This window comes from Szabonella alba, from assembly GCF_016765775.1.
In the GTDB taxonomy this organism is placed as follows: domain Bacteria; phylum Pseudomonadota; class Alphaproteobacteria; order Rhodobacterales; family Rhodobacteraceae; genus Szabonella; species Szabonella alba.
In genome coordinates this window covers 226101-281130 of the sequence record NZ_JAESVN010000003.1, presented here as the reverse complement: position 1 = coordinate 281130, position 55030 = coordinate 226101, and the positions used below count along the sequence as shown (strand labels likewise).

Sequence of the window (55030 nt, the reverse complement as noted above, 5' to 3'; positions counted from 1 at the left end):
CGCCTCGGCGCTGATGGGGGAGTTGCAGGCCATGGCCAAGGCCCGGGCCGAACAGCCGCTGGCGGCGGAGTAAACCATGGGCCTGCGCGCGCATCTCGTCCTTCTGGGTCCGGCCATTGCCGGGCTGGCCGCCTGCGTGCAGGCGGGTGAAGGCGTGACCGCGCGTTCGGATTTCGATCCGGCCTATGGCGGGATCAGCACCGTGCTGCTGGATGGCGATCTGGTGAATTTCCATGTCGCCATGCAGGGCGCGCGCGACCGGGCGGATGTCGATGCCTATGCGCGCTGCGCCGCTGCGCAATATGCGCTGATCCGGGGTGCGGGATTTGCGCGCCATGTGCGCACACAAGTGGCGGAAACGGGTGGCAATTGGCGCGGCGATGCGGTTTACACCATCTCGGCGGCGCTGCCGGCCGGACTGGCGACGATTGATGCCGAAGTGACCGTGCGCGACTGCGCGGCGCAGGGCATCCCGACGATCTGACCCCGGGCCAACCGGGACCTGTGACGATGAATGACGAAGAAGAACGGCTGAGGGATAAAGGGCGACATGTCTGATTTTCTGCAAACGGGCCTTGGTATCGCGGTCCTGATCGCGGCGCAAAGCCTTCTGGTCATCGGCTTCGTGATGATCTCGCTGCTGTTTCTCGTCTACGGGGATCGCAAGATCTGGGCGGCGGTGCAGATGCGGCGTGGCCCGAACGTGGTTGGCCCCTTTGGCCTTCTGCAATCGGTGGCCGATGCGCTGAAATATGTGATGAAGGAAATCGTGGTGCCCGCAGGGGCGGACCGCCCGGTCTTCTTTCTGGCGCCGCTTTTGTCCTTCGTTCTGGCGATCCTGGCCTGGGCGGTGATTCCCTTCAATCACGGCTGGGTCCTGTCGGATATCAATGTCGCGATCCTCTTTGTCTTCGCCGTCTCCAGTCTTGAGGTTTACGGCGTCATCATGGGGGGCTGGGCCTCGAACTCGAAATACCCGTTCCTTGGCTCGCTGCGTTCCGCCGCGCAGATGATTTCCTATGAGGTCTCGCTGGGGCTGATCATCATCGGGATCATCATTTCGACCGGTTCGATGAATTTCGGGGCCATTGTCGAGGCACAGCGCGGCGATTTTGGCCTGTTCAACTGGTACTGGCTGCCGCATCTGCCGATGGTGGCGCTGTTCTTCATCTCGGCGCTGGCCGAAACCAACCGCCCGCCCTTCGACCTTCCCGAGGCGGAATCGGAACTGGTGGCGGGCTATCAGGTCGAATATTCCTCGACGCCCTTCCTGTTGTTCATGGCGGGCGAATATATCGCGATCTTCCTGATGTGCGCGCTGATGTCGCTCTTGTTCTTCGGCGGCTGGCTGTCGCCCATTCCGGGCCTGCCCGACGGGGCACTGTGGATGGTCGCCAAGATGGCCTTCTTCTTCTTCATGTTCGCGATGGTGAAGGCCATCGTGCCGCGCTACCGCTATGACCAGCTGATGCGGATCGGCTGGAAAGTGTTCCTGCCGCTGTCGCTGGGTTGGGTCGTGCTGGTGGCGTTCCTTGCCAAATTCGAAGTCATGGGCGGTTTCTGGGCCCGCTGGACGATGGGAGGCTGAACCATGGGTGACGCACGCGCAATCGACTGGACCCGCGCCGCCAAGTATTTCCTGCTGATGGACTTCATCAAGGGCTTCGGCCTTGGCATGCGCTATTTCTTCGCGCCCAAGGCGACGCTGAACTATCCGCATGAAAAAGGCCCGCTTTCTCCGCGCTTTCGCGGGGAACACGCGCTGCGCCGTTATGCCAATGGTGAAGAGCGCTGCATCGCCTGCAAACTGTGTGAGGCGATCTGCCCCGCGCAGGCCATCACCATTGACGCCGAACCGCGCGATGACGGCAGCCGCCGCACCACGCGCTATGACATCGACATGACGAAATGCATCTATTGCGGTTTCTGTCAGGAGGCCTGCCCGGTCGATGCCATTGTCGAAGGGCCGAATTTCGAATTCGCGACCGAAACGCGCGAAGAGCTATTCTATGACAAGGAAAAGCTGCTGGCGAATGGCGACCGCTGGGAAGCCGAGATCGCGCGGAACCTTGAAACGGATGCGCCCTACAGATGACCGACGATTTCGCAAAAATGGTCAAGGCGATGATGGAGCAGGGCGAGGTCATGGCCAAAGCCTTCTCTCCGGCCTTTGACGGCGTGGATGTGAAGGGCTTCGAGAAGCTGTTCCCGACCATGCCCAGGGACATGCTGGAGGCGTGGTTCGGCAAGACCTTCAACCCCGAGGGGCTGGATGCGCGCACGCGGCTTCTGGTGACTGTCGCGGCGCTGACCGTTCTGGGCGCGCAGGCCGATGCGCAACTGCGCCTGACGATCCGCAACGCCTTGGCGGCGGGGGCCACGAAACGCGAGATCGCCGAGGTGATCTGGCAGATGAGCATGTTCGGCGGCTTGCCCGCCATGCAGAAGGCGCTTGAGATTGCTCAATCCGTCTTTGCCGAGACAGAGGAGACGAAGGAATGACCGTCGCCGATCTGGCCTTTTACGGTTTTGCCATCACGGTCGTGACGGCAGGGCTTCTGGTGACGATCAGCCGCAATCCGGTGCATTCGGTGCTGTGGCTAATCCTTGCCTTCCTGTCTTCGGCGGGGCTTTTCGTCCTTCTGGGGGCGGAATTCGTCGCGATGCTGCTGATCATCGTCTATGTCGGCGCGGTTGCGGTGCTGTTCCTGTTCGTCGTGATGATGCTGGATGTCGATTTCGCGCAGTTGAAGGGTGAAATGGCACGGCATATGCCGCTGGCGCTGCTGGTCGGTATCGTGATCCTGATGCAGCTTGGCCTGACCTATGGCGCATGGGTGCAGGCCGATGGCGCGCTTGGCCTGCGTCAGGCGGTGACGCCCGACATGGCCGAGGTTGAGAATACCCGCGCGCTTGGCCTTTTGATCTATGATCAGTATCTGCTGCTGTTCCAGCTTGCGGGGATGATCCTGCTGGTCGCGATGATCGGGGCCATCGTGCTGACGCTGCGCCATCGCAAGGACGTCAAACGCCAGAACGTGCTGCATCAGATGTGGCGCGACCCGGCCAAGGCGATGGAACTCAAGGATGTGAAGCCCGGTCAGGGCCTTTAAATAGAACGGCCCCGCCGCAAGGGGCCACGCGGAATTACAACGGGGCAACGGACCCGGAGGGAACGAGAATGGTGGGACTGGAACATTATCTGACAGTGGCGGCGGCGCTGTTCGTCATCGGGATCTTCGGCATCTTCCTGAACCGGAAGAATGTGATCGTGATCCTGATGTCGATCGAACTGGTGCTGTTGTCGGTCAACATCAACCTTGTCGCCTTCTCCTCCCATCTGGGGGATCTGGTGGGGCAGGTGTTCACGATGTTCGTGCTGACCGTCGCCGCCGCCGAGGCCGCCATCGGTCTTGCGATCCTCGTCGTGTTCTTCCGCAACCGCGGCACCATCGACGTCGAAGACGTCAACGTGATGAAAGGCTGAGGCCATGGCAACGATCATTCTTTTCGCGCCGATCATCGGCGCCCTGATCTGCGGCTTCGGCTGGCGTCTGATCGGCGAAAAGCCTGCGCAGATCATTGCGACGTCACTGGTCTTTCTGGCGGCCTTCCTGTCCTGGATCATCTTCTTCACCCATGACGGGGTGACCCAGCAGGTGACGCTGCTGCGCTGGATCGAAAGCGGGTCGCTGGCGGTGGAATGGGCGATCCGGCTGGACCGTCTGACGGCGATCATGCTGGTCGTGGTCAACTCGGTCTCGGCGTTGGTCCACCTTTATTCCTTCGGCTACATGGCCCATGACGACAACTGGAAGCAGCACGAGCATTACAAGGCGCGCTTCTTCGCCTATCTCTCGTTCTTCACCTTCACCATGCTGATGCTGGTCACGGCAAATGACCTTGTGCAGATGTTCTTCGGCTGGGAAGGGGTGGGGGTCGCCTCCTATCTGCTGATCGGGTTCTACTACCGCAAGCCCTCGGCCAATGCGGCGGCGATGAAGGCGTTTCTGATCAACCGGGTCGGCGATTTCGGCTTTCTGCTGGGCATGTTCGCAATCTATTACACGATCGACTCGCTGCGCTTTGACGATATCTTCGCGCAGGCACCCGCATTGGCGGAAATGTCGATCCGCTTTCTCTGGGCCGACTGGAACGCGGCCGAACTGATTTCTGTGCTGCTGTTCATCGGCGCGATGGGGAAATCGGCGCAGTTGATCCTGCACACATGGCTGCCCGACGCGATGGAGGGGCCGACGCCGGTTTCCGCGCTGATCCATGCTGCAACCATGGTGACGGCAGGGGTGTTCCTTGTCTGCCGCATGTCGCCGCTGATGGAATATGCACCCAATGCGCTGATGTTCATCACTGTGCTGGGGGCAACGACCGCCTTTTTCGCGGCGACCGTCGGCCTTGTGCAGAATGACATCAAGCGCGTGATTGCTTATTCGACCTGTTCGCAACTGGGCTATATGTTCGTGGCCGCAGGCGTGGGGGCCTATCCGGTGGCGATGTTCCACCTGTTCACCCATGCGTTCTTCAAGGCGATGCTGTTCCTTGGCGCGGGGTCTGTGATCCATGCGATGCATCACGAACAGGATATGCGCAACTATGGCGGTCTGCGCAAAAAGATCCCCATGACCTTCTGGGCCATGATGATCGGCACGCTGGCGATCACCGGGGTCGGGATCCCGCTGACGGGCTGGATCGGGTTTGCAGGCTTTGCGTCCAAGGATGCCGTGATCGAAAGCGCCTATGTCGGATCGTCCTATGCCTTCTGGCTGCTGGTGGCGGCGGCGGCGATGACCTCATTCTATTCCTGGCGCCTGATGTTCATGACATTCTATGGCAAGGCGCGTGGCGACCATCATACCCATGACCATGCGCATGAAAGCCCCAAGATCATGCTGGCCCCGCTGGCGGTTCTGGGCTTTGGCGCGATCTTTGCGGGGATGCTGGGCTACAGCGTGTTCTTCGGCAAAGAGGATACCGTACGCAGCTGGTTCGGCATGGAAGTCGCGCAGCATCACGGCGAAGACCACGCCGAGGATCTGGCCGCGCAATCCGCGACCGACACGGAAACCGCAACCACCGACACTGCCGAGGCCGCACCGGCCGAAGGCGGGACCGATGCCGCGACCGGTGAGGCCGTGATTGCAGCCGAGGCAGCACCTGCCGTGGCGCCCCAGGGCGCCTTGCTGATGCGGCCCTTTAGCCCGGAACGGCAGGAATTCGTCGACAGCCGCATCAAGGCCGATCCGGACCATCCGCCGGAGACAATCATCAATGCCGCCCATTCGGTGCCGACATGGGTCAAGCTGTCTCCCTTCACGGCGATGCTGTTCGGGCTGGGTCTGGCATGGCTGTTCTATATCCGCAGCCCGGACCTGCCGGGACGGCTGGCCGCTCAGCAGCGCCCGCTTTACCTGTTTCTGCTCAACAAGTGGTATTTCGACGAGATCTATGACTGGATCATCGTGAAACCCACGATGTGGCTGGCAGGCTTCTTCTGGAAGAAAGGGGATGGGTCGGTCATCGACGGCTTCATCAATGCCCTTGCCATGGGCTTCATCCCGCAACTGACCCGCCTCGCTGGCCGGGCGCAGTCGGGCTATCTGTTCCACTATGCTTTCGCCATGGTTCTGGGCATTGCGGCCCTTGTCACCTGGATGACGCTCTCCGGGGGGGCGCACTAATGGAAAACCTTCTTTCCATCATCACCTTCATTCCGGCCGTGGCCGCAGCGATCCTTGCGCTGTTCCTTCGCGGTGAGGATGAGGCCGCGCAGCGCAATGCGAAATGGGTGGCGCTGGTCGCCACGGCGACGACCTTCCTTGTCTCGCTTTTCGTGATTGCAGGGTTCAATCCTTCCGATACCGGCTTTCAGTTCGTCGAGGAATATGACTGGATCCTCGGCCTGAAATACAAGATGGGCGTGGACGGGATCTCGGTCCTGCTGGTCATGCTGACGACCTTCCTGATGCCGATGGTGATTGCGGCCTGCTGGACGGTGGAGCACCGCATCAAGGAATACATGATCGCATTCCTCGTGCTGGAAACGCTGATGCTTGGCGTGTTCTGTGCGCTGGATCTGGTGCTGTTCTATGTGTTCTTCGAGGCGGGGCTGATCCCCATGTTCCTGATCATCGGGATCTGGGGCGGCAAGGACCGCATCTATGCCTCATTCAAGTTCTTCCTCTATACCTTCCTCGGCTCGGTGCTGATGCTGGTGGCGATGGTCTTAATGTATGTGCAGGCCGGCACGACGGATATGGTGGCGCTGCTGCGTCATGATTTCCCGTCGCAGGACATGATCCTGATGGGGCTGCATATTCCGGGCGGCATCCAGACGCTGCTGTTCCTTGCCTTCTTTGCCTCTTTCGCGGTGAAGATGCCGATGTGGCCGGTCCATACCTGGCTGCCCGATGCCCACGTTCAGGCGCCCACGGCAGGGTCCATGGTGCTGGCGGCGGTGCTGTTGAAGATGGGGGGCTATGGTTTCCTGCGCTTTAACCTGCCGATGTTCCCGGTGGGGTCCGATGTCATGTCTGATTTCGTGCTGTGGCTTTCGGCGATCGCGGTTGTCTATACCTCGCTGGTCGCGCTGGCGCAGGAGGATATCAAGAAGCTGATCGCCTATTGGTCCGTTGCCCATATGGGCTTTGTGACGATGGGGATCTTCGCGGCCAATCAGCAGGGCATCGACGGGGCCATGTTCCAGATGCTCAGCCATGGCTTCATCTCCTGCGCGCTGTTTTTCTGCGTCGGCGTGATCTATGACCGGATGCACACGCGCGAGATCTCGGCCTATGGCGGTCTGGTGATCCGGATGCCGGCCTATGCGCTGTTGATGATGTATTTCACCTTCGCGAATATGGGTCTGCCGGGCACCTCGGGCTTTATCGGTGAATTCCTGGCCATGGCCGGGGCCTTCCAGGTCAATACATGGGTGGCGGTCGTGGCCGCGACGGGGGTGATCCTGTCACCCGCCTATGCGCTTTACCTCTATCGTCGGGTCGTCTTCGGCGACCTGATCCGCGAGGCGCTGAAGTCCATCCCCGATATGGACCGCCGCGAAAAGGCGATCCTTGCGCCGCTGGTCGCGATCACGCTGATCCTCGGCATCTATCCGAAACTTGCCACGGATATCATGGGCCCCACGGTCGCTGCGATGGTCGCCGACTATCACGCGGCACTCCCGGCGGTCGATGACGCCCGAATGACCATGGAATGAGGGCGCAGAGATGACCTCCACCGATTTCAATACCATCCTCCCCGAATTCATCCTTGCGGTCTTTGCGATGGCCGCGCTTCTGGGCGCGGTCTATACCGGTAAGGACCGGACCGGGCCGCTGCTGATGTGGCTGACCGCCGGGCTTTTCCTGCTGCTTGCCGCCTGGATCGGGCTGGGCGGCGGGGTTGAACATGTGGCCTTTGGTGGCATGTTCAACGATGACGGCTTTGCCCGGTTTGCCAAGGTGGCGATCCTGCTTTCGGCGGCGGCGGTTCTGATCATCAGCAAGGATTACATGGTACGGCGCGACATGCTGCGCTTTGAATTTCCGATCCTGATCGCGCTGTCGGTTCTGGGCATGATGATCATGGTTTCGTCGGGCGACCTGATGGCGCTGTATATGGGGCTGGAGCTGCAGTCGCTGGCGCTTTACGTCGTTGCCTCGATGCGCCGCGATTCCGCGCGTTCGTCCGAGGCGGGGCTGAAATATTTCGTCCTCGGATCGCTGTCCTCGGGTCTGCTGCTGTACGGGGCCTCGCTGATCTACGGCTTTGCCGGCACCACCAACTTTGCCGGGATCCTGAGCACGGTCGAGGACGGGCTGCCGCTGGGTGTGCTGTTCGGCATGGTCTTCATGATCGCCGGTCTGGCCTTCAAGATCTCGGCGGTGCCGTTCCACATGTGGACGCCGGATGTCTATGAAGGCTCGCCCACCCCAGTGACCGCCTTCTTTGCCACGGCGCCGAAAATTGCCGCGATGGCGCTGCTGGCGCGGCTGATGCATGACGCCTTCGGCAATGTCACCGGCGATTGGGGGCAGGTGATCGCGCTTCTGGCGGTGCTGTCGATGTTCCTTGGCGGGATCGCGGCCATCGGGCAGCGTGATATCAAGCGGCTGATGGCATATTCCTCGATTGCGCATATGGGTTTTGCGTTGATCGGTCTGGCCTCGGGCACGGCATTCGGCGTGCAGGCGATGCTGGTCTATATGGCGATCTATGTCGCGATGAATATCGGCACCTTCGCCTTCATCCTGTCGATGGAGCGGGGCGGCCAGCCCGTCACCTCGATCGACAGCCTGCATATGCTGTCCAAGACCGCACCCTTGCAGGCGATGGCGCTTCTGGTCCTGCTGTTCAGCCTTGCCGGTGTGCCGCCGATGGTCGGCTTCTTCGGCAAGCTTTATGTGCTGCAGGCCGCCGTCAATGCGGACATGACATGGCTGGCCGTTGCGGGGGTTGTCGCCTCGGTGATCGGTGCCTTCTACTATCTTCGCATCGTCTTCTACATGTATTTCGGATCCGAGGGCGAAGGCGTGGATGGCCGGATCGGCTCGGTGCAGGGGGCGGCACTGCTGATCTCGGCGCTGGTGATGGTGGCAGGGATCGTCAACCTCTTCGGGGTTGAGGCGCTGGCCCAGGCGGCGGCGGAAACGCTTGTCCGCTGAGCCGGTTCCGAACCCGCCCCCGGACTGGCCGGAAGGCACGGACCGGATCCTGCTGGCAACGACCGACAGCACAAATGCCCATGCCCTGCGGATCGACCCCGCGACGCCGACCTGGATCGTCGCGGGGGAACAGACCGGGGGCAGGGGACGACGCGGGCGGCCATGGGTCAGCCCGCGCGGCAATTTCTACGGCACCCTGACCATGCGGCCCCGGGGTCCGGCGGCGACAGTCGCGCTGCGGTCCTTCCTTGCGGCGCTGGCCCTGCATGAAACCTGTGTCGTCCTGACCGGCCTGCCTGACAGTTTCCGGCTGAAATGGCCCAATGATGTGTTGCTGAACGGCGGCAAGCTGGCCGGGATCCTGCTGGAAAGCAGCGGAGCAGGCGGTGGTGCGGGCGGCGTTGCCCGGCTGGCCATCGGGATCGGCGTCAACCTGATCGCGGCCCCACCGCCCGAAAGCGTGGAGCCGGGCGCGGTGCCCCCCGTCAGCCTGCTGTCCGAAACCGGCATACGCATCACGCCCGAGGCGTTTCTGGCCCACCTTGCCCCTGCCTATGCCCGGCGTGAGGCACAGTTTCTGGCGCAGGGTTTTGCCCCGGCCCGCCGCGACTGGCTGGGCCTTGCCGCGCGACTGGGGCAGCCGATCACCGCGCGCACCGGCAGCCATAGCCGGACCGGCATCTTTGCCGATATGGACGGGCAGGGCGCGCTGATCCTTGACACCCCCACGGGCCGTGAGGCGATTCCGGCCGCCGATATCTTTTTCTGAGCACCCGATAGAAGGGACGGCCCATGCTTCTGGCCATTGATTGCGGCAATACCAATACCGTCTTTTCCATCTGGGACGGAGCGCGCTTTCGGGCGACATGGCGTATCGCGACCGATCACAAGCGCACGGCGGATGAATATTTCGTCTGGCTGACATCGCTGATGCATCTCACGAAAACCGAGGTGCAGGTCACCGAGACGATCATTTCCTCGACCGTGCCGCGTGTGGTGTTCAATCTGCGGGTCCTGTGCAACCGCTATTTCGACTGCCGCCCGCTGGTGGTGGGCAAGCCCGAATGCCGCCTGCCGGTGGCGCCCCGCGTCGATCAGGGCACGACGGTCGGGCCGGACCGTCTGGTGAATACGGTTGCGGGTTTCGCGCGCCATGGCGGCAATCTGATCGTGGTGGATTTCGGCACCGCGACCACCTTTGACGTGGTCGATACCGATGGCGCCTATATCGGCGGGGTGATCGCCCCGGGTGTGAACCTGAGCCTTGAGGCGCTGCATATGGCGGCCGCCGCGTTGCCGCATGTTGATGTGACCAAGCCGCAATCCGCCATCGGCACGAATACGGTGGCCTGCATGCAGTCGGGCGTGTATTGGGGGTATATCGGCCTTGTCGAGGGTATCGTTCGCCAGATCCGGCTGGAACGAGACAGCCCTATGAAGGTCATCGCAACGGGCGGCCTCGCCCCCCTGTTTCAACAGGGAACCGAGCTATTTGACGCTATCGAGGACGATCTGACCATGGAAGGTCTCGTTCTCATTCACGAATTGAACAAGGAACAGGAAACCGCATGAAATCGAACCGGCTGATCTATCTTCCCCTCGGTGGCGCGGGGGAGATCGGGATGAACGCCTATGTCTATGGGTACGGCCCCGAGGACAGGGAGCGCCTGATCCTTGTCGATCTGGGCGTGACCTTTCCCGACATGGACACGACCCCCGGTGTGGATCTGATCCTGCCCGATATCGGCTGGCTGATGCAACGCCGCGACCGGCTTGAGGCGATCTTTGTCACTCACGCGCATGAAGATCATATCGGCGCGCTGGCGCATTACTGGGCCAAGCTGAAGGTTCCGGTCTATATGCGCCGCTTCACCGGCACGATCGGGCGGCTGAAATTTGATGAATTCGGCCATCCGAAAGACGCGATCACCATTGTCGAGCCGCGCCCCGAAACCGTGCAGGCCGGGCCGTTCGATGTGCAGTTCATGCCGGTCAGCCATTCGGTGCCCGAAAGCTCGGCCCTTGTGATCGACACGCCGGCAGGGCGGATCGTCCATTCGGGCGATTTTAAGTTGGATGAAAATCCGCTTGTCGGGGAACCCTGGGATGCCAGCGCCTTTCGCGCCATTGCCGCCGAACGGCCCGTCAAGGCCCTGATGTGCGACAGCACCAATGTGTTCTCGCTGCATCCGGGACGGTCGGAATCGACCCTGCGCCAGCCCCTGACCGATCTGATCCGGGCGCAGAACGGCATGGTCGTTGCTACGACCTTCGCCTCGAATGTCGCGCGGTTGCGGTCGCTGGCCGAGGCGGCGCAGGCTGCGGGCCGCACCATCTGTTTGCTGGGGCGCGCGATGCGGCGCATGGTTTCGGCGGCCGAGGAATCGGGCGTTCTGACCGATTTCCCGCGCACCGTCAGCCCCGAAGAGGCGCAGGAAGTGCCGCGCGGCAACCTGATGCTGATCGTGACCGGATCGCAGGGCGAACGCCGCGCGGCCTCGGCGCAACTGTCGCGGGGCAAGTATCTGGGGCTGGAGATGAAGGAGGGCGATACCTTCCTGTTTTCGTCCAAGACCATTCCGGGCAATGAACGCGGCGTGATCTCGATCATGAACGCCTTTTCGGAAATGGGCGTCAATATCGTCGATGACAATGGCGGCCTTTACCATGTTTCGGGCCATGCCAACCGTCCGGATCTGGAAACGGTGCATCAGGTGCTGAACCCGCAGATCGTGATCCCCATGCATGGGGAGCACCGCCATCTGCGCGAACATGCGCGGATTGCCATGGCGACCGGCCGGAAATCCGAAGTTGTGACCAATGGCATGCTGGTCGATCTGACCGGTGATGCCCCGACCATCGCCGAATATATCGAGACCGGGCGCACCTATCTGGACGGGTCGGTCCTGATCGGCGCGCGCGACGGGATCGTCCGCGACCGGATCCGCATGGCGCTCAACGGTCATGCGCTGGTGACGCTGATCCTGGACGAAGGTGATGAGGTTCTGGGCGACCCCTGGGTCGAAACCATGGGCCTGCCCTCCAAGGGGCGCAGCGGCGCCGATCTGGTCGAGACGCTGGAGGCCGGGCTTGCGAGCCTGCTGGCCGCTTCGGGGCGCAAGCTTCTGCGCGACGATGACAAGCTGGAAGAGGCGATGCGCCGCACCCTGCGTCAGGTCGCGATGGAAGAGATCGGCAAGAAACCCGAGGTCACGATGGTGATCTCACGCCTGTCGGACGAATAGGATCAGGCGCCCCTGTTATCGGCGGGCCCCGTTCAGGCCCGCCATGGTTCCAAACGAAAGGGCGGCCCGATTGCGGGGCCGCCCTTTTCAGTTTGAAGTCTGCGATGCAGGGGAAGGGGGGCCGATCAGGCCTCTTGTGCGGTTCCGGTATCCTCGGACTCGCTGGCCTCGGATGCGCTGTCGCTGCTGTCATCGGCGCTGGCCGCATCAATGCGGAAGCTGCGCATCAGGAAATCGGGCATATGGTCGCCCATGCCGACGACACGGTCATCACGACGGTCGCGGCGGTCGTCCCTGCGGTCATCACGGCGCCCGCTGCGGCGGTCATCCTTGCGGTCGTCCCGCCGGTCATCCTTGCGGTCATCGCGGCGTTCTTCGCGCCGGTCCTCAACAGGTGCGGCGGTTTCTTTTGCCGGGCTGACGGTGGCTTCGGGCGTCTCGTCTGCCACCGTCTCGACCGGCGTTTCCGCCTCGGCCTTGACCGGTGCATCCTCATTGCGGGCGCTGCGTCCGCGTCCGCCGCGCGTGCGGCTGCGCTTGGCGGGACCGGCCTCATCCTCGTTGCGGCGTTCGGGTTTGGTTGTCACCTTGGGCTCCGCGTCAGTCTCGAACCCGTCTGGCAGGGTGCCCCGCGGGATCGGCTGCTTGACCAGCGCCTCGATCGCCGCCAGATACTTGGCATCCGACGGCACCGAGATCGTGTAAGCCTTGCCCTTGCGGCCCGCACGCCCTGTGCGGCCGATGCGGTGGACATAATCCTCGGGATGGCTGGGCACGTCGAAATTGAACACATGGCTGACAGCCGGAATATCCAGCCCCCGGGCAGCCACGTCAGAGGCCACCAGCAGATGCACCGAGCCGTCGCGGAACCCGTCCAGCGTGCGGGTGCGCACCGACTGATCCAGATCCCCATGGATGGGAGAGGCGTTGAAACCGTGCTGTTTCAACGATTTGGCAACCACATCCACATCCATCTTGCGGTTGCAGAAGATGATCGCATTGGTGCAGGCCTCACCCTCTTGCCGGATCAGCGCGCGCAGGACCGAACGCTTGTCGGCAAAGCTGCGATCCTTGCGGGCAGGCTTCACCTCGATCAGGGCCTGTTCGATGGTCTCAGAGGTGGTTGATTGACGCGCGACCTCGATCTTGACAGCCGAAGACAGGAACGTGTTGGTGATCCGCTCGATCTCGGGCGCCATCGTGGCGGAATAGAAGAAAGTCTGCCGCGTGAAGGGGGTCAGGCTGAAGATCTTCTCGATATCGGGGATGAACCCCATATCGAGCATGCGGTCAGCCTCATCCACCACCATGATCTGCACACCGTTCAAAAGCAGCTTGCCGCGCTCAAAATGGTCCAGCAGGCGGCCCGGCGTCGCGATCAGCACATCAACACCCCGGTCGATCAGCTTGTCCTGTTCGCCAAAGGCCACGCCGCCGATCAGCAGCGCCTTGGTCAGTTTGGTATGCTTGGCATAGATGTCGAAATTCTCGGCCACCTGTGCTGCCAGTTCCCGCGTCGGCGCCAGCACCAGCGAGCGCGGCATCCGGGCGCGGGCGCGGCCCTTCGACAGCAGCGTGATCATCGGCAACGTGAAGCTTGCCGTCTTGCCGGTGCCGGTCTGGGCGATTCCCAGCACATCACGGCCTTCCAGCGCATGGGGAATGGCCTGCGCCTGAATCGGGGTGGGGGTTTCGTAGCCTGCTTCGGATACGGCCTTGAGAACGCGCGGGTCGAGCGCGAGATCGGAAAAACTGGTCATTGGCGTCCTGTGCTTGCGGTATCGGACCGCAAAGAAAAGATTGGGACGCAATGAATTCCGGGCGTCCCGGCGTCTGGCCGGGAAATCCCCGGACCCAAGGTGCGTAGCGCGAAAGGGCGCACAGGTCAAGTTCCCTGCCGTATCGCCGATGGCGGAGGCTCAGCCTTCCTGGGCCTGCCGCGCCTCGATGCGGGCCCGTTTCCGGCTGCGCATGGCCGCGATGCGCCGGAAGAGCGTCCCCGGATCGCCGTTCAGGCGGTCCAGAAGATGACAGGCCAGCGGTCCCAGCACGTCCAGCCGCTGCGCCCTGTCCCAAAGCGGCGCCAGAAGATTGATGTCCAACCCCCCGGAAACAAGCGAAAAAGGCGGCATCCCCATGGGCAGGTCCGCCTTGACCTTCTGGCGCAAGGCAAAGGGCTTGTCCGGCGGGGAACCACTGTGCAGGCGCTCGAACTCATACAGTTTCATCAGTGAGAACAGCATGCCCATTTCCCGGGCAAGGCTGCGCTCCTCCTCGGTTGTGCCGGCCTCGGCGAATGAGATGAGCGATGAAATCAGCCAGCGGGGGCTGAGATCCTGCATCAGCGCCGTGCCCTGTTCGCGCCAGATCCGGTGGAACAGCGCAGGCACATGCGCCGGATAGCGGCGTTTGCGCAGATGGGCGATCAGCAGACCGTTCAGCAGCGCCAATTCGCTTTGCCCGGCAAGATCGGCCTGCAATTCATGGCGTTTCTGGGCATGACCGCTGGCACCCTCGGGCAAAGGTGAGGCGGTGGCAGGCAGGCGGCGGCGTGCCAGTGCGGCAAGGTCGCAGTCAAGGGGCGGCAGGGATTCTCCGGGCGCGAAAGACAGCGGGCCGCGCCGCCGGTTCCATTGCCGGATCAGATGATCGGGCGCATCGGGATAGGTGAGGGTTTCGTCGCTCATGCCATCTGCCCCTTTTACCGCGATCGGGGAGTACAGTGGCGGCAGACACGCGGCTTGTCCACGCCCTACCTTGGTGCGCCCTCACGGGCGTATCACCGCCGCCACGCCCATGAGGGTGGGCTCAGACCATCATTTCCTTGGTCGCCGTCAGGCGCAATTCGGGATAATCGCGCACCACCCGATCGATATCCCATTGCAGCCGCGTCAGGAAAACCGTGTCACCATCATGATCGGTTGCGATATGCTGCTTGTTGATATTGATCAGCTTTTCCATCTCGGGCTTGGGGCCCTGCACCCAGCGGGCCGAAGAAAAGGGCGACGGTTCAAACCGCACCGGCAGGCTGTATTCCAGCTCGATCCGGCTGGCCAGCACGTCAAACTGCAGCGCGCCCACGACCCCGACGATGAAGCCTGAACCGATCATCGGCTTGAAGACCTTGGCCGCACCTTCCTCGGCAAATTGCATCAGCGCCTTTTCCAGATGCTTGGCCTTCATCGGATCGCCTGCCCGCACGCCCTGCAACAGTTCGGGCGCAAAGGACGGGATGCCGGTGAAGCGCAGGCTTTCGCCCTCGGTCAGCGCATCACCGATGCGCAACTGCCCGTGGTTCGGGATGCCGATGATATCACCCGCCCAGGCCTCTTCGGCCAGTTCACGGTCGGCGGCAAGGAACAGCACCGGATTGCTGACCGCCATCGGCTTTTTCGTACGCACATGCGTCAGCTTCATGCCGCGTTCAAAATGGCCCGAGGCAAGGCGCACGAAGGCAACCCGGTCGCGATGCTTGGGGTCCATGTTCGCCTGAACCTTGAAGACAAAGCCGGTAACATTTGATTCTTCAGGAGAAATCTGGCGTTCGGTGGCTTTCTGAACCTGCGGTTCGGGACCGAATTCCCCCATCCCGTCCATCAGTTCGCGCACCCCGAAGGAATTGATCGCCGAGCCGAACCAGATTGGCGTCATCGACCCGTTCAGAAACGATTCCCGGTCGAAAGCAGGCAGAAGTTCCCGCGCCATTTCAAGCTCTTCCCGGAACTTCTTCAGAAGTTCTGCCGGAACATGCTCGGCCAGTTTCGGATCATCCAGCCCGGAAATCTTGATCGATTCCGCAACCCGGTTGCGGTCGGCGCGGTCCATGATTTCCAGCCGGTCATGCAAAAGATCATAGGCCCCCACGAATTCGCGCCCAACCCCGATGGGCCAGCTTGCCGGGGTCACGTCGATGGCAAGGTTTTCCTGAATTTCGTCGATGATCTCGAAGGTGTCGCGGCTTTCGCGGTCCATCTTGTTGCAGAAGGTCAGTATCGGCAGATCGCGCAACCGGCAAACCTCGAACAGCTTGCGGGTCTGGCTTTCGACCCCCTTGGCGCCGTCGATCACCATGATCGCGGCATCCACGGCCGTCAGCGTGCGATAGGTATCTTCCGAGAAATCGGAGTGGCCGGGTGTATCGACCAGATTGAAGCGCCAGTTGCGGAAATCGAAGGACATGGCCGATGCCGAAACCGAGATGCCCCGGTCCTGTTCCAGCTTCATGAAATCCGAGCGCGCGCGGCGGGCATCGCCCTTGGCGCGGACCTGACCGGCCATCTGGATCGCGCCCCCGAACAGCAGGAACTTTTCGGTCAGCGTGGTCTTGCCAGCATCGGGATGCGAAATGATCGCAAAGGTCCGGCGGCGGGCGATTTCGGGCGGAAGGGTGGGGCGATTGTCCAGCATGGCCGGGCCATAGCGCAAAGCGGGCGCGCCGTCCACAGGTCGCCTTGTGTGGAGTTCACCTTCTATGGGCGGGCGGGGAAAGGTCAGTCGCGCGGCGTGGAACGGCTGCCGGGGCGCAGATGCAGATGGCCCAGCCGGTCCATCATGTCACGCCCCGCCTCGGTGCCGAAATGCTGGTTCTGGTTCAGCCCGGGAAACCGCGCCTTGACCTCTTGCGCCAGATCGGGCGGCAGGCGTGACAGGGTGGCCTCGGTGACCATCAGGCTTTCGGCGGGGATGCCCTCGGCATAGATGATTTCATGCCGGTCAAAGACAAGGCTGAAATAATCGACAACGCCGCCCTCACGGGTGAAGATCGTTTCACCATCGACCAGATGCTTGGCCTGCACCAGCAGTTCCGACGTGCCGATCCCCGCGCCCCGGTGGCGCTGATAGAGGAACATGCGGTGATGCGGGCTGACGATCAGATCGCCGGCATTGCCCATCACCCCGCGCGGAATGACGACCGGGGCGACACTGCCGACAGCGCGCATCGTGGCCCGGCCCAGCCAGCGCAGGGGCTGGGGGCCGTGATCGCGCGTCAAAAGACGGTCGCCGGGGGTCAGATCCTCGATTGCGCGCTGGCTGCCATCGCCCAGTGTGATCATCGTGCCCCGGGCAAAGGAAATGCACAGAAGATCCGACAGGCGGCTGGCCTCGGGACTGCGGTCCAGCGAGATCAGCGTATATTCGATCCGCATCCCGATGGGCGACAACGGCAGCAGCACCCGCAGCCCGCTTTGCGCCAGATCCAGCAGCAAAAGGTCCACCGTGCCGCCATCCTGCGACAGCATCGTATAGCGGGCCAGCAGGCGCACCGGTTCATCCGGCAGGCCCAGATCGGACCCGGGCGCCACGCTTTGCCCTTGCCCCCCGCGCGTCAGCAGCAGCCGGGCCGGGGCGGCCTCGGGATCAAGCTCATAGACATCGCCGGGGCAGACATCATCGGGGGCGCCGATGGAATCATGCAGGTTGACGCCAGTGCTGACGAAGAAATCATCGGCCTGAAAGACCTGACAGACCTGTCCGGGCAGCGAGGCGGTGTCGGGATGACCTGTCATTTCGTCTTCCATCAAGGGCTGGCCGCCGGAACTGGATGCGGGGCCGGGGCAGTGACCGGCACGGCAGGTCCGGTATCGCCGGGGTCCTGTTACCAGACCCGGGGGGCGGCGGTCAAATCCTGCAGGCGTCAGGGGAGTTGCAGGCGTTTCGGGGGGACTTTGTCATCTTGTATGGCAGGCGGGGCTTTCGCGTGCCGCGCCGCACTGCTACCCATGGCGCAGCAAATCGGACAGGAGGTCAGGATGGATCTGGGGATCAAGGGAAAACGCGCGCTGGTCTGTGCAAGCTCAAAAGGGCTGGGACGCGGCTGCGCCGAGGCGCTGGCGGCGGCAGGCGTCGATCTGGTGCTGAATGCACGGGGCGCCGAGGCGTTGGAGGCCACGGCCGAGGCGATCCGTGCGGCCCATGGCGTGAAGGTCACGACCGTGGCTGCCGATATCACGGATGCGGCGGCGCGCGCCAAGGTGCTTGAGGCCGCGGGCGAGGTCGATATCCTTGTGACCAATGCGGGCGGCCCGCCCCCCGGTCTCTGGTCGGACTGGAACCGCGATGATTTCATTAAGGCGCTGGATGGCAATATGCTGACGCCCATTGCGCTGATGCAGGCGATGCTGCCGGGGATGATCGCGCGGAAATGGGGTCGGGTGGTCAATATCACCTCGGGGTCGGTCAAGGCGCCGATCCCGCAACTGGGCCTGTCGAACTCGGCCCGGGCCGGGCTGACCGGCTTTGTCGCGGGCACGGCGCGGCAGGTGGCTGAACATGGTGTTACCATCAACAACCTTCTGCCCGGTATCCATGACACCGACCGCGCCGCGAGCCTTGATACCGGCGTGGCCAAGGCGCAGGGCATCGACATGGAGGCCGCGCGCAAGCAGCGTTTCGCGACAATCCCGGCGCGGCGCTACGGCACATCGGCGGAATTCGGGGCGGCCTGTGCCTTCCTTTGTTCACAGCATGCCGGCTTCATCGTGGCGCAGAACATCCTGCTGGATGGCGGCGCGGTCAACGCAACGCTCTGACCGCGCAACGTAATCTCAGGCATGCGCCGGGTTCTGTATCTGTCCCATCCCGAGGTCCGGATCGACCCGGCCATCCCCGTGCCCGACTCGAGCCTTTCGGGTCTCGGGCGGGCACGGATCGGGGCGGCGCTGAACAGGGGTTGGCCCGGGCCGGGCTGGACGATTCTGTCCAGTCCCGAGACCAAGGCCCGTGAAACTGCGGCGCTGCTTGCCGCCGCAACCGGTGATCCGGTCGGCATCCATGCCGGAATGGCCGAGGTGGACCGGTCGTCAACCGGCTATGTCCCCCATGCCCGGCATGAGGAACTTGCCGATGCGCTGTTTGCCGATCCCGCGCGGGGGCCCGAGGGTTGGGAAAGTGCCGCTGCCGCACAGGCGCGCATCGTTGCGGCCTACCGCGCGTCGCTTGCCGAAACTCCCGGCGATCTGCTGCTGGTCGGTCATGGCGCGGTCGGCACCTTTCTGCGGCTTCATCTGGCGGGGCTGCCGATTGCGCGGGTCCATGACCAGCCTTGCGGCGGCTGTGTCTGGCGTTTCACGCCCGACATGCCGGATCAACCGCCGACGCCATGGCAACGGCTGGAAGAGACGGCCTGACAGTCTTGCCGCGCGGCAGCGGGGCTGCTAACGCAATTCCGATGGAAAGCCTCAGGCGAGAAGCCCCGAACCCGTCCCGCCAGATCCCGCCGCCAAGGTTGGAGGTCAGCGGCCTGCGCCGCGCCTTTGGCGGGCGTGATGTGGTGGCGGATCTGACGCTGACCATCGCGGCGGGGCAGGTGACCTGTCTGCTGGGCCCCTCGGGCTGCGGCAAGTCCACCACGCTGCGGATGATCGCGGGGGTTGAACATCCCGATGGCGGCACGATCCGCATCGACGGTCAGGTGATGAGCGATGGCTCAGGCCGTTTCCTGCCGCCGGAATCGCGCGGTGTCGGGCTGATGTTTCAGGATTTCGCACTGTTTCCGCATCTGACCGTGGCGCAGAATGTGGCCTTCGGTCTGGGCGGGGACCGGGCGGCCCGTGACCGCCGGGTGGGGGAATTGCTAGAGCGCATCAACCTGGTTGGCTATGGCGCGAAATATCCGCATGAACTGTCGGGCGGCGAACAGCAGCGCGTGGCGCTTGCCCGGGCGCTGGCGCCGCGCCCGCGCGTGATGCTGATGGATGAGCCGTTTTCCGGCCTCGACAACCGCCTGCGCGACGGGATCCGCGACACGACGCTGGAGGTTCTGAAGGAAGAGGGCACGGCGGTCTTGCTGGTGACCCATGAACCCGATGAGGCGCTGCGCATGGCCGATGAGATCGCGTTGATGCGCGACGGGCTGATCGTACAGCGCGGATCGCCCTATAATATCTACAACGCCCCCGCCGATCGTGCAGCGGCCGCGTTTTTCAGCGATATTAACGTGATCCGGGGCATATCCAAAGGTGCGCTGACCGAAACGCCCTTTGGCTCCTTCCTGACGCCGGGCCATGCCGATGGCGGCGCGGTTGAGATCGTGATCCGGCCCCAGCATCTGAAGATTGATTTTGACCGGGGCGGCCGTGGCCCGAACCCGACACCGCAGGACGGCACGCCCGCACGCGGCACGGTGACGCGCGCGCGCTATCTGGGGCGTGAAAGTCTGGTCGATTTTCGCATGGATTTCGACGGCTCCATCCTGACGGCCTCCGTGCCGGGGGTGTTCATGCCAAGGCCCGGCACGGTGCTGTGGCTGATGATGCGGCGCGACCGCTGCTTCGTCTTTGCGGCCTGACGCTTGTGCGGTCAGGGCTGTTTCGGATCGGACTCAATCCCCGCCTGCGGCAGCAGCACCGCAATCTTGGCCAGCAGGCTGCGCGCCGCGCGGGCCTTGGCGTCGTCGCGCCCTCCGACATGGCGCAGGCCTTCGACCAGCGCCTCCAGTTCCTCGGGCGTCAGCATCGTGGGGGGCAGAACAAGGGCCGCGCGCAGGATGTAGCCGACGCCCCGTTCGCCTTCGACCGGCAGGCCGGTCTGCGCCATCACTGCCATGTCGCGCCAGATCGTGCGGGTCGAGACACCCACCGCTTGCGCCAGTTCCGCCGCCGTATGCAGCTTGCCGTCACGCATCAGGGTGATGAGGTCATAGAGGCGCTGATCGCGGTTCATGATGCATCATCGGCGGCGGGCCGTGCCGGGTCAAGCCGGGCAGGGGGCGGGACAGCCCGGACAGGCAACTGACACAATACTGTCAGGAGACTGCACCACACCCGCATTTCAGGTCTTTGATCCGCCCGCCGGCCGCAATAAATGAAGATCATCGCAGATCCGGCCCCGCAATGGCGGCCCGTCCCGCAGGAGGGAAAGACATGCTCAACAATATCGGCCTTCCGGGCCTTCTTCTGATCGCCGTCGTCGTTCTGGTGTTGTTCGGACGCGGCAAGATTTCCTCGCTCATGGGGGAGGTCGGCAAGGGCATTACCGCCTTCAAGAAGGGCGTGAAGGAAGAGACCACAGAAATCGAGAAAAACGCCGATGAGGCGCGCGACGTGACGCCTGCGGAAAAAGACAAGGTCTGACCGGACCCGCAACGCAGCACTGGCGGGGGATAACCCATGTTCGATATCGGCTGGACCGAGCTTCTGGTCGTCGGGATTGTCGCGTTGATCGTGATCGGCCCGAAGGAACTGCCCGAGATGTTCCGCACGCTGGGCCGTTTCACGGCCAAGATGCGCGGCATGGCACGCGATTTTCAGCGCGCGATGGACAGTGCCGCCGATGAGGCGGGGGTGAAGGATCTCAAGAATGTCGCGGGAGATCTGAAAAAAGCCACATCCGCCAAGGCGATGGGGCTGGATGCGGTCAAGGATGCCGCCACCAAGTTCGAAAAATGGGACCCGATGAAATCGGCCAAACCCGCCAGCCCGGCAGCATCGGCCAAACCCATCGCCCAGCCCGACCCTTCGGCGCCTGCGCCGGAAAAGGCGGCCCCGGCCGATCCTGCCGCCGCAGCCGTCGCTGCGACGACGCGCGGCCCGGCGACGCAGGCCCTTGCCGAAGAACAGGCCGCGCGGCGTGAAAGCCGCAAGGCCGCCGCCGCCAAGGTTGCCGAGGCGCGGGCAAGCGAGGGCAGCGCGCCGAAAGCCAGCCCGGAACCGACCCCGAAACCTGCCGCCACCAAGGCGCGGAAACCGGCTGCGAAACCGGCGGGCAGCGCCGCCAAGGCCCCCGCCGGAACAGCGGACAAAACTGCGGCCAAACCCGCCGCCGCCAAGACTGCAGACAAGACCGCGGCCAAACCCGCCGCCCCGAAACCCCGTGCGCCGCGCAAAGCCGCTGCCAAAGGGCCCGCTGCCAAAGGGCCCGTTGCCAAAGGGGATGCGTCATGAAGGAAGAGGAGATCGAGGACAGCTCGGCCCCGCTGATCGAGCATCTGGCCGAGTTGCGCAACCGGCTGATCAAGGCAGTTCTGGCCTTCATCGTCGGCATCGTGCTGGTCTTTGTCGTGGCAGAACCGATCCTTCAATTCCTGTTGCAGCCGATCGAGGCGACGTTGCGCGATCTGGGTGATCCCTCGCCCACGATGCAATATACCTCGCCGCAGGAATATCTGTTCACGCTGTTCCGCATTTCGATGGTGTTCGGTTTCGCGCTGGCCTTTCCGGTCATCGGGTTTCAGCTTTGGCGCTTCGTGGCGCCGGGGCTGTATCGGACCGAAAAGAACGCCTTTCTGCCCTTCCTTGTCGCCTCGCCGCTGATGTTCCTTCTGGGCGCGTCCTTCGCGCATTTCGTGGTGACGCCGCTGGCGATGGCCTTCTTTCTGGGTTTCGTCGATGTCAGTTCAATCTTCGCGACACTGGTCGGGCAGGTCACCGAGGGCGCGCCGATGGATGCCACGGTTCCGGCCACACAAGAGGGCATCCGCATCACCTTTTTCGGGAAGGTGAATGAAAGCCTTGATATCACGCTGAAATTCATCATGGCCTTCGGGCTTTGCTTTCAGTTGCCGGTGCTTTTGACGCTGATGGGCAAGGCGGGGCTTGTGTCCTCGGCCGGTCTGGGGGCGGTACGCAAATATGCCATGGTGGGGATCTTGCTGCTTGCGGCCATCGTCACCCCGCCCGATGTCATCACCCAGCTGATCCTGTTCTCGGTGGTCTACGGGCTGTATGAAATCTCGATCCTTCTGGTCCGCATGGTCGAAAAGCGCCGTGAGGCCGATCTGCGCGCGCAGGGGCTTTGGGTTGATGACAGCGAGTTTGAAGAAGACGATACGGGTGAGGATACCCCCACCAAGACCTGATCCCCAAGACCTGCCCCCAAGAAGGCCCGACCGTCATGAGTGAAACCCTGCTGACCCGTATCGCCGAGGCGCTTGAGCGTCTGAGCCCCGCCCCGGCCCGCGCGCCGCGTTTCGATGAGGCCGAGGCCTTTGTCTGGCACACCAATCCCGAGCGGCTTGATCCGGTGCGGCTGGTCAATCGTGTGGATCTGTCGCTGCTGGTGGGCGTGAACCGTGCGCGCGATATCCTGCTGGAAAACACGATGCATTTCGCGCAGGGGCTGCCTGCGAACAATGCCTTGCTGTGGGGCGCGCGGGGGATGGGCAAGTCCAGCCTTGTGAAGGCGATCCATGCCAAGGTGCGGGCCGAAGGGCTGGATCTGAAACTGGTTGAGCTGAGCCGCGAGGATCTGCCAACGGTCGGGATGTTGCTGCGCCATCTGCGCGCGGCATCGGAACGGCGCTTCATCCTGTTTTGCGATGATCTGTCCTTCAGTCATGACGATCAGCATTACAAATCGCTGAAGGCGGTGCTGGATGGTGGGATCGAGGGGCGGCCGGAAAACGTGATCCTGTATGCCACCTCGAACCGCCGCCACCTGATGCCGCGCGACATGATCGAGAATGAACGGTCCTCGGCCATCAACCCCTCCGAGGCGGTTGAGGAAAAGGTATCGCTGTCGGATCGGTTCGGCCTCTGGCTGGGCTTTCATCCCTGCGATCAGGATGATTACCTTGCCATGATCCGCGGCTATTGCGCGGCTTACGGGGTTGAGGTGAACGAGGAAACCCTGCGCGCCGAGGCGGTGGAATGGCAGGCCACGCGCGGATCACGGTCGGGCCGGGTGGCCTGGCAGTTCTTCACCGATCTGGCAGCGCGGAAGGGTGTGAAGGTGTGAGGGGTTGGCCATGCCATGAGGCTGGAAGGTGAACGGGGCCAAAGCGGGGTGGCGTCATTCCGAATGATTTCGGCTGGTTTGGACGAGCGGAGGCAGGGAGACCGCGATGGGGGACGAAGCAGAACTATGGCTAAGACCGTATCATAGTGCCCTTGATCTTTCTGCCTCGGATGCGCCGCCTGCGTGAGCATTCACTGTAGCCGAAAGCTGTTATAATTTACCCTGAGCCTTCCTGTTTGGTTAACCTCAAAGAACGGAAAATCCGATACCTGTAGGAGGATGCCATATGCCGGAACAACTTGACGAAGTCTTGGCTATGAAAATGTCTATGTCGGCGCATTTTGCCGCGCTTGTGAATTCCCTGGATAAGCATAATGTTGGATTAAAAGAAGATTTTTTAAAGGAAATAGAAAGGCTTGATCTGGAGGCTAGGGGGAAGGGCGGTGATTATACCAAAATCTCCGAAAGCTTCTGGTGGACCCATCAGTTGATAAGAGGCGAAAAGATATGAGTAAAATCATTACACTTTTCATATCTTCGCTTCTGGTGTCTGGTTGCGACACGAGAAACTTGGCGGATCTTGGCTACGCGGAACAGCAGAAGATGCTTGTCCAATTTAGTGCGACATGTGCTGAGCTGGGAATTACGGAAAATCACCCAGAGTATCGGCCATGTGTGCAGGCCGAGATTAATGCCGAGAACGCCCGACGTGGGCGACAATCCGCAGCCTTGACCGGAGTCGGCCAAGGGCTTTCTAATGTGGGTGATAGCTACACTGCGGCGGCACAGCGCCGCCCGGTGACATGTACAACCTCCCCGGCAGTAGGATGGGGAAGTGCTACTACTCGGTGCTACTGATAGGGCAGCGAGAGCGCATGGGCAGTGGCAATTGTCCCCATCTGACTTGCAACTAAGTACTCAGATCGGACGTGGCGCGCCAACCGAGTAAGGGCTGCGTCCACCTGCTCCATCCGGGGCAAGTGGGCCGACGACTGCCCCCCGTTCCCCCCCTTACTGCAGCATCGTCATCGGATCGACCGAATCCACCCCGCGCCGCACCTCGAAATGCAGAAATGCCGGGTTGGCCTGTCGCACGACGGCGATGGTCTGGCCGCGTTTCACGGTTGCATCCTTGGCCACGGTCAGCCCGTCAATACCGGCATAGACCGTCAGCAGGTTGTCGGAATGGCGGATCACCATGATCGGCACCTGATTCGTGTCGCGGGTGATGGCGGCCACCACGCCGTCGGCGGCAGCGCGCACCGGTGCCCCGGCAGCGGCCCCGATATCAATCCCCTCATTCCGGCCCTTGGCATATTCGCGGATGATGCGGCCATCGACCGGCATCGCGAAACGCGCGTTGCTGCCTGTCGTGCGCTGCGCGCCCATATTGGGGGATGCGGGCGTGCCGCTGCTGGCCTCGGCCGCAGGTGTTGTGCGCTCGGCGGGCAGGGGTGTCGTGGCCGAGGGCGGCACCGGCGTCGGCGTGCCCTGTCCCGGCGCGGTCGTTGTGGCCTGTGCCGACCGGGCCGGCGGGGCCGAGGCGGTGGGGATCAGCAGATACTGCCCCTCACGCAGGGCCAGATCGGCGCCCAGACCGTTCCAGTCGGCCAGCGCGCGCACATTCACATTGTAAAGCCGCGCGATGGAATAGGCGGTTTCGCCGCGCGCGACGCGGTGACGGCCGGGCTGCGTTGCGGTCTGGGCGGCGTTGCCGCTTGCCGCAGGCGGGGTGGTGGTCGTGCCGCTGCCCACCCGGTCCAGCGCCGTGGTCGCGATGGTGCTGACATCGACCGGGGACGGGGCAATGGTGCCGCTGGCGATCTGGCCGCTGCCGCTGCCGGTCACACCCAGCGGGGCCGCACCGCCCTCAATCCGGCGGGGCAGGGCCAGCACTTCGCCATCGCGCAGAAGATCATCGGGCAGGACCGCGTTATGGCGCGCCAGTTCATCCGCGCCCATGCCGATCCGGGCCGCGACGCTGCGCGGCGTGTCACCCCGCCGGGCCAGCACCACCTGATAGCCGGGATAGGAGATCACGCCACGATCATCGGGACGGGGCCGCGCCTCGGTGGCCTGAATGGCGGCACCGCTGGTATCCAGCCCGCCCCCGGTCAGGCCGCGCAGATCCCAGTCCAGCGGGCGGTCGGAACAGGCGGCCAGCGCCAGCAATGAGATCCCGGCAAGAATGGTGCGGCCCGTCGCGCGGCGCGCCGGACGGGCAGCGCCTGCCGATGCTGCGCCGCCGGAAACGGTCGCGGTCGCAATGGTCATGCGGGTTGTGATGGTCATATCTGCCTCGCCTCGCCTTGTCCCGCCCGGGTTCGCCCCGGTGCGGCCTGTTTCACCTGCGCCCGTGCCGTTCAGTCATCGCCCATCCCCTCGACAAGCGGAACGAAGCGGACGCTGCGCAATTCCTCGTAATCGAACCCTTTTTCCAGCCGGCTCACCTTGATGAGGCGCTGAACCGCATCCGACTGCCCGACCGGCACCACCATGATACCCCCGATCTTCAACTGAGCCAATAGGGGGCCGGGCGGGTCTTCGGCGGCGGCGGTCACGATGATGCGGTCAAACGGCCCCTGATCGGGCAGGCCGAAACTGCCATCGGCGGCAAAGGCGGTGATATTGCTCAGCCCCAGCGCCGAAAAGACCGCCGCCGCCTCGCGCACCAGACGGCGGTGGCGGTCGACAGTATAGACGCGGCGACAAAGCTGGCTGAGGATCGCGGCCTGATAGCCTGATCCTGTGCCCACCTCCAGCACCGTATCGCGCGGGCCGATCCGCAGCGCCTGCGTCATGAGCCCCACGACCGAGGGCTGGCTGATCGTCTGGCCGCAGGCAATCGGCAGCGGCATGTCCTCATAGCTGCGATCGGCAAAAAGGCCACGCACGAAACGGCCCCGGTCGACGCGCTCCATCGCGGTCAGCACCCGGGCCTCGGTCACGCCCTTTGACCGCAGCGCGAAGAGAAAGCGCATCTTGCGTTCGGCAAGGGCCTCTTCCTCGTCGCGCGGCCCGTCGGTCATGTCAGACGCGCCTCCAGATCGGCAAGCGCGTCATGGGCGGTCAGATCGGCGCGCATCGGCGTGATCGATATATAGCCGTCCAGATTGACCGCCGCATCCGTGCCGGGCAGCGAGGGCATGTGTTGCGGGCCGCCCTTGATCCACAGAAACTTGCGCCCGTTCGGGGCGTGATGCGGCTCGACCCCAAAGAACGTGTCCTTGCGGTAACCCTGCGCTGCCACCTTGCGGCCCTTGACCCGTGCCGCCGCGACAGGCGGGAAATTGACATTGTAGAACAGACGGTAGTCGGTGCCGCCATCCCAATGTGCCCGTTCCAGAAGATCGCGCACGATGGCCGCGCCATGCTGGCGCGCAGCCTCGAACGGATCGTCAAGATCCTGCGTTTCCGGCCCCATGAATTGCGACAGCGCAATTGCGGGCAGCCCTTGCAGCGCGGCCTCCATCGCGCCGCCGATCGTGCCGGAATAGAGCACGTTTTCGGCAGAATTGTTGCCCCGGTTCACGCCGGACAGCACCAGATCGGGCCGTCCGCCTTGCAGCACGTCATAGATGCCGGCCAGCACACAATCGGCCGGGCTGCCCTCGGCCGCATAGCGGCGCTGGTCCAGCCGGGCGATCATCATCGGATGGGTATAGCTGATGCAATGGCCGACGCCGGATTGTTCAAAGGCCGGGGCGACGGTCCAGACCTCACCCTGCGGGCCCGCAATCTCATGGGCGATTTCGGTCAGCACCTGCAGCCCGGGGGCGTTGATGCCGTCGTCATTGGTGATCAGAATGCGCATTGTCTTCCCTTGTTTCCCGTTCTGAATAAACGAGGCCCGGACACAGGTAAAGCAAAGCCGCCGCCAAGGGAACAATGCGGCGCGGCGCTGTGGCGGGCCGGGCTGCGGGTGGACGCTCTGCGGGTGGGTTGTTTCGCGCGCGCCGCCCAATTGTTGCGCAAGGGGTGGTTTGACGCCTGCCGGGGCTGAGGCTAACATGAATGCGTTCACCCCGGGGTCAGAGGGCGGCCCTGCCATCACCCGTATCCCGGCCATACCAGTTGCATATGCCGGAGCGCAGATGACCGCACTAACCTGTTTCAAGGCCTATGACATTCGCGGCCGTCTGGGTGAAAATCTGGATGAAGGCATCGCCTATCGCATCGGGCGGGCCTTTGCCGAGGTGATGCAGGCGCAATCCGTGGTGATCGGGCGCGATTGCCGGGCCTCATCCGGGGCACTGATGGCGGCCTGTGTCGAGGGTGTACTGGACAGCGGCGCGGATGTGCTGGATCTGGGGCTTTGCGGCACCGAGGAGATGTATCACGCGACCGCCCATTTCGGCGCCGATGGCGGGATCGAGATCACCGCATCGCACAATCCAATGGATTACAACGGAATGAAGATGGTGCGCGAAGGCGCCGCGCCGATCAGTGCCGCAACGGGAATGGATGCTGTCCGGGCGCTGGCCGAAAGCGGCGATTTTGCCCCGTCGGCCACGCGCGGACAGTTGCGCCCGGCCAAGGCCGCACGGATGGCCTATGTTCACACGGTCCTGTCCTTTGTCGATATCGCCGGGCTGCGGCCGCTGAAGATCCTCGTGAATGCGGGCAATGGCGCGGCGGGGCCGACCTTTGATGCGATTGCCGCCGCACTGGCCAAACGCGGCGCGCCCTTGTCCTTCATCTGCATGAATCACGAACCCGATGGCAGCTTTCCCAACGGCATTCCCAACCCGCTTCTGCCCGAAAACCAGCCGGTCACGGCCGAGGCGGTACGCGCCTCGGGGGCCGATTTCGGTGTGGCCTTCGATGGCGATTTCGACCGTTGCTTCCTGTTTGATCATCAGGGTGGTTTTGTCGCCGGGGAATATGTCGTCGGTCTGCTGGCCGAGGCCTATCTGGCGCGTGAACCCGGTGCGGTGATCGTGCATGATCCGCGCGTGATCTGGAACACGCAGGATATCGTCGCGCGGGGGAAGGGCCGAGCGGTGATGGCGCGCACGGGTCATGCCTTTCTGAAACAGGCACTGCGCGATACGGGAGCGGTCTATGGCGGCGAGATGTCGGCGCATCATTATTTTCGCGATTTCTGCTGCTGCGACAGCGGCATGATCCCCTGGCTGCTGGTGGCCGAACTGATGGGGCGCAAACGGGTGCCACTGGCCGATCTGGTGGGGGCTGCGCGGGCGGCTTTTCCCTCCTCGGGCGAGATCAATTTCCGGCTGGCGGATCCGGCGGCGGCAGTGGCGCGGGTGGCGGCGGAACTGGCGCCCCGGGCGGTGTCGCGCGATGACACGGATGGTCTGTCGCTGGACATGGGGGAGTGGCGGCTGAACCTGCGTTCGTCGAACACCGAGCCGCTGCTGCGGCTGAATGTCGAGACGCGCGGCGATGCGGCGCTGCTGGATCTTGCCGTGGCGCAGGTGCGGGCGCTGATCGAGGCCTGAGTGGGGCCTGAGCGGGGCCGGTGTCGGGCCGGAAACGGGGGGCATGTGCTGCCCTCTGTCGCAGCCCGCGCGGGGCGCTTCCTTGCCGCCCTCTCTGGCACCGGGCGGGGGCGGGTGTTAGGTTGCGCGCGCAACAAGGCGGAGTGACGCAATGACAGAGGCCATGCAGGCCGAACGCGCGCGCGCGGCGGATTGGTTTCGCAGCTTGCGCGACAGCATCGTCGCGGAATTCGAGGCGCTGGAAGGCCGGCAGACCGAAGGCCCCCATGCCGCGCTGTCCCCCGGGCGCTTTGAGGTGACCGAGACGAAACGCCGGTCCGATGACGCTTCGGATGCGGGCGGCGGCCTGATGTCGGTGATGCGGGGCGGCCGGGTGTTCGAAAAGGTCGGCGTCAATGTCTCGACCGTCTTCGGTGCCTTGGGCGCGCAGGCGCAGCAGGCCATGGCGGCGCGCGGCGTGCCGGGCATGGAGACCGATCCGCGATTCTGGGCCAGCGGCATCAGCCTTGTCGCCCATATGCAGAACCCGCATGTGCCCGCCGTGCATATGAACACCCGCATGTTCTGGACGCCGCATGCCTGGTGGTTCGGGGGCGGGTCGGATCTGAACCCTTGCATCGAATATGCCGAGGATACCGCACATTTTCACGCGACCCAGCAGGCGCATCTGGACCCGCATGGCGCGGATCTTTACCCCAGACTAAAGGCCTGGGCGGATGAGTATTTCTTCATCCCCCATCGGGGTCGGGCGCGAGGCGTTGGCGGCATCTTCATGGATGACCGCAATTCCGGCGACTGGGAGGCCGATTTCGCGCTGGTGCAGGATATCGGCCGCGCCTTCCTTCCGGCCTTTGTGCCGCTGGTCGAACGGCGCCGCAACCAAAGCTGGACCGAGGCGGATCGCGATACGCAGCTTGTCCATCGCGGGCTTTATGCGGAATATAATCTGGTGCACGACCGGGGCACCAAGTTTGGCCTTGCCACCGGACATGATGCCAATGCCGTGCTGATGAGTCTGCCACCGCTGGCGAAATGGGTCTGACGGCCCTGATGCAGAGCAGGTTGCGTTCCAGCCCGTTCGCGGGTCATATCGCGCCGACCACCCCCGCCTTGGCGCTGGACTTTCTGCGCTGCGGCGGCTAGAAAACTGTCGTTAGCGCTAACACAATCCTGATGCCAGAGCGAGGTTTGCCCATGGTTTCGCGCGTCATTCCGGTCGATCCCTTCGATCTTGTCATCTTCGGCGGCACGGGGGACCTTGCGAAACGCAAGATCCTGCCAGGACTTTACCGGCGGTTTCTGGCTGGGCAGATCCCGTCGGACAGCGCGATCATCGGCGCCGCGCGGGCCGATATGGATGATGCGGGGTTTCGCGATCTGGCCCGGGCGGCAATCGTCGAGTTTGTGGCGGCCGACCGGATTGACGACACGGTTCTGGCGGCTTTCATCGAAAGGCTTTCCTATGTCTCGATTGACGCGCAGGGCAGCGGCGGCTGGTCGGCGCTTAAAAAGAAGATGCGCAAGAACACGGTGCGCGCCTTTTATTTCTCGGTCGCGCCATCGCTTTTCGGGGATCTGGCCGAACGGCTGCACGGGCATGGCATAGCCGATGAGGACAGCCGCATCGTGGTCGAAAAGCCCTTTGGCCGCGATCTGGCCTCGGCGCGGGAGCTGAACGCGGTTCTGGCGCGGCATTTCGCCGAAGGGCAGATCTACCGGATCGACCATTATCTGGGCAAGGAAACCGTGCAGAACCTGATGGCGGTGCGTTTCGCCAATATCCTTTTCGAACCCCTGTGGAAGTCGGAATATGTCGATCATGTCCAGATCACCGTGGCCGAGACGGTCGGGGTCGACGGGCGCGGCGCCTATTACGACAAGTCGGGCGCGATGCGGGACATGGTGCAGAACCACATGATGCAGCTTCTGTGCCTGATCGCGATGGAACCGCCCTATCATTTCGACCCCGATGCGGTGCGCGATGAAAAGCTGAAGGTGATCCGCGCGCTGGATCCGGTCCTGCCCGAGGATATCGTGCGCGGTCAGTATCTGGCCGGATCGGGGCAGGGCGGCTATCGCGACCATGCCGGGGATGCAGCCAGCCGCACCGAAAGTTATATCGCGCTGAAGGTGAACATTTCCAACTGGCGCTGGAAAGGCACGCCCTTCTATCTGCGGACGGGCAAACGGCTGCGGGCGCGCACCTCGGAAATAGCCATCACCTTCCGCGAACCGCCGCATTCGATTTTCGACGATGCCGAGGGCTGGAGGGAGAATGTTCTGGTCATCCGGTTGCAGCCGAATGAAGGCATGAACCTGATGGTGATGATCAAGGAACCCGGCCCCGGTGGCATGCGTTTGACGCAAGTGCCGCTGGACATGTCCTTCGCGACGGTGCTGGGTGAGGAAGGGGAGGATATTCCCGATGCTTACGAGCGGCTTATCATGGATGTGATCCGGGGCAACCAGACGCTGTTCATGCGCGGCGACGAGGTAGAGGCCGCCTGGGCCTGGACCGATCCGATCATTGAAGGCTGGGAAAAACGCGGCGACCGTCCGCGGGGCTATGATCCGGGGTCATCCGGCCCCGAGGATGCGCTGATGCTGATGCATCGGGACGGACGCCGATGGAGGGAGATCCGCGAATGAACCTTGTCGAATATCCAGATCGCGACATGATGATGATCGCGCTTGCGGGAACGATCGCAGGCCAGTTGGGCGAGGCGCTGCGCCAGAACGGGCGGGCAAGCCTGTGTGTGCCGGGGGGCAGCACGCCCGGCCCGGTATTCGACATGCTGTCGGCGGTGGATCTGGACTGGGCCAATGTCTCGGTCTTTCTGAACGATGAACGCTGGGTATCCGAGGATAATCCGAGATCGAACACCCGGCTTTTGCGCCAGCGGCTGCTGACCGGCAAGGCGGCGGCGGCGACGCTGGTGCCGATGCATCTGGACACCGACACGCCCGAAGAGGCGCTGGACCGGCTGTCGAACGGGCTGCGCCCGCATCTGCCGATTTCGGTGCTGATTCTTGGCATGGGGGCCGATATGCACACGGCCAGCCTCTTTCCCGGGGCCGACCGGCTGGAGGAGGCGCTGTCCGATGATGCGCCAGTCCTGCTGGCGATGCGGGCCGAGGGCGCCGGAGAGCCGCGCATCACCCTGTCCGCGCCGGTGCTGCGCGATGCGATGCACAGTCATATCCTGATCACCGGCCCGGAAAAACGCGCCGCGATCGAGCGCGCCGAAGGCCGCCCCGCCGCCGAGGCCCCGGTGGGGCAGTTTCTGGGCAATGCAACCGTTCACTGGGCGGAATGAAAAGATGACGACCCTTTGGCAAGCGCTTGAAAACCATCACGAACAGGTCCGGGACCGGGCGCTGCTTCCGCTGCTGGAAGATCCGTTGCGCGGCAGTGAGTTTTCGGCCCGGCATGGCGGGCTGCTGTTCGATTTCTCGAAGACCAATATTGATGCCACCGGTCTGTCGCTGCTGTTGCAGCTGATCGACGGGGCGGGGGTCGAGGCGCGCCGCGAGGCGATGTTCACCGGGGCCACGATCAATGAGACCGAGGGCCGCGCCGTCCTGCATACCGCGCTGCGCAATCCCGATGACGCGGTGATGGTTGCGGGGCAGGATGTCATGCCGGGCGTCCGCGACACGCTGGCCCGGATGCGCGGCTTTGCCGATGATATCCGCTCGGGCCGCATCCGCGGGCAGGGCGGGGCCTATACGGATGTGGTCAATATCGGCATCGGCGGGTCCGATCTGGGGCCGGCCATGGCCGCCATTGCGCTGTCGCCCTATGCCGACGGGCCGCGCACGCATTTCGTCTCGAATGTGGACGGGGCGCATATTGCCGATACGCTGCGCGGGCTGGACCCTGCAACCACGCTGGTGATCGTCGCCTCAAAGACCTTCACCACCATCGAGACGATGACCAATGCCGAAACCGCGCGCGACTGGATGGCGGCCAGTGTCGCCGATCCCGCCGCCCAGTTCGCGGCGCTTTCGACAGCGGCGGAGCGCACAGCCGAATTTGGCATAGACCCGTCCCGCGTCTTCGGATTTGAGGATTGGGTCGGCGGGCGCTATTCGGTCTGGGGGCCGATCGGCCTGTCGCTGATGATCGCGATCGGGCCCGCGGATTTCGACGACTTCCTGGCGGGCGGTGCAGATATGGACCGGCATTTCCGGCAGGCCGCCCCGGCGCATAACCTGCCGATGCTGCTGGCACTTGTCGGGATCTGGCACAACCAGATCTGTGGCCATGCCACCCGCGCCGTGCTGCCCTATGACCAGCGGCTTTCGCGCCTGCCCGCCTATCTTCAGCAGCTTGAGATGGAAAGCAACGGCAAGCGCGTGGCGATGGACGGGTCGGATCTGACGCTGCATTCCGGCCCGGTGGTCTGGGGCGAACCGGGCACCAATGGCCAGCATGCCTTTTACCAGTTGATCCATCAGGGCACGCGCATCGTGCCCTGTGAATTCATCCTTGTGCGCAAAGGGCATGAACCGCATCTGCGCCATCAGCACCGTCTGCTGGTCTCGAACTGCCTTGCGCAATCGGAGGCGCTGATGAAAGGCCGCCCGCTGGCCGAGGCGATGGAGATCATGGCAGCAAAGGGCCTGACCGGGGCCGAGCAGGACCGTCAGGCGCGGCACCGGGTTTTCCCGGGCAACCGCCCCTCGACCACACTGGCGATCCCGAAACTGACGCCCTTCACGCTGGGGCAGATTCTGGCGCTGTATGAACATCGGGTCTTTGTCGAGGGGGTGATCCTCGGGATCAATTCCTTTGATCAATGGGGGGTGGAACTGGGCAAGGAACTGGCGCTGGCGCTGCAGCCGATCCTTGAAGGTCGCGCCTCGGCGGAAGGCAAGGACAGTTCCACCACGATGCTGCTGGATTACCTGCGTGCGGTGGACTAAACGGTGCGTTGCAAAAAAGGCCCGGAGGTAAATCCTCTGGGCCTTTGCTGTGGCGATCTAGCTGAGCTGTGCGTCGCGATACCGCGTCGTGAGGCCGCGACGGTGGCGGCGGATCAGACCGCCGCGATGACGAGGACTTCCACCTTGTATTCGGGCGTGGCAAGTTTCGCCTCACCGGTCGCCCGGGCGGGCGTCGCACCCTGCGGCACCCAGGCATCCCAGACTGCGTTCATGTCGGCGAAATCGGCCATATCGGCCATCCAGATCTGCGCCTTGAGGATGCGGGTCTTGTCCGAGCCGCATTCGGCAAGGATGCGGTCCACCTCGGCCAGACATTCGCGGGTCTGGTCGGCGACCGATGAGCCCGGATTGCCGACCTGTCCGGCCAGATAGGCGGTGCCGTTATGGATGACGGCTTCGCTCATGCGGGGGCCGGTGCCGATACGCTTGATGTCAGACATGGGGATACCTCCTGTAAGTGACGCTCCTTGCTAACGGGTTGGCAGGGCCGGGGGAAGGGGCGCAGCGCCCGATCAGGGCGCTTTACGGATGGCATGTCGCAGAGCCCCTATCGGCGATGGTCGAATGCGCCACCTGTCAGAGGCGTTTGCTTGTCAGGGCTTTCCCATCAGGTGCTGATCGGTTCAATCAGTTCCGGCCCGTCATCCTTGATGCCGAAGGCGGGCACCGCATGATGCCGGATGCGGGCCGCAGCGCCAAGGCCGGGATCGTCCGAACCGCCCAGCCATGCATCGCGCTCCTCGATGTCCAGTATGACGGGCATCCGGTGGTGCAGGTCCTGCATGTCGTCATTGGCCGCGCGGGTCAGGATCGTGCAGGTCAGCAGATCGCGCCAGCGGCTTGCCAGCCCGGCCAGAAACAGCGTTTCCGCATTCCCCGCCGGTTGAATGAAATGCGGCTGCTTGTGGCTTTTCTCTCCGGTCCATTCAAAGAACCCCGCCACCGGGATCAGACAGCGCCCCTGCCGCCAGACCCGGCGAAAGCTCGGCTTGTCCTTCGCATCCTCGATCCGCGCGTTGAAGGTCGTGGCCTTCCAGTCCTTCGCTTCAGCCCCGTCGAACCATGACGGGATCAGCCACCAGCGGGCCGTCATGGCCTCCAAGGGCTGCTTGCCAAGGATCAGCACCTGTTCGGTTGGCTTGACGTTGAACCGGCGCGGAAAGGACGCGATCTTCAGCCAGCTTGAGTCCAGCCCTTCGGCTCTCAGGTTCGGATCGACCACGCGCCCGCACATTTCAGTTTCCTGTCCTGCCTGTCACGAGGACAATCTATCATGGGGCGGCTATCTGAACTGATCAAACTCGCAGAAATCATCCAGCAAGGTCAGTGTATATTTCCATGCGGATGATTGGAGCGGGTGAAGGGAATCGAACCCTCGTCGTCAGCTTGGGAAGCTGCTGCTCTACCATTGAGCTACACCCGCGATGCGGCATGACCTAGGCCAAGGGCCGCGTTTCGTCAAGCTGATTTGCGGGTGGGGACCTGTCCGGGAGACGCCCCGAATGACCGGTTTGGCCTGTCCTGCATTTGCGGTGATCCGCAGCAATTGGACCCCCGGCCTGGAACCGGGGGCCCGCTGCTCCGGACATTGGGGACGGAGAGACCGGAACAGCATTCCTGTCCTGCCTTCCGGGCGGCCTCCGCTGCCCTGAACGGGCAGCGGAGGCCTTCGGATCACATCGCGGGCAGAAGCACTGTGTCGATCACATGGATCACGCCATTCGACTGTTTCACATCGGCGATCGTGACCGTTGCGACATTGCCCTGACCATCCTTGATCTTGACCATGCCATCCTCGACCATCGCGGTGAAATCGCAGCCGCCGACGGTAGACACGGTATGCATGCCGCCGCCATCCTCGACCATCTTGACGACATCGGCGGCCATCGCGTTCAGGCCGACGACATGACAGGTCAGGATCTTGGTCAGCTGATCCTTGTTTTCCGGCTTCAGCAGGTTTTCGACCGTGCCCGCGGGCAGGGCTTCAAAGGCGGCATTGGTGGGGGCGAAGACGGTGAAGGGGCCTTCACCCTGCAGCACCTCGACCAGACCCGCAGCCTGAACCGCCGCAACCAGCGTCGTGTGATCGGCAGAATTCACCGCATTTTCGACGATGTTCTTGTCGGCAAACATCGCCGCGCCACCGACCATGGGATTGTCGTTCGCATTGGCTCCGGTGGCAAGCGCAAGGCCCGCAACAAAAAGTCCGGTTTTGAAGAAACGCATCTGTGGTCTCCGTTCATTGGCAGCCGCCGGACCATACCGGCGGTCTGCCTAGAGATACGGAGAAGCGGGGCAAGGAGTTTCGATTTGCCCGGTAAACTATCCGTCATCGCCGGAAACGATCAGAGATCCTCAACCACACCGGTGACCAGCACAGGCCCGGTCGGGGCACCGCCCGGGGCGCCGCCTTCGGGTTCAAGACTGACGGCCAGCACCACCCCCGGCGCAAGGCCGGATGCGGGCAGAACCGTCGGCTCGGTGCCGATCAGACCCAGGGACACGGGCGCGGCTTCACCGGCGATCAGCCACAGCTCATGCACGCGGCCCGCTTCGGCGGCCTCACCGGCGACGCGGATGATATGCAATTCATCGCCTTCAAGCCCGATATCATAGCGCAGGCTGCCCGCCTCGGCGCTGAGTGTGGCCAGATGTTGCGGCGCCGTGCCCGGCGGGGGTGTCGTCATCGGCAGGAAGGCCAGCACCGCGATGGCCAGCGCCGCTGCCGATCCCGCGCCAAGGAACCAGTTGCGCCAGAAGGGCGGCCGCGGTTCGGGCTTGCCGAACAGCCGTTCCTCCAGCCTTGGCAGCAAGTTCGGGGCCTTGATCTCGTGGAAATTCTCATTCAGCCCGGCAAGGCGCAATTCCCATGCCGCCATGGCATCGGCAAATCCGGCATCGCGGCGGGCGCGGTTTTCGGCGCCGATGCGTTCGTCGATGGACAGAACGCCCAGCACATATTCGGCGGCCAGCAGATCGTCGGCATCATCCAGCGGGGGCTGGGGCGGTGTCATGCGTCCATACACTCCCGCAGCTTGAGCAGCGAACGCCGCAGCCATGTCCGCATCGTGTTCAGCGGCACATCGAAGCGCCGGGCCAGATCATCATAGGACCAGCCTTCCAGATAGGCACCCCGCACGGCAGCAGACCGGTCGGGTTCCAGCAGGCTGAAACACTCGACCACGCGACGCGCCTCGCCCTGCGCGACCAGCGCGGACAGGGCATCGGGACGGGGATCGGCGATCATGGTCGCCTCATCCCCGTCATCGCCAACCGTATTTGCCGTCGCGGCAGAGGTGCGGGCGCGCAGGCGGTCGATGGCATGGTTGCGCGCGACCGAGATGAGCCATGTCATCCCGCGCCCGCGGGAGGGATCGAACCGATCCGCCCTCAGCCAGACCCTTGTGAATACTTCCTGCAACGCATCCTCCGCTTCTGCCCTTTCCCCAAGGATACGGAGCAGAACCCCCATGAGTTTCGCAGAACTTGCAGGATAAATTTCACGGAAGGCTGCGCGGTCCTTATTCTGGATGCGCAACAACAGGCTGGCGATCGGATCGTCGGTCATGTGGCCCCGGAATGCAGCGGATGCGCCGGACCGTAGCAGGACGGAGAAGTATTGCAAGAATGGATGGCCGTAAAAGTCGGGAATTCAGCCTGGCACACTCCGCACAGATCCCGTCCTGATCAACCGGTTTCCCGGGGAAGGGCCAGCAATTTGGCAAACAGCGTTTCCAGATAATCGGTCGCCTCGGCAAAGGGGTCATGGCCTTCGCCCAGAACGGCGCGGACCTGCACGTCGAAATCGGCATAATGCTGGGTCAGTGCCCAGATCGAGAAGATCAGATGCGCGGGCGGCAGGGCGGCGATGCGCCCCTCATCCATCCAGCGTTGCAGCACCTGTGATTTCTCGGTGACCAGCGCGGTCAGCTCGCCCTCGATGGCCGCGCGCATGAAGGGCGCGCCCTGCAGGATGTCATTGGCAAACAGGCGGCTTTCGCGCGGATAGTCGCGGCTCATCTCCAGCTTGCGGCTGACATAGGCCATGATTTCGGCCAATGGGTCGCCCTCGGGATCCATCGCGCGCAGGGGATCAAGCCATGTATCCAGCAACCCGGTCAGCAATTCGGTATGGATCGCCTCTTTCGAGGGGAAATAATACAGCAGATTGGGTTTCGACAGGCCCGCGACCTCGGCAATCTGGTCCAGCGTCGCGCCGCGAAACCCATGGGCCGAAAACACCTCCAGCGCCGCCTCAAGGATCGTCTCGGAATTCTTCCGCTGGATGCGGGTGCGCGGCCTGCTCATATCGCTGTCGTCCTTGCCCCTTGCAGGCGCCCCATCCGGGCGCGCACTGCCATCACCAGCGGCCACTTGACGGGCCGTTGCACGATGCTAGCGTGGCCTTTACCGGATGGTCAAACGGTTAGGTCGCCTGTTCCGGCAGAACCGTTCCAGACCGCCGCCTTTTCGCCCCTAGGAAGGACCGCCCCGATGGCGCTTGACCGCAAACCCGCCCCGAACGATCTGAACGCCTTCTGGATGCCGTTCACGGCGAACCGCCAGTTCAAGAAGAACCCGCGCATGTTCGTCGCCGCCAAGGACATGCATTACACCACCGCCGAAGGGCGGCAGGTGCTGGACGGAACGGCCGGGCTTTGGTGCTGCAATGCGGGCCATTGCCGCCCCAAGATCACCGAAGCGATCCAGAAACAGGCCGCCGAACTGGATTACGCGCCCGCCTTCCAGATGGGCCATCCCATCGCCTTTGAACTGGCGAACCGGCTGATCGACATTTCCCCCAAGGGGATCGAGCATGTTTTCTACACCAATTCCGGTTCGGAAAGCGTGGAAACCGCACTGAAACTTGCCATCGCGTATCACCGGGCACGGGGGGAGGGCGCGCGCACCCGGTTGATCGGGCGGGAACGCGGTTATCACGGGGTGAATTTCGGCGGCATCTCGGTCGGGGGCATCGTGAACAACCGCAAGGTGTTCGGCAGTCTGCTGGCCGGGGTCGATCATCTGCCCCATACCCATCTGCCCGACCAGAACGCATTTTCCAAAGGCCAGCCCGCACACGGGGCCAACCTTGCCGATGATCTGGAACGCATCGTCGCCCTGCATGGGGCCGAAACGATCGCCGCCGTGATTGTTGAGCCGATGGCGGGGTCGACCGGTGTGCTGCTGCCGCCCAAGCGCTATCTGGAACGGCTGCGTGCGATCACGAAGAAGCATGGCATCCTGCTGATCTTCGATGAGGTGATTACCGGATTCGGCCGCCTGGGTTCGGCCTTTGCCGCCCAGCATTTCGATGTGCTGCCCGATATGATGACCACCGCCAAGGGGCTGACCAACGGGGTGATCCCGATGGGTGCGGTGCTGACCACGGCCGAAATTCATGATGCCTTCATGACCGGCCCGGAAAACATGATCGAGCTGTTCCACGGTTATACCTATTCGGGCAATCCCATCGCCTCGGCCGCCGGTATCGCGACGCTGGACACTTATCGTGAGGAAGGTCTGTTCGAACGCGCCGCCGAAATGGCGCCCTATTGGGAGGAGGCGCTGCATTCGCTGAAGGGCCTGCCGCATGTCATCGACATCCGCAATATGGGTCTGATCGGCGCGGTGGAGCTCGAAGGCATTCCGGGCGCGCCCACGAAACGCGCCTTCGAGGCGTTTCTGCGCGCCTATGACAAGGGCATCCTGATCCGTACCACCGGCGATATCATCGCGATGTCACCGCCGCTGATCATCTCAAAGGCCGAGATTGATACGCTGATCGGCACGCTGGCGGATGTGCTGAAGACCCTGCCGTAACCGGCGCTGGCGCGGGGGATCTTTCCGCGCTGCCCGCATCCGGGGTCAGGCGGCGGGCCTTGCCGGGCAAAAGCGTTCTGCTGCCTTGTGTTTCGGGGGGTGAATCCCGGGTTTTCCCGCGCTATAACCGGGCCATGGCGATGCTGGCCCGTGAAAGCTGGTCTTTGCGCAGGGATGCGGGCGTCGCCGGGCAGATCGGCAGAAGGAGTGCGCGGTGCGGGGTTTGTTCGCAGGGATGGTCTTGGGCGGTGTCGTGTCGGGCATCGGGCTGGGGTTTTTGTCGGTCCTGACGCCCATGTCGGGACAGGATCGCGGCGCCGGACAGGCGGAAACGCAGAATGCCGACCAGATCAGCGCCGATCCGGTGGCTGGCGAAACCGGGGCAAGTTCCGTTGAAGCAACCCCGTCGCAGAATGCCGTCGAGCCGCCTGCGGTCGACGCGGGTGCAGGCACAGAGGAGGCCCAAGCCGAGGCAGAGCCACCCGCAGTGCTGGCTGACAACGCGCCCGGGATGGCGGAACCGGCAAGTCCTGCAGGGGCGGAAGGCAGTGCGCCCGTCTCCGAAATGGCGCTTGCCGAGACTGCACCTGGGGATGACGTTCCCGAAGCCGAAGCCGAAGCCGAAGCCGAAGCCGAAGCCGAAGCCGAAGCCGAAGCCGAAGCCGAAGCCGAAGCCGAAGCCGAAACGCCGTCCGCTGCTGTCGCTGCAGGTTCTGATGCGCAGGCCGGTGCGGCACAAGACGGGGTCACGTTGGCACCGGAAGTTGTGCCAAGCGGCGCCGACCAGCCCGCAAGCCTTGCAGAAGACGGGTCCGCTACGGCCCCCAATCTGCCTGCGGCCGAGGTGCGGGCAGGAGCCGCGCGTCCCGCCCCGACGGCCCCGGGAACACCGGACACCACAGAAACCCGGCCCGCTGCCCCCGACAGCGCCGCGCCGCGCCCGGTCGAGGCCAGCGAAGAGGCCGCCGAGCTGCCCGCGCCCGCCGCCCCGGTCACCGGAGCGAATGCACCCGGCGTGACCGCCGAGGAGGCGACACAGGCCGGAACGGTGCCCGAGCGGCCGGCGCCGACCGCTGCGGATCGCGAGCCCCGGTCTTCACCGCCGCCCGCCACCCCTGAAATCAGGGCTGATACCGGTCCGGCCCCGGATGGGGTGACCGGGCCGCCGCCCGAGGCCCCGGCAGAGGCCGTGCCTGAACAGACTGCACCCGAACCGCGTGAACCGGGGCCCGAGACGGGGCAGTCCGAGACGGGGCAGCCCGAACCGGGGCCGATTGCGCAGGATGACGGGTCTGCTGTCACGCCGGAAACTGGGTCCGGCGCGGGGGCAGAGGCGCCCTTGCCACCGCAGGTCCGGCCTGCTCCGGGGGGGCGTGATCGTCCTGAAACCGATCCGGATGCGCCCCGGTTTTCAGGCAATATTCCCGGTGTGACCACCGGGCGTCTGCCCATCATCACAGCACCCGCCACCCCGGATGAGGCGGCAGCCGCAGAAGAAACCGCCCCCGCAGGCGGGGAAGCGGCGGCTGACGACCCCGAGGCGCCGCCGGTGATCCGCTTTGCCCGGGCCTTTGACAATCCCGGGGCGCGGCCGGTCTTTGCCATCGTGCTGCGTGATACCGGCGGTCCGGATATCGACCGTGAGGCGCTGGCCGCCCTGCCGGTACCCGTCAGTTTCGTGATCGACCCGACCCTGCCGGATGCCGTCACCGCCGCCGAGATCTATCGCGCGGCAGGGCAGGAAGTGCTGATGCTGGCCAGCGGCATTCCGGACGGTGCGCAGGCCAGCGATATCGAGGTGACCTTCGAATCGCATGACCGGACATTGCCCGAGGCGGTGGCGGTGCTGGACCCCGAAACCGGCGGCGTGCAGGGCAATCGCGCGCTGGCCCAGCAGGTGCTGACGGTGGTCAAGGCACAGGGCCGGGGCGTTCTGTCCTGGGAGCGCGGCCTGAATGCGCTGTCGCAGATTGCGCGGCGCGACGGGCTGCAGAATGCCGTCATCTTCCGCAATCTGGATGCCGAGGGCGAATCCGCCCCGGTGATCCGGCGCTATCTGGACCGCGCGGCCTTCAAGGCCGCGCAGGAAGGGCGCGTGGTCGTGGCGGGAACGACGCGGCCCGAAACGGTTGCCGCGATTCTGGAATGGCTGGTCGAGGGACGCGCCGATACCGTGGCGCTGGCGCCGGTCACGGCGGCCATGACGGCGCAGTAATCCGGCCTGTCATGGCAAAGGGAAAGGGGGGGCGCTGCCCCGCTAGGGGCCGCTGGCCCCTTACCCCCCGAGGTATTTCGGCCAAGATGAAAGCGGCGGGCTGATCAGGAATTGCCGCGTCGTGCAAACAGTCCCGCATCCTCGGCCGCCTTGCGCAGAGCGTTGGATTTGTTGACGGTTTCCTGAAATTCGGCCTCGGGGTCGCTGTCATAGACAACGCCGCCCCCAGCCTGAATGTAAAGATTTTCATCCTTAAGAACCGCCGTGCGCAGCGCGATGCAGAAATCCATCTCGCCATTGGCGGCGAAATAGCCGACCCCACCGCCATAGACCCCGCGCTTTTCAGGTTCCAGCTCATCAATGATCTGCATGGCGCGGACCTTGGGCGCGCCGGAAACCGTGCCTGCGGGAAGGCCCGCCAGCAGGGCCGAAAGCGCATCTTCGCCGTCACGGATCTGGCCCACGACATTCGAGACGATATGCATGACATGGCTGTAGCGTTCGATGATGAACTTCTCGGTCGGGCGCACCGTGCCGACCTTGGCCACGCGGCCCACATCATTGCGGCCCAGATCCAGCAGCATCAGATGCTCGGCCAGTTCCTTGGGGTCGGACAGCAGATCGGCCTCATTGGCGCGGTCCTCTTCCGGGGTGGCGCCGCGTTTGCGGGTTCCCGCGATGGGGCGGATCGTTACCTCCCCCTCACGCAGGCGGACAAGAATTTCGGGGCTGGCGCCCACGACCTGAAACCCGCCGAAATTGAAAAAGAACATGAAAGGCGATGGATTGGTGCGGCGCAGGGACCGGTAAAGCGCGAAGGGCGGCAGCTCGAACCGCTGTTTCCAGCGCTGCGAAGGCACGACCTGAAAGATGTCCCCGGCGCGGATATAGTCCTTGGCCCGGTCGACCGCCGCCTTGTAGCCGTCCCTTGTGAAGTTCGACACCGCCTCACCGGGGGCGGAGGCCTCACCGAAATCCCGCTGGGCAGGAGGGGCGCGGTCCAGATCGCGCAGCGCATCCATCACCCGTTCGGCAGCCTGCGCATAGGCCGCGCGCGCCGAAACGCCCGGGGTGATCCATGCCGGGGCGACCACCGTCACCTCCCCCTTGGCCCCGTCCAGCACCGCGACGACCGAAGGCCGCATCAGCACCGCATCGGGCAGGTCCAGCGGATCGGGATTCACATCCGGCAGATGTTCAACCAGCCGGATCATGTCATAGCCGAGATAGCCGAACAGGCCCGAGGCGATGGCGGGCAGATCCTCGGGCATCGCGATGGCGCTTTCGGCAATCAGCGCGCGCAGGCTGGCCAGCGGATCGCTGCCCGCGGGATGAAAGGCCATGCTGTCGAAACGGGCCTCGCGGTTGATCTCGACCGCGCGGCCCCGGCAGCGCCAGATCAGATCGGGCTTCAGCCCGACCACGGAATAGCGGCCCCGCACCTCACCACCGGTCACGGATTCAAGCATGAACGTATCGCGGCCTGCCTCACCGAGTTTCAGCATCAGCGAGACCGGCGTGTCCAGATCGGCGGCGATCCGTGCATGGACCACCTGATTGCGCCCCTCGGCCCAGCCTTTTTCGAAGGTCGCGAAATCGGGGGTAAGCTGCGCCATCCTGTCAGACCGTCACTGGAATTGCGAATGCACGGCGCTGACCGCCGCATCATCAAAGCGGATCCCCGCATTATCGCTGAGCCCGTTCACGAACAGCGAGAAAGCATCCTGTGCCAGTGCCTGCTCGGCCTGCACGGCAATCATGCGGCGCACGGCAAGGGCGTCATCGCCTTCGGTGTCGCCTTCGCTGATGCTGTCAAGCCGCAGCAGCGCGGTGAAACCCTCCGCCTCAACGACCCGGATCTGGCCCGGCTCTTCCATCGTGAACAGGGTCGCGATCACCGATTGCGGCGCATTGGCCGGGCGGGTGGATCGGGTTGCCGCAGCTGTGACATCGACAATGCCGTAAGCCCCCAGCGAAGCGCCGGTTTCAACGGCGGATTTAACCGCGATGGCCTTTTCCGACAGGGCCGCCGCAAGCTGTGCCTGACGCCAGGCCTCGGCCACCTCATCGCGGATATCGTCCAGCGGGATCGGGGCGGGGGGCAGGATCGCATCGAGACGCAACGCAACGATGCCGCCGTCGCCCAGAATGACCACTTCGGGGAAATCGCCCTCCTGCGCGGCAAGCGCGGCCTCACGGAAGGCGGGATAGCCCGCGATCCGCGCATCGGATCCGTCATGGAACTCGATCACATCCAGTGTCATGCCGGCCTCGGCGGCCAGATCCTCAAGCGTGGCGCCACCGGCAAGGCGGTCGTCGATATCCTCGATCCGTGCGTCGATCTCACGCCGGGCGGAATCGGTGGCGACTTCGGCGGTCAGATCGTCGCGGGCCTCGTCAAAGGTGACTTCCTGCGCTGACAGGATCGCATTCATGCGAAACAGCGCAGGGCCCAGCGTCGACTCGAAAGGACCGACCACGCCGGGTTCGGTCAGTGCGAAAACGGCCTCACCGGCGGGGCCCAGTTCGGCCAGCGACACGTCGCCAAGGTCGATATCATCCAGCGTGACGCCGCGCGCCTCGACCAGATCCTCAAAGGTTGCGCCGGTTTCAAGCCGTGCGAATGCGGCCTCGGCCGCCTCGGCAGTAGGATAGACCAGCCGTTCGACAAGGCGGCGCTCGGGCTGGACGAATTCATCAATCCGTTCGTCATAGACCCGGCGCAGCACGTCCTCATCCACCTCCATATCGGGGGCAAGATCGTCGGGCAGCAGGGTCGCATAGGTGATGCGCCGCGCCTCGGGACGGGTGAAGCGTTCGGTGTTTTCGGAATGGAACGCAGTCAGATCTTCATCCGTCGGGGCCGGAATCGGCGCGCCCAGATCGGCATCGGTCAGCTGCAGCAGGCTGTAGCCGCGCCGTTCGGTGACATGGGCGAAAAGCGTCGAGACCAGCGCGGGTGGCGCCTCAAAGCCCGAACCGACAGCACCTTGCAGCAGGGCGCGGGCCAGATCATCGCGCAGGCGGGTTTCAAAGGCGGTTTCGGTCAGGTCATTGCGTTCCAGCATGAAGCGATAGGTTTCGCGGTCGAACTGCCCGCCTGTGCCGCGGAACGACTCCATCTGCGTGATCTCGGCGGCGACACGGGCATCGCCTGCAGACACGCCGATGCGGTCATTTTCATTGTCCAGCGCTGCGGTGTTGACCAGTTGCTGACGCACCTGCCGGTCCAGCCCGAAGGATTGCGCCTGCTGCACCGTGATGCGCTGGCCCGTCTGCGCCGACAGCGCGTTGATTTCCTGCTGCAGCGCGCGGGCGTAATCGTTCACGGTGATGTCGCGATCCCCGACCGAGCCGATGGCCGTCAGCCCGCCGCCGAAATTCGTGACCCCGAAACCGCCCAGACCAAGGACGAGCATCGCCATCAGGACCCAGACCACGACAGAGGTGCCTTTGCCCTTCTTGCGACGGGTTTCCTCTTGTTGCTTTGCCATTTGCCTGCCTTTCGGATTGACCTGCTCTGTGGCCTGTCGGGGCCCTGTTGGGCATCTCTAGGGCCTTGGGGGCCGGGGGGCAAGATGGGGCAGGGCCGCAGCACCCGCCCGATCTGCGTGACGATCAGTGGCGAAAGGCCGCAAGACGGCGGAAGAGTTCCGCAATGCCAGACGCATCGACATTGGCAAAGGCGATGCGGAATTCCGACCGGCCCTCACCCTCGGGGCGGAACATCGTGCCCGGAAGCAGCAGGATCCCCGCCTCGGATACCAGACGGCGGGCCAGATCATGCGACGAGGCCGCGAAAGGATGGGCAACATAGGCGAAATAGGCACCGCAGCCCATCAGGCTCCAGCCTTCAAGCTGATCGAAGCCCGCGACCATGGCGGCCCGGCGCGACAGGATCTCATCGCGTTCACCCGCGACCCAACTGCCAAGGTTGCGCATGCCCCAAAGGGCCGCGATCTGGCCCAGTTGCGACGGGCAGATCGCGACCGTATCGAGAAACTTCTCAACCTCGGCCAGTCGGGCGCGGTCGGCGATGATCGCCCCGACCCGGTGCCCGGTCAGCCGGTAAGCCTTGGAAAAGCTGTAAAGATGCACCAGCGTGTCGGACCAGTCGGGATCGGCGAACAGATCATGCGGACGGCCCCCCTGCAGCAGCGAATGACGGCTGTCGAAATCGCGATAGGTTTCATCGACAATCAGCGTCAGCCCCCGGGCGCGGGCCAGATCCAGAAAGGCGCGCAGCACCTCGGCCGGATATTCCGCGCCGCCGGGATTGTTGGGAGAGACCAGCACGATGGCCCGGGTTCTGGGCGTGATCAGTGCGGCGGCCGCCTCCGGGTCTGGGATCAGCCCTGCGCCACAGGCCAGCGGCACCGTGCGCACGCCCTGCATGTCCAGCCACATTTTGTGATTGAAATACCAGGGCGTCGGCAGGATCACCTCATCGCCCGCACCGGCAAGGGTGGACATGACCGAGGTGAAGGCCTGATTGCAGCCCTGGGTAATGGCGACCTGCCCGGGGGCGATGCTGCCGCCATAGGCCGCAGACCATTGTACCGCAATCTCGGCCCGCAATGCAGGAAGGCCCAGAACGGGGCCGTAAAGATGCGCGGCATCATCATTCAGCGCCGCCTCGGCCAGCGCCTGACGCAGACCCAGCGGCGGGGGCTGCACCGGGGCGGCCTGACTGACATTCAGCAGCGGGCGCTCGGGTGGAAAGCTCACCCCGTCCAGCCAGCGGCGTGCCTCCATCACGGGGGGCGGTTCGGTCGCGGCCATGGCGGGGTTGAGCGGATGCAGCATTGTGAGTTTCCTGTCGGTCTGGGCCTTCGGGGGGCCTCTGGGCCAGTCAGATGGGGGCCAGTCAGATGGGCCGGTCGGATGGTCCGGTCAGCGGCGCGGCGGCAGGCCGTGCGCCCCGGCGGCGGGATCAGTCAAAAGGGCTCACTCGTCCGTGCCACGATAGGGTTGTACATATTGCAGCGCCATGTCCCAGGGAAAGAAGATCCATGTGTCCTGACTGACCTCGGTGATCCAGGTATCGACCTGGGGCTTGCCCGAAGGTTTGGCATAGACGGTCGCGAAATGCGCCTTGGGATAAAGTTTGCGCACCAGTTCCAGCGTCTTGCCACTGTCCACAAGGTCATCGACGATCAGGATGCCTTCCCCATCGCCCATCAGCCCGGCCTGCGGGGCCTTGATGACATGGGCCTCGCCCTGTTTCTGATGCGAATAGGATTTGACCGAGATCGTGTCGATCACGCGGATATCCAGTTCGCGCGCCACGACTGCCGCCGGAACCAGCCCCCCCCGGGTGATGCCCACAACCGCGCGCCACTGGCCGCCTTCTTCGGGGCCCTTGCCGTCCAGCCTCCAGGCCAGCGCCCGGGAATCCCGGTGGATCTGGTCCCATGAAACGTGGAAGCCTTTTTCATGCGGCAGGCGGTCGGTCATTTCAGGCTCCTCTGTGCTGACGGACGGCAGGCAAGGGACGGCAGGCTGTGGCGCGGGGACAGCGGGGGCCAGCCCCCGCACCCCCGAGGTATTTCAGCCAATATGAAAGGGGGCGGCGGATCATGGAATTCTGTCTCCGGCAGGCGGGGCGATCAGTCCTTGCGTCCGGTCACGACGTCGATATCGGGCGCATCCACCGCCTTCATGCCGACAACATGATATCCGGCATCGACATGCAGGTTTTCGCCCGTGGTGCCGGACCCCAGATCAGACAGCAGAAACAGGGCGGCCTTGCCCACCTCTTCCTGCGTCACATTGCGCCGCAGGGGCGAATTCAGCTCATTCCATTTCATGATATAGCGGAAATCGCCGATGCCGGATGCGGCCAGCGTCTTGATCGGCCCGGCCGAGATTGCATTGACGCGGATGCCGTCCTTGCCCAGATCCTCGGCAATGTATTTGACCGAAGCCTCCAGCGCCGCCTTGCAAAGCCCCATGACATTGTAATGCGGCATGACCTTCTCCGCGCCGTAATAGGTCAGCGTCAGAAGCGAGCCGCCGGGCGGCATCATTCTGCAGGCGCGTTGGCATACGGCGGTGAAACTGTAGACTGAGACATCCATCGACATCAGGAAATTCTGCCGCGAGGTCTCGACATAGCGGCCGCGCAATTCGGATTTATCGGAAAATCCGATGGCATGGACGACGAAATCAACCGCCCCCCATATCTTTTCCAGATGGGCAAAAAGCGCATCGAGCGAGGACTCGTCAGTGACATCGCATTCGATCATTTCGGTCGCCCCGATCGAGGCGGCCAGCGGTTCAACCCGCTTTTTCAGCTGTTCCCCCTGATAGGAGAAGGCCAGCGTTGCGCCCTGTTCGGCACAGGCCTGCGCAATGCCCCATGCGATGGATTTGTCATTCGCAAGGCCCATGATAAGACCCCGCTTGCCCGCCATCAGACCCGCCGACATGCCCTTGCCCCCTGTCCTGCCACCCTAGAGCGGAGCAATAGGCGAATTGGTCACAGGCATCAAGGGCGCGCGCTTGCCTGCGGAAAACGGGTCCATTCCGGCCCGGGGACTTGCGCGCCGCCGGGCATCGGTCTACCAAATGGGCCGCGTGCAATCTGGGCGGGTTTCCATCCCTTCCGGTGCGAAGCGGAACAATCTGCCAGAGCAGGGGAATGATATTGGACCGGACCGGGATTTTTGCAGGGCAGGACCCTTTCGCGATTGCGAAGGCCTGGCTGGCTGATGCCGGGCGGACCGAACCCAATGACCCCAATGCCATCGCGCTTGCGACGGTGGATGAGGACGGGCTGCCGGATGTCCGGATGGTGCTGCTTAAAGAGATCGAGGCCGGTGGTTTCGTCTTTTACACGAATTTCCGGTCCCGCAAGGGCCAGCAGATCGAGGCCTCTGGTAAGGCGGCTTTCGTGATGCACTGGAAATCGTTGCGCCGTCAGATCCGTGTGCGGGGCAGGACCGAAAAGGTTGAGGACGCAATGTCGGATGCCTATTTCCAAAGCCGCGCGCTGGACAGCCGTCTGGGGGCCTGGGCCTCGCGGCAGTCGGAGCCGCTGGCCTCTCGCACTGCGCTGATGGCCGAGGCCGCACGCATGGCGGCAGTGCATGGGATGAACCCCGAGCGCCCCCTGAATTGGGGGGGTATACGGATCATTCCGGACGAGATAGAGTTTTGGGCGGATGGTGCTTTCCGGTTGCATGACCGGTTTCGCTGGACAAGGACCATATCGGAGTTTGGTTGGTCGGTTGTTCGGTTAAATCCGTGACTTATGTGCGCAGATGCACACGGGTTGTGCAGTTTCCGTGTAGGTTCAGGCTTGATCCACTTCCGTGGGTCGCAGCAGGTTTGGCAATGGGCTTGACTGGGGAAATGGCTCTTGATGGAAGAAGATGACAAGGTCCCGCCGGAAGTGCGGGGCCGGGTAAAGTGGTTTGATGCGGTGAAAGGGTTCGGGTTCGTCGTCGCCGACGGAACTGACAGTGATATCCTTCTGCATGCGAATGTCCTGCGGAACTTCGGGCAAAGCACCGTCGCCGATGGTGCGGGCATCTGTGTTCGTGTGCAGCGAACCCAGCGTGGTGTGCAGGCGGTGGAGGTGGTCAGCATAGACCCGCCACCCGTGCAGCCTTTCCCCATGTCCGAAGAGGGCGCGATCGCGACCCCCGACGAAATTGAACGCCTGACGATCGAGCCTGCCCGGGTGAAATGGTTCGACAAGGCCAAGGGCTTCGGCTTTGCCAATGTCTTTGGCCGGTCCGAGGATGTGTTTGTCCATATCGAGGTGCTGCGCATGTCGGGCTTTGCCGATCTGGCCGCCGGTGAGGCCGTGGGGCTGCGCATTATCGAGGGCAAGCGGGGCCGCATGGCAGCGCAGGTCCTGTCCTGGGAGGCGGCCCGTGTCGAGGCCGCGCAACAGGATGACGAGGCCCGGAGCGGTACATGAGATCTGCCGCCGGCGCTGTGCTTGCCTTCTGTCTTGGCGCCTCGGCCGCACTTGCCGATTGCGCACCGGGGCAGGTGGAGGTCCGGCTTGCGGGCGGCGGGTCTGCGCGATTTTCGGTTGAACTGGCCGATACACCGCAAAGCCGCGCGCAGGGGCTGATGTTCCGCGAAAGCATGCCGAAATCGCGCGGCATGCTGTTCATCTATGAGTCACCGCAGCGGGCGGTGTTCTGGATGAAGAATACGCTGATCCCGCTTGACATGATCTTTGCCGACGCCACCGGCCTTGTGACCCATGTCCATTCCAATGCCGTGCCGCATGACGAGACCGGCATTGATGGCGGCGACGGCGTTCTGGCGGTTCTGGAAATCAATGGCGGTCTGGCCCGCCGCATGGGCATCGGCCCCGGTGCGGCGCTGCGCCATCCGGCCTTTGATCCGGCGACCGCTGCCGCGCCCTGCAACGACGGTTGAGGCTTTTCAATCCCGCCGCAGTTGGATAGGAGAGGCGCAGTCGGGGCGTAGCGCAGCCTGGTAGCGCGACGGTTTTGGGTACCGTAGGTCGGAAGTTCGAATCTTCTCGCCCCGACCATCATCTTTCGGTGTCAGGCACACCGTGCCTTTTCCGGATTGCACACTGTCCGTTTTTCGTCAGATGATTGAGTGCTGGTTTTCAATTGCTTATATTATGATGACATAGACCAAGCCTGCGCTGGAAGATTCATGGCCGTCTGGGCGCAATCAGCACTTTCCCAGCACGCCTTCGACATCTGCGCGGAGGTGAAGCAGGCCGTAATCTTTCCCGTCTGGCGTGAAAGAGGCGATTCCTGCGTCGTTCATTCGCTTCCGAACATCACGCCAAGGCATGTCGTAGGCGCTCCCGATCATTTTTGAGGTCATGAAGCGCCGACTGAAGGACTGTGCCGCTTCGGTTGAGATGTAGCAGCTCCAGCGGTTGTTCTTGGGATTACGCAAAAGCTCGGCAGTGACATGGCCGTTCACGATCAGGGCCGTGAGCAACCCATTCTCTTCCAGCCCTTGACGTCTGCTGAAAACCGCCGTGGTCATCAGGTCTGAGCTGCTCGGCTGCGCTTTGCTGCGCTGACCCGTTCGAGATCATGCTCAAGCGCCTCGATCGTGCGCAGCTGGTCCCAGCGTTTAGCATCCCGGCCGGTCGAATAGCCGTGCCACCATCCGGCGACTGCCAGCCCGAGGACCAAAGCATAAGGGGCCAGCCGCCAGAGCATTACAGCCCATCCCGGCTGAACATGATGATGCACAGCGCCCAGATGACGTAGATCACGCCGAGCATGGTGATCGCTTCCAATGCTATTACAAGCGAGATCATCGCATCTTCGCTTCGACCAGCGCGCGGATCTTGTCGCCCACAGTGATCGGATCGCCCGGCGCATCCATGCCCGGCAACCAGTTGATATCCCATTTCTGATTCTGCCAGATTCCCAGCGTCGGCTGGATCTCCGAATGGCTCAGCGTCGAGAACCGCGACACCGGGATATCAAACTACCGGCAACCCGTTTTCTGAGATAGAAGGTCTGTCCGCGCTTTTGAATCGTCATCGCGATATTTGCCCACAGTCATTCGATTACATCAGGACACAGTGTGGCGGACTGTGTGTCATTATGTGCATCAAATCACGTGACAGCGGCTGTTCAGGCTGAGCATCTGGGGATTTTAATGAGTAAAATCAATATCATATGGGATGGTGGTTGGCGGACAGTGAGGGATTCGAACCCTCGAGACGGTTCCCCGCCTACACACTTTCCAGGCGTGCGCCTTCGACCACTCGGCCAACTGTCCAACGCGGCGTTCTTATCGCTAGAGGTTGGCGGGAGACAAGAGGGAAAACCCGCAAACTGCGGAATTCGCAGGATCGCGCCTTTGCCCGGCAGGATGGTCAGGGAAACCCGCGGCCATCTCTGGCAATCGCCGATGACCGGGGCCTTTTGGGAGGTTCAGCTACGGACACGGTGATGCGACAAGTGCAAGCCTGCGCGCGGACCGGCCTTAGCCCAGACGCGCAAGCGCGCGGGCAAAGACCGACGCATCGACATTGCCGCCCGAGGCCACGGCGATGACCGCATCGCCCGTGATGGTCTCATGGCGGAACAAGGCCGCCGCCAGCGCAACCGCGCCCCCCGGTTCCAGCACCAGTTTCAGGCGCGACCAGGCCAGCGCCATCGCCTCCAGCGCCTCGTCATCGCTGACCACCAGTCCGGGGCCGCAAAGCCGCTGCATCACCGGCAGGGTCAGTTCCCCCGGTGAAGGCGTCAGGATCGCATCGCAGATCGACCCCGTCGGGCTGGGATTGGTCGCGCGCGCTCCGGCGGCAAGGCTGCGGGTGACATCGTCAAACCCTTCCGGCTCACAGGGGCGGGGACGCAGACCGGGGGCGCGCGCCTCCAGCGCCAGCGCGATGCCCGAGGTCAGCCCACCACCGCCACAGCAGACCAGAACATCGGCCTGTGTCACCCCTTTGGCGGTGGCCTGTTCGGCGATCTCCAGTCCGGTCGTGCCCTGACCGGCAATCACCTCGGCATTGTCGAACGGCTTGATCAGCGTCAGCCCCCGTTCCGCCGAAAGGCGCGCGCCGATCGCATCGCGGTCCTCACCCCCGGCACGGTCATAAAGCACGACTTCGGCCCCAAGGGCGGCGGTATTGTCGATTTTCATGCGCGGTGCGTCCTCGGGCATGATGATGACCGAGGAAATGCCGTGCAAGGCTGCGGCATGGGCCACGCCCTGCGCATGATTGCCCGAAGAAAAGGCGATGACGCCCCGGGCCCGGATCTCGGGCGACAGCGCCGAAATCGCCGACCACGCGCCGCGGAACTTGAACGATCCGGTATGCTGCAGCGCCTCGGCTTTCACGAAAAGGCGCCGCCCGGCGATGTCATCCAGAAAGGGAGAGGACAGCAGCGGCGTCCGCCGCACCCGGTCAGCCGCGCGGCCTGCTGCGGCTTCGATCATGGCGATACTGGTCATTTCGGCGGCTCCTGCATGGTTGCAACGCCCTTATAGCGCGCCGTACCGCGGGGGGAAGGGTAAGCGCGGATCAGGGGCAGGGACCGAAGCGGGAATCACCCCGGCGAGTCCGGGACGCGGCCCGCCCCGACGCGGGGCCACCGGCCCGTCGCAAAATCAGTCGCGATCCGCTGCAGGCAGGATTCGGCTTATCCGGTGCGACAATCAGCCTGTATCCTCAATTTGTAAAAATTCACAGCCTGCCGAAAAAGCCGTTTCACCGGGCCCAGCAACGCGCGGATGAAAGGATGGGTCGTGATCGCCTTCGATCCGCTTTCCGGAACCACCGGCGGAGTTCTGGACGTCACCGCAGCCATCCTGCCAAGCCCTTTGATCATCGCGGCCTTCGCGCTCTATATTCCGGGTGGGATGTGGCGGCTTGGCCTGACCGTGGCGCTGCGGCATTTTCTGACGGCAGAACGCGCCGAACCCGTCGGGCAGCCGCAGGATGCCTGAACGGGTCTTGACCGGGCAGCTCGCGATAAGCGCTTGACCCCCGTCCGGGAAAAACCTAATGGATGCAGCCAGAAGGCGGGTGGGCAGGCTGGGTATGCAGCGGATTGCAAATCCGTGAAGACCGGTTCGATTCCGGTACCCGCCTCCAAATCTTTCCAATGACTTAGCCGGAAAACTTCACGCCTTCGGGCGGGCATTTTGCAAGACGTTTTGCAAATCTGTTCACGCTCCACCCCGTTTCGCAGCGGTCAGGGCCGCCAGAACCGTGTCGGATTCGCCGGGCGCTATGCGCGCGTAGTGTTCAATGACGTTCTGCGCATGGCGCAACCCCCAGCCCATGAAGGACGCAATCTGCGCAAGGGTCAGGCCCGCATTCAACAGGCGCGTGGCGGCTGTGCCGCGCGCATCCTGAAGGCGCAGCGTCTCGGACAGGCCCGCCTTGTCGCGCCATTCCCGCACCACCTGCGAAGCGCGGCTTTCGGTCAGCGGGCGGCCGTTGACGTTCAACAGGATCAGCAGTTGGTCCTTCGGGGTTGCGTCAATCACCGCGGCCATTCGCGGCAAGACCGGGATATGGGCCACCTGCCCTCGCTTGTTGGTCTTGATCCGAATGCGCCGCCCGGCGGGCGTGTCTTCGATATGGCTGCGCGACAGGCGGATCAGGTCGCCGGGGCGAAGGCCGGTTTCGCAGGCGGTCAACAGGATGCGCGCCGCCCATGCTGGCGCTTTGGCGGTGAAGGCGGCAATGTCATCTTGCGTCCAGACCACCTCGGCCCGGTCGGCCTTGTATGCCTTGGGCAGTCGGTCGCAATGGTGTTCGCGGATTTTGCCAGCATCCCGCGCCCAATTCAGAATGATCGTGACCACGGTTCCGGCATAGTCAAATTGCTTGGCCGAATAGGACCACTTTTGCCGCCATTCATTCACCTCGCCCCGCGAAGCCGGTTCTTCAAACAATGCGGCGGGGTCGTTCTTGAACTCTTCAGCGAAGCGCAGCGCCCATGTGCGGTAGTCAAGCTGCGTCCTCGGGCGCTTGCTCTTAAACTCTGCTGAAGACAGATAGGCGTCCACCATCGCGGGCGTCAGGTTGCCGCCCTTTGGCAAGCCCAGCTTCTGGGCTTCGACATAGGCGGCGAAGAAGGCCGGATCGGTCGGGTTGGGGTGGGCATCGGTCCAGAACCGCGCATCCTTACGGCCGCGCAGGTAGAAGTAATACTTCACCGATCCGTCCGCCAGCTTGGCCCGGACCCGGTTAATCTCGGCCGGAAGGCGCTGGCGCTTACGCTGCACCACGGCGCGCCCTTCTCTGGGCAACCAGACCCGCGCCCATGGCCGAGGCCGCGCCCTCGCCTTGCAACAGCCCTTGCGCTTCATCCAATCTGCGCCGCACAAGCGCCGGGTCATAGACACCGCGCCGTCCAGGCACCGGATGAATGCGCATGAGGGCGCACCAGTCGCGGAAAGCCCCGTTGACGCCGGAAAACAGCATCTGGCGCGCAAGGTCTTCGGCAGAAATCAATTCAGGCATGTTCTTTCACCTCCGACGCAGGGGTG

Annotated in this window: 57 protein-coding genes and 4 tRNA genes (1 of these 61 running past the window's edge); 34 read left to right on the top strand and 27 right to left on the bottom strand. The window is 63.6% G+C overall.

All coding sequences use genetic code 11. The features are described 5' to 3' along the window. From nuoG to JL811_RS08925, 13 genes are all read left to right on the top strand, one after another. Positions 1-73: the end of an NADH-quinone oxidoreductase subunit NuoG gene (gene nuoG, locus JL811_RS08985; protein ID WP_202688255.1), read on the top strand. 1937 nt of this gene lie to the left of the window's left edge; the window shows 73 of its 2010 coding nt (coding positions 1938-2010); the start codon falls outside the window, past its left edge; it ends in the stop codon at positions 71-73. Between the two features lie 3 nt (positions 74-76). After that, positions 77-484, top strand: a complete 408-nt coding sequence (locus JL811_RS08980) for a hypothetical protein (protein ID WP_420496774.1) — start codon at positions 77-79, stop codon at positions 482-484. A 66-nt stretch (positions 485-550) separates the two neighbouring features. Continuing rightward, positions 551-1588 (top strand): NADH-quinone oxidoreductase subunit NuoH, encoded by a 1038-nt coding sequence (gene nuoH / locus JL811_RS08975; RefSeq protein WP_202688253.1) that lies wholly within the window; start codon positions 551-553, stop codon positions 1586-1588. Positions 1589-1591: 3 nt separating this feature from the next. Then, a complete protein-coding gene (nuoI, locus tag JL811_RS08970; protein WP_202688251.1) occupies positions 1592-2095 on the top strand; it encodes an NADH-quinone oxidoreductase subunit NuoI in 504 nt (167 codons plus the stop codon). After that, positions 2092-2502 carry a carboxymuconolactone decarboxylase family protein gene (locus JL811_RS08965; RefSeq protein WP_202688250.1) on the top strand — a complete coding sequence of 137 codons (411 nt, stop codon included), beginning with the start codon at positions 2092-2094 and terminating at the stop codon, positions 2500-2502. The genes nuoI and JL811_RS08965 overlap by 4 nt, the downstream gene beginning before the upstream one ends. After that, positions 2499-3113, top strand: a complete 615-nt coding sequence (locus JL811_RS08960) for an NADH-quinone oxidoreductase subunit J (protein ID WP_202688249.1) — start codon at positions 2499-2501, stop codon at positions 3111-3113. The genes JL811_RS08965 and JL811_RS08960 overlap by 4 nt, the downstream gene beginning before the upstream one ends. 68 nt (positions 3114-3181) lie before the next feature. After that, positions 3182-3487, top strand: coding sequence for an NADH-quinone oxidoreductase subunit NuoK (gene nuoK / locus JL811_RS08955; RefSeq protein WP_202688248.1), 306 nt, complete (start codon positions 3182-3184; stop codon positions 3485-3487). Positions 3488-3491: 4 nt separating this feature from the next. Continuing rightward, positions 3492-5696, top strand: coding sequence for an NADH-quinone oxidoreductase subunit L (gene nuoL / locus JL811_RS08950; protein WP_202688247.1), 2205 nt, complete (start codon positions 3492-3494; stop codon positions 5694-5696). Further along, the gene (locus JL811_RS08945) at positions 5696-7234 is read left to right on the top strand and encodes an NADH-quinone oxidoreductase subunit M (protein ID WP_202688245.1); all 1539 of its coding nucleotides are present in this window, start codon (positions 5696-5698) and stop codon (positions 7232-7234) included. Before nuoL ends, JL811_RS08945 begins: the two co-directional genes overlap by 1 nt. A gap of 10 nt (positions 7235-7244) precedes the next feature. Then, on the top strand, positions 7245-8681 hold the full coding sequence (gene nuoN, locus JL811_RS08940) for an NADH-quinone oxidoreductase subunit NuoN (protein ID WP_202688243.1): 1437 nt from the start codon (positions 7245-7247) through the stop codon (positions 8679-8681). After that, the gene (locus tag JL811_RS08935) at positions 8671-9450 is read left to right on the top strand and encodes a biotin--[acetyl-CoA-carboxylase] ligase (RefSeq protein ID WP_237684887.1); all 780 of its coding nucleotides are present in this window, start codon (positions 8671-8673) and stop codon (positions 9448-9450) included. The genes nuoN and JL811_RS08935 overlap by 11 nt, the downstream gene beginning before the upstream one ends. Before the next feature lie 23 nt (positions 9451-9473). Next, complete coding sequence (locus JL811_RS08930) at positions 9474-10253, top strand: type III pantothenate kinase (protein WP_202688241.1); 780 nt, start codon at positions 9474-9476, stop codon at positions 10251-10253. Continuing rightward, positions 10250-11926, top strand: coding sequence for a ribonuclease J (locus JL811_RS08925; RefSeq protein ID WP_202688239.1), 1677 nt, complete (start codon positions 10250-10252; stop codon positions 11924-11926). The genes JL811_RS08930 and JL811_RS08925 overlap by 4 nt, the downstream gene beginning before the upstream one ends. Before the next feature lie 125 nt (positions 11927-12051). Here JL811_RS08925 and JL811_RS08920 read toward each other — a convergent pair whose 3' ends face one another. From JL811_RS08920 to JL811_RS08905, 4 genes are all read right to left on the bottom strand, one after another. Further along, the gene (locus JL811_RS08920; protein ID WP_202688237.1) at positions 12052-13686 is read right to left on the bottom strand and encodes a DEAD/DEAH box helicase; all 1635 of its coding nucleotides are present in this window, start codon (positions 13684-13686) and stop codon (positions 12052-12054) included. A 159-nt stretch (positions 13687-13845) separates the two neighbouring features. Next, positions 13846-14613 (bottom strand): hypothetical protein, encoded by a 768-nt coding sequence (locus JL811_RS08915; protein WP_202688235.1) that lies wholly within the window; start codon positions 14611-14613, stop codon positions 13846-13848. Positions 14614-14734: 121 nt separating this feature from the next. Continuing rightward, positions 14735-16333: a peptide chain release factor 3 gene (locus JL811_RS08910; RefSeq protein ID WP_202688234.1), complete on the bottom strand. Its 1599-nt coding sequence runs from the start codon at positions 16331-16333 to the stop codon at positions 14735-14737. Between the two features lie 83 nt (positions 16334-16416). Continuing rightward, positions 16417-17433, bottom strand: a complete 1017-nt coding sequence (locus JL811_RS08905) for a Hint domain-containing protein (RefSeq protein ID WP_202688233.1) — start codon at positions 17431-17433, stop codon at positions 16417-16419. Positions 17434-17676: 243 nt separating this feature from the next. On the opposite strand from JL811_RS08905, the gene JL811_RS08900 reads away from it, so the two are divergent. Genes JL811_RS08900 through JL811_RS08890 form a run of 3 tightly spaced genes read left to right on the top strand, consistent with a single transcriptional unit; the run spans position 17677 to position 20213 of the window. Next, positions 17677-18456 (top strand): SDR family oxidoreductase, encoded by a 780-nt coding sequence (locus tag JL811_RS08900; RefSeq protein WP_202688232.1) that lies wholly within the window; start codon positions 17677-17679, stop codon positions 18454-18456. A gap of 21 nt (positions 18457-18477) precedes the next feature. Beyond that, complete coding sequence (locus JL811_RS08895; protein ID WP_202688230.1) at positions 18478-19053, top strand: histidine phosphatase family protein; 576 nt, start codon at positions 18478-18480, stop codon at positions 19051-19053. 41 nt (positions 19054-19094) lie between these two features. After that, the gene (locus JL811_RS08890) at positions 19095-20213 is read left to right on the top strand and encodes an ABC transporter ATP-binding protein (RefSeq protein ID WP_202688228.1); all 1119 of its coding nucleotides are present in this window, start codon (positions 19095-19097) and stop codon (positions 20211-20213) included. An 11-nt stretch (positions 20214-20224) separates the two neighbouring features. On the opposite strand, the gene JL811_RS08885 is transcribed toward JL811_RS08890, so the two are convergent. After that, positions 20225-20587, bottom strand: a complete 363-nt coding sequence (locus JL811_RS08885; RefSeq protein ID WP_202688226.1) for a helix-turn-helix transcriptional regulator — start codon at positions 20585-20587, stop codon at positions 20225-20227. Between the two features lie 200 nt (positions 20588-20787). Between JL811_RS08885 and tatA the strand changes: the two genes are divergently transcribed. From tatA to JL811_RS08860, 5 genes are all read left to right on the top strand, one after another. Then, positions 20788-20997 carry a twin-arginine translocase TatA/TatE family subunit gene (gene tatA, locus JL811_RS08880; RefSeq protein WP_202688224.1) on the top strand — a complete coding sequence of 70 codons (210 nt, stop codon included), beginning with the start codon at positions 20788-20790 and terminating at the stop codon, positions 20995-20997. A 36-nt stretch (positions 20998-21033) separates the two neighbouring features. After that, positions 21034-21807 carry a Sec-independent protein translocase protein TatB gene (tatB, locus tag JL811_RS08875; RefSeq protein WP_202688222.1) on the top strand — a complete coding sequence of 258 codons (774 nt, stop codon included), beginning with the start codon at positions 21034-21036 and terminating at the stop codon, positions 21805-21807. Beyond that, on the top strand, positions 21804-22721 hold the full coding sequence (gene tatC / locus JL811_RS08870; protein WP_202688220.1) for a twin-arginine translocase subunit TatC: 918 nt from the start codon (positions 21804-21806) through the stop codon (positions 22719-22721). Before tatB ends, tatC begins: the two co-directional genes overlap by 4 nt. 35 nt (positions 22722-22756) lie before the next feature. After that, complete coding sequence (locus JL811_RS08865; RefSeq protein WP_202688218.1) at positions 22757-23599, top strand: ATP-binding protein; 843 nt, start codon at positions 22757-22759, stop codon at positions 23597-23599. A gap of 286 nt (positions 23600-23885) precedes the next feature. Beyond that, on the top strand, positions 23886-24110 hold the full coding sequence (locus tag JL811_RS08860) for a hypothetical protein (protein WP_202688217.1): 225 nt from the start codon (positions 23886-23888) through the stop codon (positions 24108-24110). A gap of 500 nt (positions 24111-24610) precedes the next feature. Here the strand turns inward: JL811_RS08860 and JL811_RS08855 are convergent, their stop codons facing one another. From JL811_RS08855 to surE, 3 genes are all read right to left on the bottom strand, one after another. After that, positions 24611-25891, bottom strand: a complete 1281-nt coding sequence (locus tag JL811_RS08855) for a peptidoglycan DD-metalloendopeptidase family protein (RefSeq protein WP_237684886.1) — start codon at positions 25889-25891, stop codon at positions 24611-24613. 71 nt (positions 25892-25962) lie between these two features. Then, a complete protein-coding gene (locus JL811_RS08850) occupies positions 25963-26628 on the bottom strand; it encodes a protein-L-isoaspartate(D-aspartate) O-methyltransferase (RefSeq protein ID WP_202688215.1) in 666 nt (221 codons plus the stop codon). Then, entirely contained in the window at positions 26625-27413 is a 789-nt protein-coding gene (surE, locus tag JL811_RS08845) for a 5'/3'-nucleotidase SurE (RefSeq protein WP_202688213.1), read from the bottom strand. Before surE ends, JL811_RS08850 begins: the two co-directional genes overlap by 4 nt. Before the next feature lie 280 nt (positions 27414-27693). On the opposite strand from surE, the gene JL811_RS08840 reads away from it, so the two are divergent. From JL811_RS08840 to pgi, 5 genes are all read left to right on the top strand, one after another. Then, complete coding sequence (locus JL811_RS08840) at positions 27694-29061, top strand: phosphohexomutase domain-containing protein (protein WP_202688211.1); 1368 nt, start codon at positions 27694-27696, stop codon at positions 29059-29061. Positions 29062-29212: 151 nt separating this feature from the next. Next, positions 29213-30103 carry an oxygen-dependent coproporphyrinogen oxidase gene (gene hemF / locus JL811_RS08835; RefSeq protein WP_202688208.1) on the top strand — a complete coding sequence of 297 codons (891 nt, stop codon included), beginning with the start codon at positions 29213-29215 and terminating at the stop codon, positions 30101-30103. Between the two features lie 152 nt (positions 30104-30255). Further along, positions 30256-31710 (top strand): glucose-6-phosphate dehydrogenase, encoded by a 1455-nt coding sequence (zwf, locus tag JL811_RS08830; protein ID WP_202688206.1) that lies wholly within the window; start codon positions 30256-30258, stop codon positions 31708-31710. Further along, positions 31707-32378: a 6-phosphogluconolactonase gene (gene pgl / locus JL811_RS08825; RefSeq protein WP_202688204.1), complete on the top strand. Its 672-nt coding sequence runs from the start codon at positions 31707-31709 to the stop codon at positions 32376-32378. Before zwf ends, pgl begins: the two co-directional genes overlap by 4 nt. Positions 32379-32382: 4 nt before the next feature. Continuing rightward, a complete protein-coding gene (gene pgi / locus JL811_RS08820; protein WP_202688202.1) occupies positions 32383-33990 on the top strand; it encodes a glucose-6-phosphate isomerase in 1608 nt (535 codons plus the stop codon). Between the two features lie 113 nt (positions 33991-34103). Here pgi and JL811_RS08815 read toward each other — a convergent pair whose 3' ends face one another. From JL811_RS08815 to JL811_RS08785, 7 genes are all read right to left on the bottom strand, one after another. Further along, on the bottom strand, positions 34104-34451 hold the full coding sequence (locus JL811_RS08815) for a RidA family protein (RefSeq protein WP_202688201.1): 348 nt from the start codon (positions 34449-34451) through the stop codon (positions 34104-34106). Between the two features lie 167 nt (positions 34452-34618). Beyond that, positions 34619-35245, bottom strand: a complete 627-nt coding sequence (locus tag JL811_RS08810) for an SOS response-associated peptidase (RefSeq protein WP_202688199.1) — start codon at positions 35243-35245, stop codon at positions 34619-34621. Between the two features lie 115 nt (positions 35246-35360). After that, positions 35361-35434: transfer RNA gene (locus JL811_RS08805), tRNA-Gly, on the bottom strand. 251 nt (positions 35435-35685) lie between these two features. Then, the gene (locus JL811_RS08800; protein WP_202688197.1) at positions 35686-36237 is read right to left on the bottom strand and encodes a fasciclin domain-containing protein; all 552 of its coding nucleotides are present in this window, start codon (positions 36235-36237) and stop codon (positions 35686-35688) included. A gap of 119 nt (positions 36238-36356) precedes the next feature. Continuing rightward, a complete protein-coding gene (locus tag JL811_RS08795; RefSeq protein ID WP_202688195.1) occupies positions 36357-37025 on the bottom strand; it encodes an anti-sigma factor in 669 nt (222 codons plus the stop codon). Next, the gene (locus JL811_RS08790) at positions 37022-37579 is read right to left on the bottom strand and encodes a sigma-70 family RNA polymerase sigma factor (protein WP_202688193.1); all 558 of its coding nucleotides are present in this window, start codon (positions 37577-37579) and stop codon (positions 37022-37024) included. The genes JL811_RS08795 and JL811_RS08790 overlap by 4 nt, the downstream gene beginning before the upstream one ends. Before the next feature lie 119 nt (positions 37580-37698). Beyond that, positions 37699-38319, bottom strand: coding sequence for a TetR family transcriptional regulator C-terminal domain-containing protein (locus JL811_RS08785; RefSeq protein WP_202688191.1), 621 nt, complete (start codon positions 38317-38319; stop codon positions 37699-37701). A gap of 186 nt (positions 38320-38505) precedes the next feature. Between JL811_RS08785 and aptA the strand changes: the two genes are divergently transcribed. Both aptA and JL811_RS08775 read left to right on the top strand, forming a co-directional pair. After that, positions 38506-39834, top strand: coding sequence for an omega-aminotransferase AptA (gene aptA / locus JL811_RS08780; protein ID WP_202688190.1), 1329 nt, complete (start codon positions 38506-38508; stop codon positions 39832-39834). Between the two features lie 214 nt (positions 39835-40048). Then, positions 40049-42049, top strand: coding sequence for a divergent polysaccharide deacteylase family protein (locus JL811_RS08775; protein WP_337924735.1), 2001 nt, complete (start codon positions 40049-40051; stop codon positions 42047-42049). A 104-nt stretch (positions 42050-42153) separates the two neighbouring features. On the opposite strand, the gene trpE is transcribed toward JL811_RS08775, so the two are convergent. From trpE to fabI, 5 genes are all read right to left on the bottom strand, one after another. Further along, positions 42154-43665, bottom strand: a complete 1512-nt coding sequence (gene trpE / locus JL811_RS08770) for an anthranilate synthase component I (RefSeq protein ID WP_202688189.1) — start codon at positions 43663-43665, stop codon at positions 42154-42156. 12 nt (positions 43666-43677) lie between these two features. After that, positions 43678-45543 (bottom strand): SurA N-terminal domain-containing protein, encoded by a 1866-nt coding sequence (locus JL811_RS08765; RefSeq protein WP_202688187.1) that lies wholly within the window; start codon positions 45541-45543, stop codon positions 43678-43680. A gap of 124 nt (positions 45544-45667) precedes the next feature. Beyond that, on the bottom strand, positions 45668-46855 hold the full coding sequence (locus JL811_RS08760) for an aminotransferase (protein ID WP_202688185.1): 1188 nt from the start codon (positions 46853-46855) through the stop codon (positions 45668-45670). A 141-nt stretch (positions 46856-46996) separates the two neighbouring features. Then, on the bottom strand, positions 46997-47506 hold the full coding sequence (gene gpt, locus JL811_RS08755) for a xanthine phosphoribosyltransferase (RefSeq protein ID WP_202688184.1): 510 nt from the start codon (positions 47504-47506) through the stop codon (positions 46997-46999). A gap of 152 nt (positions 47507-47658) precedes the next feature. Beyond that, positions 47659-48480: an enoyl-ACP reductase FabI gene (gene fabI, locus JL811_RS08750; RefSeq protein ID WP_202688182.1), complete on the bottom strand. Its 822-nt coding sequence runs from the start codon at positions 48478-48480 to the stop codon at positions 47659-47661. 218 nt (positions 48481-48698) lie between these two features. Here fabI and pdxH point away from each other — a divergent pair, with 218 nt between their 5' ends. From pdxH to JL811_RS08730, 4 genes are all read left to right on the top strand, one after another. After that, positions 48699-49301: a pyridoxamine 5'-phosphate oxidase gene (pdxH, locus tag JL811_RS08745; RefSeq protein WP_202688509.1), complete on the top strand. Its 603-nt coding sequence runs from the start codon at positions 48699-48701 to the stop codon at positions 49299-49301. A 114-nt stretch (positions 49302-49415) separates the two neighbouring features. Continuing rightward, positions 49416-49979 (top strand): cold-shock protein, encoded by a 564-nt coding sequence (locus tag JL811_RS08740; protein WP_202688180.1) that lies wholly within the window; start codon positions 49416-49418, stop codon positions 49977-49979. Continuing rightward, positions 49976-50452: a DUF192 domain-containing protein gene (locus JL811_RS08735; RefSeq protein WP_202688178.1), complete on the top strand. Its 477-nt coding sequence runs from the start codon at positions 49976-49978 to the stop codon at positions 50450-50452. Before JL811_RS08740 ends, JL811_RS08735 begins: the two co-directional genes overlap by 4 nt. Positions 50453-50493: 41 nt before the next feature. Then, a tRNA-Pro gene (locus JL811_RS08730) sits at positions 50494-50570 on the top strand. Positions 50571-50719: 149 nt separating this feature from the next. On the opposite strand, the gene JL811_RS08725 is transcribed toward JL811_RS08730, so the two are convergent. The 5 genes from JL811_RS08725 to JL811_RS08705 all read right to left on the bottom strand — a co-directional run bounded on the left by JL811_RS08725 (position 50720) and on the right by JL811_RS08705 (position 52981). Beyond that, positions 50720-51046, bottom strand: a complete 327-nt coding sequence (locus tag JL811_RS08725; protein ID WP_202688176.1) for a hypothetical protein — start codon at positions 51044-51046, stop codon at positions 50720-50722. After that, entirely contained in the window at positions 51046-51225 is a 180-nt protein-coding gene (locus JL811_RS08720) for a hypothetical protein (RefSeq protein WP_202688173.1), read from the bottom strand. The genes JL811_RS08725 and JL811_RS08720 overlap by 1 nt, the downstream gene beginning before the upstream one ends. Positions 51226-51322: 97 nt before the next feature. Beyond that, entirely contained in the window at positions 51323-51487 is a 165-nt protein-coding gene (locus JL811_RS08715) for a hypothetical protein (protein WP_202688171.1), read from the bottom strand. A 219-nt stretch (positions 51488-51706) separates the two neighbouring features. Then, positions 51707-51796: transfer RNA gene (locus tag JL811_RS08710), tRNA-Ser, on the bottom strand. Positions 51797-52003: 207 nt separating this feature from the next. Further along, on the bottom strand, positions 52004-52981 hold the full coding sequence (locus JL811_RS08705; protein ID WP_202688167.1) for a threonine ammonia-lyase: 978 nt from the start codon (positions 52979-52981) through the stop codon (positions 52004-52006). Between the two features lie 279 nt (positions 52982-53260). On the opposite strand from JL811_RS08705, the gene JL811_RS08700 reads away from it, so the two are divergent. Together JL811_RS08700 and JL811_RS08695 are read left to right on the top strand one after the other, a co-directional pair. After that, the gene (locus JL811_RS08700) at positions 53261-53476 is read left to right on the top strand and encodes a hypothetical protein (RefSeq protein WP_202688165.1); all 216 of its coding nucleotides are present in this window, start codon (positions 53261-53263) and stop codon (positions 53474-53476) included. 74 nt (positions 53477-53550) lie between these two features. After that, a tRNA-Cys gene (locus JL811_RS08695) sits at positions 53551-53624 on the top strand. 74 nt (positions 53625-53698) lie between these two features. On the opposite strand, the gene JL811_RS08690 is transcribed toward JL811_RS08695, so the two are convergent. Together JL811_RS08690 and JL811_RS08685 are read right to left on the bottom strand one after the other, a co-directional pair. Then, positions 53699-54769: a tyrosine-type recombinase/integrase gene (locus tag JL811_RS08690; protein ID WP_337924734.1), complete on the bottom strand. Its 1071-nt coding sequence runs from the start codon at positions 54767-54769 to the stop codon at positions 53699-53701. Continuing rightward, positions 54756-55004 carry a hypothetical protein gene (locus tag JL811_RS08685; protein ID WP_202688532.1) on the bottom strand — a complete coding sequence of 83 codons (249 nt, stop codon included), beginning with the start codon at positions 55002-55004 and terminating at the stop codon, positions 54756-54758. The genes JL811_RS08690 and JL811_RS08685 overlap by 14 nt, the downstream gene beginning before the upstream one ends. Positions 55005-55030 lie beyond the last annotated feature (26 nt).

Excerpts from the sequence above, each read along its gene's own strand:
- JL811_RS08980 (WP_420496774.1), top strand. The coding sequence starts at position 77 with ATGGGCCTGCGCGCGCATCTCGTCCTTCTGGGTCCGGCCATTGCCGGG.
- nuoH (WP_202688253.1), top strand. The coding sequence starts at position 551 with ATGTCTGATTTTCTGCAAACGGGCCTTGGTATCGCGGTCCTGATCGCG.
- nuoI (WP_202688251.1), top strand. The coding sequence starts at position 1,592 with ATGGGTGACGCACGCGCAATCGACTGGACCCGCGCCGCCAAGTATTTC.
- JL811_RS08965 (WP_202688250.1), top strand. The coding sequence starts at position 2,092 with ATGACCGACGATTTCGCAAAAATGGTCAAGGCGATGATGGAGCAGGGC.
- JL811_RS08960 (WP_202688249.1), top strand. The coding sequence starts at position 2,499 with ATGACCGTCGCCGATCTGGCCTTTTACGGTTTTGCCATCACGGTCGTG.
- nuoK (WP_202688248.1), top strand. The coding sequence starts at position 3,182 with ATGGTGGGACTGGAACATTATCTGACAGTGGCGGCGGCGCTGTTCGTC.
- nuoL (WP_202688247.1), top strand. The coding sequence starts at position 3,492 with ATGGCAACGATCATTCTTTTCGCGCCGATCATCGGCGCCCTGATCTGC.
- JL811_RS08945 (WP_202688245.1), top strand. The coding sequence starts at position 5,696 with ATGGAAAACCTTCTTTCCATCATCACCTTCATTCCGGCCGTGGCCGCA.
- nuoN (WP_202688243.1), top strand. The coding sequence starts at position 7,245 with ATGACCTCCACCGATTTCAATACCATCCTCCCCGAATTCATCCTTGCG.
- JL811_RS08930 (WP_202688241.1), top strand. The coding sequence starts at position 9,474 with ATGCTTCTGGCCATTGATTGCGGCAATACCAATACCGTCTTTTCCATC.
- JL811_RS08925 (WP_202688239.1), top strand. The coding sequence starts at position 10,250 with ATGAAATCGAACCGGCTGATCTATCTTCCCCTCGGTGGCGCGGGGGAG.
- JL811_RS08920 (WP_202688237.1), bottom strand. The coding sequence starts at position 13,686 with ATGACCAGTTTTTCCGATCTCGCGCTCGACCCGCGCGTTCTCAAGGCC.
- JL811_RS08915 (WP_202688235.1), bottom strand. The coding sequence starts at position 14,613 with ATGAGCGACGAAACCCTCACCTATCCCGATGCGCCCGATCATCTGATC.
- JL811_RS08910 (WP_202688234.1), bottom strand. The coding sequence starts at position 16,333 with ATGCTGGACAATCGCCCCACCCTTCCGCCCGAAATCGCCCGCCGCCGG.
- JL811_RS08905 (WP_202688233.1), bottom strand. The coding sequence starts at position 17,433 with ATGACAGGTCATCCCGACACCGCCTCGCTGCCCGGACAGGTCTGTCAG.
- JL811_RS08900 (WP_202688232.1), top strand. The coding sequence starts at position 17,677 with ATGGATCTGGGGATCAAGGGAAAACGCGCGCTGGTCTGTGCAAGCTCA.
- JL811_RS08895 (WP_202688230.1), top strand. The coding sequence starts at position 18,478 with ATGCGCCGGGTTCTGTATCTGTCCCATCCCGAGGTCCGGATCGACCCG.
- JL811_RS08890 (WP_202688228.1), top strand. The coding sequence starts at position 19,095 with ATGGAAAGCCTCAGGCGAGAAGCCCCGAACCCGTCCCGCCAGATCCCG.
- JL811_RS08885 (WP_202688226.1), bottom strand. The coding sequence starts at position 20,587 with ATGAACCGCGATCAGCGCCTCTATGACCTCATCACCCTGATGCGTGAC.
- tatA (WP_202688224.1), top strand. The coding sequence starts at position 20,788 with ATGCTCAACAATATCGGCCTTCCGGGCCTTCTTCTGATCGCCGTCGTC.
- tatB (WP_202688222.1), top strand. The coding sequence starts at position 21,034 with ATGTTCGATATCGGCTGGACCGAGCTTCTGGTCGTCGGGATTGTCGCG.
- tatC (WP_202688220.1), top strand. The coding sequence starts at position 21,804 with ATGAAGGAAGAGGAGATCGAGGACAGCTCGGCCCCGCTGATCGAGCAT.
- JL811_RS08865 (WP_202688218.1), top strand. The coding sequence starts at position 22,757 with ATGAGTGAAACCCTGCTGACCCGTATCGCCGAGGCGCTTGAGCGTCTG.
- JL811_RS08860 (WP_202688217.1), top strand. The coding sequence starts at position 23,886 with ATGCCGGAACAACTTGACGAAGTCTTGGCTATGAAAATGTCTATGTCG.
- JL811_RS08855 (WP_237684886.1), bottom strand. The coding sequence starts at position 25,891 with ATGACCATCACAACCCGCATGACCATTGCGACCGCGACCGTTTCCGGC.
- JL811_RS08850 (WP_202688215.1), bottom strand. The coding sequence starts at position 26,628 with ATGACCGACGGGCCGCGCGACGAGGAAGAGGCCCTTGCCGAACGCAAG.
- surE (WP_202688213.1), bottom strand. The coding sequence starts at position 27,413 with ATGCGCATTCTGATCACCAATGACGACGGCATCAACGCCCCCGGGCTG.
- JL811_RS08840 (WP_202688211.1), top strand. The coding sequence starts at position 27,694 with ATGACCGCACTAACCTGTTTCAAGGCCTATGACATTCGCGGCCGTCTG.
- hemF (WP_202688208.1), top strand. The coding sequence starts at position 29,213 with ATGACAGAGGCCATGCAGGCCGAACGCGCGCGCGCGGCGGATTGGTTT.
- zwf (WP_202688206.1), top strand. The coding sequence starts at position 30,256 with ATGGTTTCGCGCGTCATTCCGGTCGATCCCTTCGATCTTGTCATCTTC.
- pgl (WP_202688204.1), top strand. The coding sequence starts at position 31,707 with ATGAACCTTGTCGAATATCCAGATCGCGACATGATGATGATCGCGCTT.
- pgi (WP_202688202.1), top strand. The coding sequence starts at position 32,383 with ATGACGACCCTTTGGCAAGCGCTTGAAAACCATCACGAACAGGTCCGG.
- JL811_RS08815 (WP_202688201.1), bottom strand. The coding sequence starts at position 34,451 with ATGTCTGACATCAAGCGTATCGGCACCGGCCCCCGCATGAGCGAAGCC.
- JL811_RS08810 (WP_202688199.1), bottom strand. The coding sequence starts at position 35,245 with ATGTGCGGGCGCGTGGTCGATCCGAACCTGAGAGCCGAAGGGCTGGAC.
- JL811_RS08800 (WP_202688197.1), bottom strand. The coding sequence starts at position 36,237 with ATGCGTTTCTTCAAAACCGGACTTTTTGTTGCGGGCCTTGCGCTTGCC.
- JL811_RS08795 (WP_202688195.1), bottom strand. The coding sequence starts at position 37,025 with ATGACACCGCCCCAGCCCCCGCTGGATGATGCCGACGATCTGCTGGCC.
- JL811_RS08790 (WP_202688193.1), bottom strand. The coding sequence starts at position 37,579 with ATGACCGACGATCCGATCGCCAGCCTGTTGTTGCGCATCCAGAATAAG.
- JL811_RS08785 (WP_202688191.1), bottom strand. The coding sequence starts at position 38,319 with ATGAGCAGGCCGCGCACCCGCATCCAGCGGAAGAATTCCGAGACGATC.
- aptA (WP_202688190.1), top strand. The coding sequence starts at position 38,506 with ATGGCGCTTGACCGCAAACCCGCCCCGAACGATCTGAACGCCTTCTGG.
- trpE (WP_202688189.1), bottom strand. The coding sequence starts at position 43,665 with ATGGCGCAGCTTACCCCCGATTTCGCGACCTTCGAAAAAGGCTGGGCC.
- JL811_RS08765 (WP_202688187.1), bottom strand. The coding sequence starts at position 45,543 with ATGGCAAAGCAACAAGAGGAAACCCGTCGCAAGAAGGGCAAAGGCACC.
- JL811_RS08760 (WP_202688185.1), bottom strand. The coding sequence starts at position 46,855 with ATGCTGCATCCGCTCAACCCCGCCATGGCCGCGACCGAACCGCCCCCC.
- gpt (WP_202688184.1), bottom strand. The coding sequence starts at position 47,506 with ATGACCGACCGCCTGCCGCATGAAAAAGGCTTCCACGTTTCATGGGAC.
- fabI (WP_202688182.1), bottom strand. The coding sequence starts at position 48,480 with ATGTCGGCGGGTCTGATGGCGGGCAAGCGGGGTCTTATCATGGGCCTT.
- JL811_RS08740 (WP_202688180.1), top strand. The coding sequence starts at position 49,416 with ATGGAAGAAGATGACAAGGTCCCGCCGGAAGTGCGGGGCCGGGTAAAG.
- JL811_RS08735 (WP_202688178.1), top strand. The coding sequence starts at position 49,976 with ATGAGATCTGCCGCCGGCGCTGTGCTTGCCTTCTGTCTTGGCGCCTCG.
- JL811_RS08725 (WP_202688176.1), bottom strand. The coding sequence starts at position 51,046 with ATGACCACGGCGGTTTTCAGCAGACGTCAAGGGCTGGAAGAGAATGGG.
- JL811_RS08720 (WP_202688173.1), bottom strand. The coding sequence starts at position 51,225 with ATGCTCTGGCGGCTGGCCCCTTATGCTTTGGTCCTCGGGCTGGCAGTC.
- JL811_RS08705 (WP_202688167.1), bottom strand. The coding sequence starts at position 52,981 with ATGACCAGTATCGCCATGATCGAAGCCGCAGCAGGCCGCGCGGCTGAC.
- JL811_RS08700 (WP_202688165.1), top strand. The coding sequence starts at position 53,261 with ATGAAAGGATGGGTCGTGATCGCCTTCGATCCGCTTTCCGGAACCACC.
- JL811_RS08685 (WP_202688532.1), bottom strand. The coding sequence starts at position 55,004 with ATGCCTGAATTGATTTCTGCCGAAGACCTTGCGCGCCAGATGCTGTTT.